Annotated in this window: 50 protein-coding genes and 1 riboswitch (1 of these 51 only partly in view); of the genes, 35 read left to right on the forward strand and 15 right to left on the reverse strand. The window is 72.2% G+C overall.

Going from position 1 to position 57,082, the window contains the following annotated elements; genetic code table 11:
- The first annotated feature begins 55 nt into the window (after nt 1–55).
- Complete coding sequence (locus tag DSZ44_RS01255) at nt 56–1,252, forward strand: MFS transporter (RefSeq protein WP_110850777.1); 1,197 nt, start codon at nt 56–58, stop codon at nt 1,250–1,252.
- 8 nt (nt 1,253–1,260) lie between these two features.
- On the opposite strand, the gene DSZ44_RS01260 is transcribed toward DSZ44_RS01255, so the two are convergent.
- Nucleotides 1,261–2,505, reverse strand: coding sequence for a globin domain-containing protein (locus tag DSZ44_RS01260; RefSeq protein ID WP_110850778.1), 1,245 nt, complete (start codon nt 2,503–2,505; stop codon nt 1,261–1,263).
- 203 nt (nt 2,506–2,708) lie between these two features.
- Between DSZ44_RS01260 and DSZ44_RS01265 the strand changes: the two genes are divergently transcribed.
- The 5 genes from DSZ44_RS01265 to DSZ44_RS01285 all read left to right on the forward strand — a co-directional run bounded on the left by DSZ44_RS01265 (nt 2,709) and on the right by DSZ44_RS01285 (nt 7,026).
- Entirely contained in the window at nt 2,709–3,401 is a 693-nt protein-coding gene (locus DSZ44_RS01265) for a dienelactone hydrolase family protein (RefSeq protein ID WP_110851285.1), read from the forward strand.
- 147 nt (nt 3,402–3,548) lie between these two features.
- Nucleotides 3,549–4,235 (forward strand): hypothetical protein, encoded by a 687-nt coding sequence (locus tag DSZ44_RS01270; RefSeq protein WP_146237449.1) that lies wholly within the window; start codon nt 3,549–3,551, stop codon nt 4,233–4,235.
- 86 nt (nt 4,236–4,321) lie between these two features.
- Nucleotides 4,322–5,263 carry a phosphoglycerate dehydrogenase gene (locus DSZ44_RS01275; RefSeq protein WP_110850780.1) on the forward strand — a complete coding sequence of 314 codons (942 nt, stop codon included), beginning with the start codon at nt 4,322–4,324 and terminating at the stop codon, nt 5,261–5,263.
- Nucleotides 5,264–5,319: 56 nt separating this feature from the next.
- On the forward strand, nt 5,320–5,928 hold the full coding sequence (locus tag DSZ44_RS01280) for a M15 family metallopeptidase (RefSeq protein ID WP_110850781.1): 609 nt from the start codon (nt 5,320–5,322) through the stop codon (nt 5,926–5,928).
- 27 nt (nt 5,929–5,955) lie between these two features.
- Nucleotides 5,956–7,026 (forward strand): LLM class flavin-dependent oxidoreductase, encoded by a 1,071-nt coding sequence (locus DSZ44_RS01285; protein ID WP_110850782.1) that lies wholly within the window; start codon nt 5,956–5,958, stop codon nt 7,024–7,026.
- A 169-nt stretch (nt 7,027–7,195) separates the two neighbouring features.
- Here the strand turns inward: DSZ44_RS01285 and DSZ44_RS01290 are convergent, their stop codons facing one another.
- Nucleotides 7,196–9,412 carry an HNH endonuclease signature motif containing protein gene (locus tag DSZ44_RS01290; protein WP_110850783.1) on the reverse strand — a complete coding sequence of 739 codons (2,217 nt, stop codon included), beginning with the start codon at nt 9,410–9,412 and terminating at the stop codon, nt 7,196–7,198.
- A 302-nt stretch (nt 9,413–9,714) separates the two neighbouring features.
- Here DSZ44_RS01290 and DSZ44_RS01295 point away from each other — a divergent pair, with 302 nt between their 5' ends.
- Genes DSZ44_RS01295 through DSZ44_RS01305 form a run of 3 tightly spaced genes read left to right on the forward strand, consistent with a single transcriptional unit; the run spans nt 9,715 to nt 12,742 of the window.
- On the forward strand, nt 9,715–10,983 hold the full coding sequence (locus tag DSZ44_RS01295) for an ABC transporter substrate-binding protein (RefSeq protein ID WP_110850784.1): 1,269 nt from the start codon (nt 9,715–9,717) through the stop codon (nt 10,981–10,983).
- A complete protein-coding gene (locus tag DSZ44_RS01300) occupies nt 10,980–11,864 on the forward strand; it encodes a carbohydrate ABC transporter permease (protein WP_258369131.1) in 885 nt (294 codons plus the stop codon). Before DSZ44_RS01295 ends, DSZ44_RS01300 begins: the two co-directional genes overlap by 4 nt.
- The gene (locus tag DSZ44_RS01305; RefSeq protein ID WP_373681215.1) at nt 11,864–12,742 is read left to right on the forward strand and encodes a carbohydrate ABC transporter permease; all 879 of its coding nucleotides are present in this window, start codon (nt 11,864–11,866) and stop codon (nt 12,740–12,742) included. Before DSZ44_RS01300 ends, DSZ44_RS01305 begins: the two co-directional genes overlap by 1 nt.
- On the opposite strand, the gene DSZ44_RS01310 is transcribed toward DSZ44_RS01305, so the two are convergent.
- The gene (locus tag DSZ44_RS01310; RefSeq protein ID WP_110851288.1) at nt 12,735–13,589 is read right to left on the reverse strand and encodes an SDR family NAD(P)-dependent oxidoreductase; all 855 of its coding nucleotides are present in this window, start codon (nt 13,587–13,589) and stop codon (nt 12,735–12,737) included. The two genes, DSZ44_RS01305 and DSZ44_RS01310, sit on opposite strands and share 8 nt — an antisense overlap.
- A 229-nt stretch (nt 13,590–13,818) precedes the next feature.
- Here DSZ44_RS01310 and DSZ44_RS01315 point away from each other — a divergent pair, with 229 nt between their 5' ends.
- The 4 genes from DSZ44_RS01315 (at nt 13,819) to DSZ44_RS01330 (ending at nt 16,435) form a co-directional block, all read left to right on the forward strand.
- Nucleotides 13,819–14,091, forward strand: a complete 273-nt coding sequence (locus DSZ44_RS01315; protein WP_220035052.1) for a hypothetical protein — start codon at nt 13,819–13,821, stop codon at nt 14,089–14,091.
- 80 nt (nt 14,092–14,171) lie between these two features.
- Nucleotides 14,172–14,891: an ABC transporter ATP-binding protein gene (locus DSZ44_RS01320; RefSeq protein ID WP_110850785.1), complete on the forward strand. Its 720-nt coding sequence runs from the start codon at nt 14,172–14,174 to the stop codon at nt 14,889–14,891.
- A gap of 3 nt (nt 14,892–14,894) precedes the next feature.
- Nucleotides 14,895–16,190, forward strand: coding sequence for a hypothetical protein (locus DSZ44_RS01325; RefSeq protein WP_110850786.1), 1,296 nt, complete (start codon nt 14,895–14,897; stop codon nt 16,188–16,190).
- On the forward strand, nt 16,163–16,435 hold the full coding sequence (locus DSZ44_RS01330) for a hypothetical protein (RefSeq protein WP_146237450.1): 273 nt from the start codon (nt 16,163–16,165) through the stop codon (nt 16,433–16,435). The genes DSZ44_RS01325 and DSZ44_RS01330 overlap by 28 nt, the downstream gene beginning before the upstream one ends.
- Here DSZ44_RS01330 and DSZ44_RS01335 read toward each other — a convergent pair.
- Nucleotides 16,395–17,258 (reverse strand): sulfurtransferase, encoded by an 864-nt coding sequence (locus DSZ44_RS01335; protein ID WP_110850788.1) that lies wholly within the window; start codon nt 17,256–17,258, stop codon nt 16,395–16,397. The two genes, DSZ44_RS01330 and DSZ44_RS01335, sit on opposite strands and share 41 nt — an antisense overlap.
- Before the next feature lie 111 nt (nt 17,259–17,369).
- On the opposite strand from DSZ44_RS01335, the gene DSZ44_RS01340 reads away from it, so the two are divergent.
- Nucleotides 17,370–18,809, forward strand: coding sequence for a glucose-6-phosphate dehydrogenase (locus DSZ44_RS01340; protein WP_110850789.1), 1,440 nt, complete (start codon nt 17,370–17,372; stop codon nt 18,807–18,809).
- Nucleotides 18,810–19,106: 297 nt separating this feature from the next.
- Nucleotides 19,107–20,873, forward strand: a complete 1,767-nt coding sequence (locus DSZ44_RS01345) for a M14 family zinc carboxypeptidase (protein ID WP_110850790.1) — start codon at nt 19,107–19,109, stop codon at nt 20,871–20,873.
- Between the two features lie 70 nt (nt 20,874–20,943).
- On the opposite strand, the gene DSZ44_RS01350 is transcribed toward DSZ44_RS01345, so the two are convergent.
- The 4 genes from DSZ44_RS01350 to DSZ44_RS01365 form a co-directional block, all read right to left on the reverse strand.
- Nucleotides 20,944–22,347 carry an FAD-dependent monooxygenase gene (locus tag DSZ44_RS01350; RefSeq protein WP_220035053.1) on the reverse strand — a complete coding sequence of 468 codons (1,404 nt, stop codon included), beginning with the start codon at nt 22,345–22,347 and terminating at the stop codon, nt 20,944–20,946.
- Nucleotides 22,348–22,433: 86 nt separating this feature from the next.
- Entirely contained in the window at nt 22,434–22,838 is a 405-nt protein-coding gene (locus tag DSZ44_RS01355) for a DUF1801 domain-containing protein (protein ID WP_110850791.1), read from the reverse strand.
- A 39-nt stretch (nt 22,839–22,877) separates the two neighbouring features.
- Entirely contained in the window at nt 22,878–25,064 is a 2,187-nt protein-coding gene (locus DSZ44_RS01360; RefSeq protein WP_110850792.1) for a hypothetical protein, read from the reverse strand.
- Between the two features lie 110 nt (nt 25,065–25,174).
- Nucleotides 25,175–25,828 carry an SDR family oxidoreductase gene (locus DSZ44_RS01365; RefSeq protein WP_110850793.1) on the reverse strand — a complete coding sequence of 218 codons (654 nt, stop codon included), beginning with the start codon at nt 25,826–25,828 and terminating at the stop codon, nt 25,175–25,177.
- A 296-nt stretch (nt 25,829–26,124) separates the two neighbouring features.
- Between DSZ44_RS01365 and DSZ44_RS18935 the strand changes: the two genes are divergently transcribed.
- The gene (locus DSZ44_RS18935; protein WP_309146694.1) at nt 26,125–29,565 is read left to right on the forward strand and encodes a S8 family serine peptidase; all 3,441 of its coding nucleotides are present in this window, start codon (nt 26,125–26,127) and stop codon (nt 29,563–29,565) included.
- Between the two features lie 239 nt (nt 29,566–29,804).
- Nucleotides 29,805–30,710 (forward strand): Ltp family lipoprotein, encoded by a 906-nt coding sequence (locus DSZ44_RS01375; protein WP_110850795.1) that lies wholly within the window; start codon nt 29,805–29,807, stop codon nt 30,708–30,710.
- A gap of 51 nt (nt 30,711–30,761) precedes the next feature.
- Here DSZ44_RS01375 and DSZ44_RS01380 read toward each other — a convergent pair whose 3' ends face one another.
- Complete coding sequence (locus DSZ44_RS01380; protein ID WP_110850796.1) at nt 30,762–32,600, reverse strand: HNH endonuclease signature motif containing protein; 1,839 nt, start codon at nt 32,598–32,600, stop codon at nt 30,762–30,764.
- A gap of 111 nt (nt 32,601–32,711) precedes the next feature.
- Here DSZ44_RS01380 and DSZ44_RS01385 point away from each other — a divergent pair, with 111 nt between their 5' ends.
- Entirely contained in the window at nt 32,712–33,245 is a 534-nt protein-coding gene (locus tag DSZ44_RS01385) for a UDP-N-acetylmuramate dehydrogenase (RefSeq protein WP_110850797.1), read from the forward strand.
- Nucleotides 33,246–33,247: 2 nt separating this feature from the next.
- Complete coding sequence (locus DSZ44_RS01390) at nt 33,248–33,556, forward strand: hypothetical protein (protein ID WP_110850798.1); 309 nt, start codon at nt 33,248–33,250, stop codon at nt 33,554–33,556.
- Between the two features lie 38 nt (nt 33,557–33,594).
- Here the strand turns inward: DSZ44_RS01390 and DSZ44_RS01395 are convergent, their stop codons facing one another.
- The 4 genes from DSZ44_RS01395 to DSZ44_RS01410 all read right to left on the reverse strand — a co-directional run bounded on the left by DSZ44_RS01395 (nt 33,595) and on the right by DSZ44_RS01410 (nt 37,089).
- Nucleotides 33,595–34,146 (reverse strand): DUF421 domain-containing protein, encoded by a 552-nt coding sequence (locus tag DSZ44_RS01395; protein ID WP_110850799.1) that lies wholly within the window; start codon nt 34,144–34,146, stop codon nt 33,595–33,597.
- A gap of 139 nt (nt 34,147–34,285) precedes the next feature.
- Complete coding sequence (locus DSZ44_RS01400) at nt 34,286–35,890, reverse strand: peptide chain release factor 3 (RefSeq protein ID WP_110850800.1); 1,605 nt, start codon at nt 35,888–35,890, stop codon at nt 34,286–34,288.
- Nucleotides 35,891–36,022: 132 nt separating this feature from the next.
- On the reverse strand, nt 36,023–36,421 hold the full coding sequence (locus DSZ44_RS01405; RefSeq protein WP_110850801.1) for a hypothetical protein: 399 nt from the start codon (nt 36,419–36,421) through the stop codon (nt 36,023–36,025).
- A gap of 11 nt (nt 36,422–36,432) precedes the next feature.
- Nucleotides 36,433–36,546: riboswitch (SAM riboswitch) on the reverse strand.
- 180 nt (nt 36,547–36,726) lie between these two features.
- Nucleotides 36,727–37,089, reverse strand: coding sequence for an ArsC/Spx/MgsR family protein (locus DSZ44_RS01410; protein WP_110850802.1), 363 nt, complete (start codon nt 37,087–37,089; stop codon nt 36,727–36,729).
- A 111-nt stretch (nt 37,090–37,200) separates the two neighbouring features.
- On the opposite strand from DSZ44_RS01410, the gene DSZ44_RS01415 reads away from it, so the two are divergent.
- The gene (locus tag DSZ44_RS01415; RefSeq protein ID WP_110851291.1) at nt 37,201–37,842 is read left to right on the forward strand and encodes a methyltransferase domain-containing protein; all 642 of its coding nucleotides are present in this window, start codon (nt 37,201–37,203) and stop codon (nt 37,840–37,842) included.
- 87 nt (nt 37,843–37,929) lie between these two features.
- Here the strand turns inward: DSZ44_RS01415 and DSZ44_RS01420 are convergent, their stop codons facing one another.
- Nucleotides 37,930–39,312 (reverse strand): MFS transporter, encoded by a 1,383-nt coding sequence (locus DSZ44_RS01420; RefSeq protein WP_258369133.1) that lies wholly within the window; start codon nt 39,310–39,312, stop codon nt 37,930–37,932.
- Nucleotides 39,313–39,430: 118 nt separating this feature from the next.
- Here DSZ44_RS01420 and DSZ44_RS01425 point away from each other — a divergent pair, with 118 nt between their 5' ends.
- Nucleotides 39,431–39,955 carry a DUF421 domain-containing protein gene (locus tag DSZ44_RS01425; protein ID WP_110850803.1) on the forward strand — a complete coding sequence of 175 codons (525 nt, stop codon included), beginning with the start codon at nt 39,431–39,433 and terminating at the stop codon, nt 39,953–39,955.
- 125 nt (nt 39,956–40,080) lie between these two features.
- Here the strand turns inward: DSZ44_RS01425 and DSZ44_RS01435 are convergent, their stop codons facing one another.
- Nucleotides 40,081–40,440, reverse strand: a complete 360-nt coding sequence (locus DSZ44_RS01435; protein ID WP_110850804.1) for an ArsC/Spx/MgsR family protein — start codon at nt 40,438–40,440, stop codon at nt 40,081–40,083.
- 122 nt (nt 40,441–40,562) lie between these two features.
- On the opposite strand from DSZ44_RS01435, the gene DSZ44_RS01440 reads away from it, so the two are divergent.
- The 14 genes from DSZ44_RS01440 to DSZ44_RS01505 all read left to right on the forward strand — a co-directional run.
- A complete protein-coding gene (locus DSZ44_RS01440; RefSeq protein WP_110850805.1) occupies nt 40,563–41,921 on the forward strand; it encodes an MATE family efflux transporter in 1,359 nt (452 codons plus the stop codon).
- Between the two features lie 84 nt (nt 41,922–42,005).
- A complete protein-coding gene (locus tag DSZ44_RS01445) occupies nt 42,006–42,695 on the forward strand; it encodes a hypothetical protein (RefSeq protein WP_110850806.1) in 690 nt (229 codons plus the stop codon).
- Nucleotides 42,692–42,922, forward strand: coding sequence for a helix-turn-helix domain-containing protein (locus tag DSZ44_RS01450; protein WP_110850807.1), 231 nt, complete (start codon nt 42,692–42,694; stop codon nt 42,920–42,922). Before DSZ44_RS01445 ends, DSZ44_RS01450 begins: the two co-directional genes overlap by 4 nt.
- 280 nt (nt 42,923–43,202) lie before the next feature.
- Nucleotides 43,203–43,745, forward strand: coding sequence for a hypothetical protein (locus DSZ44_RS01455; protein ID WP_110850808.1), 543 nt, complete (start codon nt 43,203–43,205; stop codon nt 43,743–43,745).
- A 15-nt stretch (nt 43,746–43,760) separates the two neighbouring features.
- Complete coding sequence (locus tag DSZ44_RS01460; RefSeq protein ID WP_110850809.1) at nt 43,761–44,747, forward strand: DUF2332 domain-containing protein; 987 nt, start codon at nt 43,761–43,763, stop codon at nt 44,745–44,747.
- 121 nt (nt 44,748–44,868) lie between these two features.
- Nucleotides 44,869–46,104 carry a DUF6880 family protein gene (locus tag DSZ44_RS01465; protein ID WP_181424496.1) on the forward strand — a complete coding sequence of 412 codons (1,236 nt, stop codon included), beginning with the start codon at nt 44,869–44,871 and terminating at the stop codon, nt 46,102–46,104.
- Nucleotides 46,105–46,327: 223 nt separating this feature from the next.
- Nucleotides 46,328–47,872, forward strand: a complete 1,545-nt coding sequence (locus DSZ44_RS01470) for an ABC transporter substrate-binding protein (protein ID WP_110851294.1) — start codon at nt 46,328–46,330, stop codon at nt 47,870–47,872.
- 8 nt (nt 47,873–47,880) lie between these two features.
- Entirely contained in the window at nt 47,881–48,849 is a 969-nt protein-coding gene (locus DSZ44_RS01475) for an ABC transporter permease (RefSeq protein WP_110850810.1), read from the forward strand.
- Entirely contained in the window at nt 48,846–49,727 is an 882-nt protein-coding gene (locus DSZ44_RS01480) for an ABC transporter permease (protein ID WP_110850811.1), read from the forward strand. The genes DSZ44_RS01475 and DSZ44_RS01480 overlap by 4 nt, the downstream gene beginning before the upstream one ends.
- Nucleotides 49,724–50,914, forward strand: coding sequence for an anhydro-N-acetylmuramic acid kinase (locus tag DSZ44_RS01485; RefSeq protein ID WP_110850812.1), 1,191 nt, complete (start codon nt 49,724–49,726; stop codon nt 50,912–50,914). Before DSZ44_RS01480 ends, DSZ44_RS01485 begins: the two co-directional genes overlap by 4 nt.
- On the forward strand, nt 50,911–51,882 hold the full coding sequence (locus tag DSZ44_RS01490; RefSeq protein WP_110850813.1) for an ABC transporter ATP-binding protein: 972 nt from the start codon (nt 50,911–50,913) through the stop codon (nt 51,880–51,882). The genes DSZ44_RS01485 and DSZ44_RS01490 overlap by 4 nt, the downstream gene beginning before the upstream one ends.
- The gene (locus DSZ44_RS01495) at nt 51,882–52,889 is read left to right on the forward strand and encodes an ABC transporter ATP-binding protein (protein ID WP_110850814.1); all 1,008 of its coding nucleotides are present in this window, start codon (nt 51,882–51,884) and stop codon (nt 52,887–52,889) included. Before DSZ44_RS01490 ends, DSZ44_RS01495 begins: the two co-directional genes overlap by 1 nt.
- A gap of 42 nt (nt 52,890–52,931) precedes the next feature.
- On the forward strand, nt 52,932–54,503 hold the full coding sequence (locus tag DSZ44_RS01500) for a serine hydrolase domain-containing protein (protein WP_112133029.1): 1,572 nt from the start codon (nt 52,932–52,934) through the stop codon (nt 54,501–54,503).
- A 753-nt stretch (nt 54,504–55,256) separates the two neighbouring features.
- Nucleotides 55,257–57,082, forward strand: partial view of a GmrSD restriction endonuclease domain-containing protein gene (locus DSZ44_RS01505; RefSeq protein ID WP_110850815.1) — the 5' portion only. The gene runs 280 nt beyond the window's last position; only the first 1,826 of its 2,106 coding nucleotides appear in the window; the start codon lies at nt 55,257–55,259; its stop codon lies beyond the right edge, outside the window.

The raw sequence follows: 57,082 nt of genomic DNA on the forward strand, positions 1-57,082 counted from the left end.
CCGCGCTCCGGTGCCTCCCCGGCCGGCTCTCCCGCACCACCCGAGGAGTCCGCCTGTGCCCATCGCCATCCTCGCCCTCGCGCTCGGCACCTTCGGGATCGGCACGACCGAGTTCGTCATCATGGGGATGCTGCCGATCGTCGGCGCGGACCTCGGCGTGGACGTCCCGACGGCGGGGCAGTACGTGTCCTCCTACGCGATGGGCGTCGTCGTCGGCGCGCCGCTGCTCACCGCGCTGACCGTGCGCCTGGCGCGCCGCTGGACGCTGGTCGGTCTGCTCGTTCTGTTCACCCTGGGCAACCTGCTGTCCGCGCTGGCCCCCACCCACGAGGTGCTGCTCGCCACGCGTTTCCTCACCGGGCTGCCGCACGGGGCGTTCTTCGGCGTCGGGGTGCTCGTCGCGGCCTCGCTCGTCGCCCCGAGCCGCCGCGGGCGGGCGATGGCCACGGTCGTCCTCGGCCTGACGATCGCCAACGTCGTCGGCGTCCCGGGGGGCACGTTCATCGCCCAGCAGCTCGGCTGGCGCTGGACCTTCGCCGCGATCGCGCTCGTCGGGGTGGTGGCGACGATCGCCGTCGCCGCCTTCGCCCCGCGCGGGGAGCGGGACACGACCACCACCGGCTCGCTGCGCGCCGAGCTCGCCGCCTTCGCCCGCCCGCAGGTGCTCCTCACCCTCGCGGTCGTCATCTTCGGACTGGGTGGCTTGTTCGCCAGCTACAGCTACGTCGCGCCGATGCTCACCGACGTCTCGGGCCTGGCGGAGTCCTCGGTGCCGTGGGTGCTCGTCCTCGTGGGCGTCGGCATGACGGCCGGCTCCTACCTCGGCGGACGCATGTCCGACCGCAGCACCCTCGCCACCCTCGCCGGCGGGCTCGTCCTCGTCATCGCCGTGCTCCTCGCGCTCACCGTGCTCCTCGACAGCCCGGTGGCCGCCGTCGTGCTCCTCGTCCTGCTCGGCTTCGGGAGCCTCGCCCTGGGCCCGGCGATCCAGATGCGGATCGTCGAGCAGGCCGGCGGCGCACCGACGATGGTCTCGGCGGGCGTGCAGTCCGCCTTCAACATCGCCAACTCGATCGGCGCGTGGCTGGGCGGCGCGGTCATCGCCGCCGGCGCCGGCCTGCGCGCCCCCAACCTCGTCGGTGCGGCGCTCGCGGTCGTGGGGCTCGTGATCCTCGGCGTCTCCGGGTTCCTCGAGATCCGCGAGCGGCGGACGACGACGGCGCAGGCCGAGCCGGTCCCGGCTGCCGCGTAGCGCGCGGGTCAGACGGGCCGCAGCCAGTCGTTGGGGGCGAAGAGCTCGTAGTGCACCCGCGTGGACGGCACGTGCGCCTTCTCGAGCTGGATCCGCAGCGCCTGGAGGAACCCGCCGGGGCCGCAGACGAGGATCTCGGCCCGCGGGTCGAGGATGACGGCACCGACGTCCATCCGCCCGGGGCACGCGCCGGGAGCCTTGCCACGCTCGAACCACAGGTGCAGCTCGGCACGGGGCAGCCGGCCCACCACCTCGCGCAGCTCGGCGACGAGAGCGGCGTCCTCGGCGTCGCGGTCGGCGTGGAGCACGGTGACCGGTCGGTCCGGCTCCCGGTCCGCGAGGTGGTGGAGGATGCCGAGCATCGGGGTGAGGCCGATGCCTGCGGAGGCGAGGACGACCGGTCCGCTGCCCGCCTGCTCGACCGTGAGGTCGCCGAAGGGCAGCGTCACCTGGAGCTCGTCCCCGGCGCGCAGGTTGGCGTGCAGCCAGCTCGAGACCTCCCCGGCCGGGTCGCTCGCGGTGGGTGCGACCCGCTTGACGGTGATCCGCCACCGCCCGGTGCCGGTGGGACCGGACAGGCTGTACTGACGCAGCTGGCGTGCGCCGTCGGGCAGGACCACGCCCACGGAGACGTACTGCCCGGGCACGAAGTCCGGCAGCGGCGCGCCGGGGGCGGGGGAGGCGAGCACGAAGGATGCGACGTCCGTGGACTCCTCGACGCGCTCGACCACCGTGGCGGTGCGGAAGACGTCGCCGGGCACGACGCCGGCGCCCGCGTAGAGGCCCGCCTCGAAGGCGATGAGCGTGCGCGCCATGATCCAGTAGACCGAGTCCCACGCCGCGGCGACCTCCGCCGTGACGACGTCCTCGCCCAGCACCTCGACGATCGCGGCGAAGAGGTGGTCGTGGACCACCTGGTACTGCTCCGGCGTGATGCCGAGGGAGACGTGCTTGTGGCCGATGCGCTCGAGCAGCTCGCGCGGGCTGGGGGCGTCGGGCGTGACGAGGAGGGTGGCGAAGGTGGCGACCGAGGCCGCCAGCGCCTTCTGCTGGGCGCCCTGGGCCTGGTTGCCGCGGTTGAAGGTGTGGCGCAGCAGCTCGGGGTGGGCGGCGAACATACGCCGGTAGAAGGTGGCCGCGATGTCGCCGATCCTGCTGCCGACCAGCGGCAGAGTGGCGATGACGACGGCCTCGTGCTCGGGGCTCAGGCGTTCCTCGACGGTGGCGGTCGGCATCTCGAGCTGTGCGGTCATGGTGTCCCCTCGTGTCGTGTCCGTGGTGACAGCGAGAGGCGGGTGCGGTCGGCAGCCCCCCGGTGCCTCCCCGACCCTAGGGAGGGGCGCGCGCGCCGGGTGCGGGACCAAGGTCCCCTCAGCCCGGCCGGGTGGCGGGCCGTGGATAGGGTGGTGACGCGGCCGGTGCAGGCCGCGGTGTCGACCCCCGGGGAGTGACCGGCATGACCGCAGCGACCACCACCGTCCGTGTCCCCGACGGTGAGATGCCCGCCCGGCTGTGGCTCCCGCCGTCGGGAACGGGGCCCGGGATCGTGCTGCTGCAGGAGATCTTCGGGGTCTCGCCGTACATCCGCTCCCGTGCCGCGGACCTGGCCGCGCTCGGCTACGTCGTCCTCGCTCCCGAGCTGTACTGGCGCGCGGAGGGCAGCGTGGACGAGTCGAGCGAGGCGTTCCTCGAGCAGGGGATGGCGCTCGCGGCGCAGCTGGACTGGGACCGGACGGTGGCCGACGCCACCGCCTCGGTGGAGGCCCTGCGCTCGCTCCCTGAGGTGGCCGGGGGTGTGGGCGTCCTCGGCTTCTGCTTCGGCGGAGGTGTGGCCTTCAACGTGGCGGCCGTGACCGACGTCGACGTCCTCGTCTCCTACTACGGCTCCGCGCTGCCGCAGCTGCTCCACCTCGCCGGCAGCGTGAGCGTGCCGAGCCTGCACCACTTCGGTACCGCGGACGCCTACATCCCGATGGAGACGGTCGAGGAGATCCGCGCGGCCGTCGCCGGCCGGGAGGTGGAGCTCCACCTGCACGACGGCGCGGGGCACGCCTTCGACAACCCGCACCCGCTGTTCCACCACGAGCGGGCCAGCGAGGACGCGTGGCGGCTCACGGCCGACTTCCTCTCCCGGCGCCTCCCGGTCTGACCTGCCGCTTCTCGGTGCCCCACAGGCGGGCGTCACGACGCTCCTCGTCGGTGGCCTGTGGATGACGTGCCCGCGGTGTCCGGCGCTCGGGTGATGCTCGGCGTGGCCCCGCAGGTGCGGGGCCGGGACCGAGGACGGGAGACCCTCATGGCCGAGACACCGATGCCGGACACGGAGCCGTGGGAGCGCGACGTCGGCTTCGCTCTCGACGCCCCGGCGCCGACCTGGCCGCGGCGTCCGCCGCACGAGCAGCCGCCGAACGCGGGACAGCCGTGGACCGACGCCGACTACGAGGAGATCGTCGCCGCGGCTCGGGAGGGCGTCACCGACATGGAGGATGTCGCCACCCGCCTCGGCCGCGCGCGGAACCCGACGCTCATGAAGGCCAGGCGGCTGCTTCCCCCGGCCGAGCGCACGGCCCCGCCCGACCGCGTCATGCGGCTGCTGCGGGAGCACCTCGAGGAGCCGGACTACGACTGGGAGCGCGTCACCCTGGAGGAGCTGCCGCCGCGTCCGGTCGTCAACCCGCCGGCGCTCACCGGCGTCGCCGGGCTGACACGTGAGGACCTCGTGCGGATCTGCTACGCCCTCGCGCTGGTCGGGGGCGTGGCGGGTGAGGACCTCATGTCGCGGGTGACGGGGGAGGTGCGCCGGCGGTGCCTCGTTCCCGAGCTCGTCGAGCTGCGGGTGCACCGGCTGCTGCACCTGGGTGCGGAGGTCACGTGGGAGCACGCCCGTTCCGACGCCGGCCGCTGGGTCGACACCGTCCTGTCACCGGCACCGGTCGAGTGGCCCTTCGTCGAGGAGGAGCACGTCGTGCCGCCCTACTGGTGACCCGAGCCCTGCAGGCCCGGGCGCGGCGCTCCGCCGTCGTCCATGATGGACACGCGCCCACCGCTCACCGACCGACGGAGCACGCCGTGAAGATCCTCCTGCCCGACTCGCTGCCGCTGCACCCGAGTCTTCCCGACGGCGTCCGCGCGATCTCCTACGACGCGTCCCGTCCCGTGCCGCCCGAGCACCGCGACGCGGAGGCGCTGGTCGTGTGGGGCGTGTCGGGCGACGACCTGGCGGAGGTCGCCGGGGACATGCCGAACCTGCGCTGGGTGCAGACGCTGGCCGCGGGGCCGGACTCCGTCCTGGCTGCGGGGTTCCCCGACGACGTCGTCATCACCTCCGGGGCGGGGCTGCACAGCCCGACGGTCACCGAGCACGCACTCACGCTGGTCCTCGCGCTGCTGCGGCGGCTGCCGCAGGCGGGCGCGGCCCAGGCCGCGCACCGGTGGGACCGGGAGATCGGTGGGGTCCAGCCGCTGCACCCGGAGGGGGCGGTCACCTCGCTCATCGGGGCGCAGGTGCTCGTGTGGGGCTTCGGGAACATCGGCCAGACGCTGGCGCCGCTGCTGCAGTCGCTCGGCGCGACGGTCCGCGGCGTGGCGCGGAGCGCGGGGGAGCGGGCCGGCTTCGAGGTGGTCGCCGAGGAGGACATCGCGACGCAGCTGGCACAGACGGACGTGCTCGTCATGATCCTGCCCTCCACGCCGGAGACGGAGAAGGCGCTCGACGCCGAGCGGCTCGCCGCGCTGCCGGAGCACGCCTACGTCGTCAACGTGGGGCGCGGCTCGACCGTCGACGAGGACGCCCTGCTCACCGCCCTCACCGACGGGACGATCGCCGGCGCGGCGCTGGACGTCACCGCCGTCGAGCCGCTGCCGGAGGACTCGCCGCTGTGGGACGCCCCGAACGTCGTCATCACGCCGCACGCCGCCGGCGGCCGGCCGGTGGGCGCGGACGAGCTCGTCGCACACAACGTGCGCGCGCTGGTCGAGGGGCGGGAGCTGCGCAACGTCGTCGAGCGGTAGTGCCTCAACCTCGCGTCCGGCCTGCCGATAGGGAGTGAGGACGAGGGGAGACAGGTATGGACGGGGTGCTCTCGATCACCCAGCGGATCTCGGGGATCCAGGCCCAGCTGACGGCGCTGTCGACGCCGCCGCCGGCGACCGTGGACACTGCCGGCACCTTCGACCGGATCTTCACCCAGGCGGCCGGCGAGTTCGCGCCGGTCACCGCCCCGGCCGCCCCGGCGGCCACGGCACCGGTCGGTGCGCTCAACAACAAGGGCGTGCCCACGGACCTCGCCATGTACGACAACGGCAAGATCCCCGCGCAGGCGCTCGCCCCGATCGGTGCCACCGGCCACAGCATGTGGGCACCGGCTGCGGCCAACTTCGAGAAGCTCCTGGCGGACGCCAAGGCGGACGGCGTGGAGATCGGCATCAACGACTCCTACCGCACCTACGAGCGGCAGCTCGAGCTCGTCGACCGCCTCGGCCTGTACAACGAGGGCGGGCTGGCCGCGGTCCCGGGCACGAGCAACCACGGCTGGGGCCGAGCGGTGGACCTCCACCTCGACGGCGAGGCCCTCACCTGGATGCGGGCCAACGGCGAGAAGTACGGCTTCGTCGAGGACACCCCACGCGAGACCTGGCACTGGGCCTACTACCCCGACCGCGTGCAGTCCCCTTAGCCTCGGGCGATCGCCTACCGTGGCGGGATGAGCAGCAGCACACCCGACCTCCAGCCCGTCCTGCCCCCGCACGAGGTCCGGCTGGGCCTCGACACCTTCGGTGACATGACCGTGGACGAGGAGGGCCGGCCGCGGACCTTCGGCCAGGTGCTGCGCGAGGTCGTGGAGCAGGGCGTGCTCGCCGACGAGGTGGGCGTGGACGCCCTCGGCCTCGGTGAGCACCACCGTGACGACTTCGCCATCTCCGCCCCCGAGATCGTGCTCGCCGCGATCGCCTCGCGGACCAGCCGGATCCTGCTCGGCACCGCCGTGACGGTCCTCAGCTCCGACGACCCGGTCCGCGTCTACGAGAAGATGGCGACCCTCGACGGCGTCTCGGGCGGTCGCGCCGAGGTCACCCTGGGTCGCGGTTCCTTCACGGAGTCCTTCCCGCTGTTCGGGCTGAACCTGTCCGACTACGAGCGGCTCTTCGCCGAGAAGCTCGACCTCTTCGCCGCGCTGCGCAGCGAGGAGCCGGTGACCTGGGAGGGCACCGTGCGCGGGCCGCTGCGCGACGCGCAGGTCTATCCCAAGACCGAGGCCGGGACGCTGCGGACGTGGATCGGGGTGGGCGGCTCGCCCGAGTCGGTGGTCCGTGCGGCACGGTACGGCTTCCCGATGATGCTCGCGATCATCGGCGGGGAGCCGTCGCGTTTCATCCCCTTCGCCGACCTGTACCGCCGGGCGTTGGGCGAGCTCGGCCAGCCGGAGCTGCCGGTGGGCGTGCACGCGCCGGGCTTCGTCGCCGCGACCGACGAGCAGGCACGCGAGCTGATGTTCCCGCACTTCAAGACGAACCGGGACCGCATCGGTGCCGAGCGCGGCTGGGGCCCGACCACCCGCATGCAGTTCGACATGGAGGTGGAGAACGGGGCGGTGTTCGCCGGCTCGCCCGAGACGGTGGCTCAGAAGATCGCGACCACGGTGCGCCAGCTCGGTCTCAGCCGCTTCGACCTCAAGTACAGCAACGGCCCCATGCCGCACCGGCACAGCCTGGAAGCGGTCCGCCTCTACGGCACCGAGGTCATCCCGCGGGTGCGGGAGCTGCTCGCCGACTGAGCGCCGCTCCCGGGTCACGGCCCGGGAGCCGCTCCGCGACGATGCGTGGCTCTCCGGCCTGCGTGTGGCTCTCCGGCCTGCGTGTGGCATGTGGCCGATGCGTGGCTCTGTGGCCGATGCGGGGCTCTCCCCCCTGCGCGTGGCGCTGTGGCCGACGCGTGGCTACCCGTCAGAAGGGAGGCTCGTCGTCCGCGTCCCACGCAGGACCGGGGTCGTCCGCCCCGACGGGGAACGAGCGTTGCGGGAGGGGCGGAGGTGTCCAGCCACCGCTGGCGCTGCTTCCCGCGGCGACCTCGGCGAGGACGGTGTCGACCACCTCGACCGGCACGCTCTTTCCGCTCCGGCGTATCTCCTTGCCGACGGCGCGCAGGCCGGCGGCGGTGCGACGCGGCATGGTGATGACAGTGCCGTCGGTGCGCCGCAGGTAGCCGTGGCCGGTCATGGTCGTCCAGGCGTAGGTGCCGTCGGAGGCTCGTGCGACGGTGAAGCCGCCTTGGCTCTTGACCGCGTGGGTGCGGTCGCACTGCGGTCCGAGGTTCCACACGGAGGTCTCCCCACCGTCCTGCCACTCGTGGATGTGGTCGAGCTGGCACTTGTGGGCGGGGGTGGAGCAGCCCGGCTCGATGCAGGTCTTGTCGCGCTCGCGGACGAGGTCGGCCATGGCAGCGGGCGGCGCGTATCGGGTGCGTCCGACGTCGAGCACCTGCCCGGTCACCGGGTCGCTCACGATCCGGCGCCACTGGCCGCCGGCGGCGAGGGCCCGAGCGACCTCGGGGGCGATCGGTCCGTACCCCTCGAGCACGGCGACCGGCTCGGGATCGCGCTCGAGTGCGTTGCGGGGCGGGACGTTGAGGTCGGGGAGGCCCACGGCGAGCGGGACGTCGAGCCGGACCTCGACGGGCAGCCCGCCGACCGTGCCGAGGCGCACCGCGGGCATCCGCCGCTGGGGCAGACGCTGTCCGGGCACCGGCGGTGCGGCGCCGTAGGGCACCTGGGTGCCCTTCGCAGGTCTCGCGCGCTTCTTCGCGGGTGGTGCCTGGACAGGTGGCTCGGCCTCCGTGCCCGATGTGGGCAGAGCTCGCTCCTCGGAGCCGGACGCAGGTTCGTCGACGGGCACAGCTGCGCCCTCGCGAGCGGGCCCGGGGTCGCCGGTGGGAGGAGTCGGCTCCGCGTCAGCGCCCGCCGTGGGGGCGCCGGTGGGAAGAGCCGGCCCCTCGTAGGCACCCACCGCGGATGCCGCTCCGTCAGTGGCCTCGCCGTCAGCCGACTGGCCCGCCGTTGGGTCGAGGCTGGGCGCCACCTGCGCCTCGGCCGGCACGCCGATGAACCCGCTGATGAGTGCGCCGTGCGCCATGAGGGACAGGCTGTCGGCGCGGAGCTGGTCCATCGTGCGACCGTCGCCGGCGTGCTTGGCCGCACGGGCAGCGCTGTCGAGAGTGATGTCCAGGGCAATGGCGTCGGCGGCGGGCAGGAGGGCCGTCATGCTCGCCATCCCGTCCGGCAGTGCACGCGGGTGGTACACCGTGCGCTTCTGGCGGGCGGCGCGATGGCGGGCGTCGGCCTCGTCCGGGTCGACGGAGATGACGGCCTTCTCGAGGTCGTCGGTCAACTGGCGCAGGGTGCGCCCCGGGGCGGTGTCGATCACCTCCCACTGGGCGGCGAGGGCGACCTCGGGCGGCAGTCCGTCCAGCCTGGTGACGATGGCCTGCGCGCGCGGGTAGTCGATGAGCCCCCGCTCCAACGCCTCACCGGTCGCCTCGAGCAGGCCGCCCAGTGCACGCCCCGTGGCGGCCATGCGAGTCCCGGCGACCTTGCTGATCTTCAGCCGCATCGCGAGCTCATGACCGGCGAGGCACTCACCGCGGGTGCGGCCGCGCTGGGTGCCGGGCCACTCGGGGTTGAGCGCGGGTCGCTCGGCGAGCACGGCCGCGGACCGCACAGCCTGCGCTGCTGCGTAGGCCTCCATCCGTTTGTGGGCCGCGGTGAGCTCGACCAGCGAGTAGTCGTCGACGTCGGCCGGATCGATGGCGGCAAGCACGATGCCCAGCACAGGGCCAGGTGGCAGGGGAGCGAGGTAGTCGCCCAGAGCACCGTCCTGCGGGATCAGCTCCGCCAGGAGGTCGCGCGGCCACGCCGGTGAGTCCACAGGACCGAAGGGAGCGGTGGCCGAAGTGTCCTGCGCCGGTTCCGGTGTCCCCTCGCTCGGGCCGGAGGCGTCCCGTGCCAGGGCCGGCGCCTGATCGATCGGCTTGGGGACGGTGGGCCAACGCCCGGGCAGCATCTCCTCGAGGCGGTCCGCGGTGGCGTCCTCGGGCCGCACGTCACCGGCGCCCTTGGCCACGTCAGCCGAACGCTCCGGCTGGGTCCCGTCCCCCTCGAGGTTCATCTCGTCACCTCCCCGTCACGGCGACAACCTCACTACTGGAACCCTCTCACCGACCACTGACATTCGACCGTCCGCCCTCCACACACCGGCTGGGACGGGTGGTGGGGGACGAGTCGGCCGGGCGGGGGGCCGGGAAGCCCCCTCGCGCGCCGGGCCGGGGAGGAGCGGTCCGAGAAGCCCCGTTTCACCGGCCCGGGATGGGTGACCAAACGACAAGAACCCCCACCGCTCGCCGCTGTCGTACCCCGGTGCCACCATGTGTCCCAACCTCGTGAAGCACCGCCGCCGAAGGGGGAGCCGCGATGAGCCGGGAGGGACTGGCGAGGGCCGCTGGACTCGGTGCTGCCGCGGCCACGGCCGCGGCGCTCGCCGGCTGTGCCGCGTCCGCGGACGAGCCGGTCGAGATCGTCTTCTTCCAGTTCAAGCCCGAGGCCACGGAGTTCTTCGCTGACGTCGCCACCCGCTTCCAGGAGGAGAACCCGGACATCCGGGTGACTGTCGACAACGTGCCCAGTGCGGAGACCGCGATGCGGATCCGGCTCGTCAAGGAGGACCCGCCCGACGTCCTCACCTTCAACGCCAACGGCACCTTCGGGGAGTTCGCCTCCGCCGGGGTCTTCCACGACTTCGCCGGCAGCCCCCTCCTCGACGGCGTCCAGGAGGCCTACGTCGAGGTGGTCCAGGACCTCGGGGCGGGCGAGCCGGGTGCGGTCAACGGCATCCCCTTCGCCGCCAACGCCTCCGGCGCCCTCTACAACGTCGAGATGTTCGAGGAGCACGGTCGCGAGGTCCCCACCACGTGGGAGGAGCTGCTCGAGACCGCGGAGTACTTCGAGGGGGAGGGCATCGTCCCCCACTTCGCCATGCTCGCCGACGCCTGGACGGCGCAGGCCCCGATGGCGCCCCTCACCGCCCAGACCCAGCCCGAGGACTTCTTCGAGGACCGCTTCGCCGGGGAGACGACCTTCCAGGAGGGATGGCGGGAAGCCTTCGAGAAGCAGGCCACCCTCTTCGACCTCACCCAGCCGGACCCGGCCGCCTCCGGCTACGAGCAGGGCACACGCGCCTTCGCCGCAGGAGAGTCGGCGATGCTCCTGATCGGCAGCTACGCCGTGCCGCAGGTCCGCAGCTTCGAGCCGGACTTCACCGTCGGGTCCTTCGCCCTGCCCGCCACCGACGATCCCGAGCAGACCACGCTCGTCTCCGGCGTCGACATCGTCCTCGCGGCCCGCGCGGACGGCCCGCACCACGAGGAGGTGGAACGCTTCCTCGAGTACCTCCTCCAGCCCGACATCGTCCAGGAGTACGCCGAGCAGCAGGTCGCCATCCCCACCCTGGAGGGCCGGCAGAACGACGATCCCGCCCTCGCCGGCATCCAGGAGTACATCGACGACGGGCGGATCGTCGGCTTCACCGACCACCAGTTCATCCAGGCCATCCCGCTCGGCCCGCTGCTCCAGCAGTTCCTCCTCGACGGGAACCTCGACGCCTTCCTCACCGAGCTCGACGACAACTGGGACCGGGTGGCCGAGCGCCGCACCTGGGGCCTCGGGGCGGTGGAGGAGCAGTGAGCCGCGGGCCGGGAACGGAGCGGAAGGTCGACCGCGCCTACTACTGGATGGTCCTGCCGGCCTTCGTCCTCTTCTTCGTCCTCCACACCATCCCGGTGCTCCAGGGCATCTTCTACAGCTTCACCGACTCACCGGGCTACGGGACGTGGAGCTTCGTCGGCCTGTCGAACTACGCGGCGCTCTTCCAGGACCCGCGCGTCGTGGACGCCTACCTCTTCACCTTCCGCTTCGCACTCGTCACGACCATCCTCGTCAACGTCATCGGCCTGGCGATCGCCCTGGGGCTCAACGCCCGCATCAAGCTGAAGAACACCTTGCGCGGCGTCTTCTTCATCCCGTACGTGCTCGCCCTGCTCGTCATCGGGTACGTGTTCTCCTACCTGTTCAACTTCTCCCTGCCCTCCATCGGGCAGGCGCTGGGCATCGAGGCGCTGAGCACCTCGCTGCTGTCGGACCCGGAGCGCGCGTGGATCGGGATCGTCGTCATGACGGTGTGGCAGGGCGCCGCCTTCACCATCATCATCTTCCTCGCCGGCCTGCAGACCGTCCCCGAGCAGCTGTACGAGGCCGCGGCCCTGGACGGCGCCACCCGCTGGCGCCAGTTCTGGAGCATCACGCTGCCGATGATCTGGGGCTTCTTCACGATCAACGTCGTCCTCGCGCTGAAGAACTTCCTCCAGGTCTTCGACCAGATCATCGCGATGACCGGCGGCGGCCCCGGCACCTCCACCGTGTCCATCGGCGTGCTCATCTACCGCGGCGGGTTCGAGGGCGGCGAGTTCGGCTACCAGACCGCCAACGCCGTGATCTTCATGATCGTCATCGTCGCCTTCGCCTTCTTCCAGCTGCGCATCCTGCGGCGCGAGGAGGTGTCCGCCTGATGTCCGCAGACGCCGTCACCATGCCCCCGCCGCGCAGGGACCGCCGTCGTCGTCGCCGCAAGCCCAGCGGCGTCAGCTGGTGGCTGACCGCCCTCCTGGTCGTCCTGTCCCTCACGGTGCTCGTCCCGCTGTACTTCACGGTGGTGATGGCCCTCAAGACCCCCGAGCAGCTCGGCGGCACCGGCTTCGCCCCACCCACCGAGTGGGCCTGGGGCAACTTCGCCGAGGCGTGGCGGACGATCAACTACCCGGCTCGGGCGCTCAACACCGCGCTCATCACGGTGGGCGCCGTCGTGCTCACGCTGCTGACGAACTCGATGGTCGCCTACGCGATCGCGCGGCAGATGCACCGGCGGCTGTTCAAGGCGCTGTTCTACTACTTCATCGCCGCGCTGTTCATCCCCTTCCCGGTGCTCATGCTCCCGGCGGCGAAGCAGGCCGCGATCCTCGGGCTGGACAACCAGGCGGGCCTCGTCCTGCTCTACACGGTGTACGGCCTGTCCTTCAACGTCTTCCTCTACACCGCCTACGTGCGGTCGATCCCGGCCGAGCTCGAGGAGGCCGCGCGCATCGACGGCTCGAGCACGTGGGGCGTGTTCTGGCGGGTGGTCTTCCCGCTGCTCGCGCCGATCAACGCGACCGTCGGGATCCTCACCTGCGTGTGGGCGTGGAACGACTTCCTGCTCCCGCTCGTCATCCTGTCCGACCCGAGCGCCGCCACCATCCAGCTCGCCCAGTACGTGTTCCAGGGCCAGTTCTCCGCCGACTACACCCTCGCCTTCGCCTCCTACCTCATGGCGATGGCGCCGCTGCTCGTCGTCTACGTCGTCGCCCAGCGGTGGGTGATCTCGGGGGTGACACGCGGCGCCATCAAGTAGCCGACGACGACGGCGGCCCGGTCAGCCCGACCAGCTCGGCGCTCCGGTCCCAGAGCCCCGCGGCGAGGCCGGCGTCGGAGGCCTGCGGGTTCGTCCTGGCGACCCCGCCCTTCTCGTAGTACTCACCGGACACCCAGTCGCGTCCCGGGGTGCCCTCGGCAAGGTGCACGAGGAGCTCGGCCCCCTTCTCCGGACCGACGAGACCGCTCAGGTGGCGCAGGGGCGTGCGGTACACGAGCCGCATGAGGCTGGTCGTGTCCGAGGCGAAGTTCGTCCGCACCACCCCGGGGTGGAAGGCCGCGGCGGAGATGCCGCGGGCGGCGAAGCGGCGGTGGAGCTCCTTGGTGACGAGGATGTTGGCGAGCTTCGCGTCGCCGTAGGCCTTCCGCGCGGAGAAGCTCGCCTCGTTGTCGAGGTCGTCGAGGTCGATCCTCCCGAAGAGCCGAGCGGCCGCGCTCGAGGTGCTGACGATCGAGGCGCCGCTCGCCGTCAGCGTGTCCATGAGGAGGTTGGCGAGCAGGAACGGCGCGAGGTGGTTGACCTGCAGGGTCCTCTCGAACCCGTCGACGGTCCGCGTCCTGTCCCCGAAGATGCCGCCGGCGTTGTTCACCAGGACGTCGATCCGTGGGTAGGTGCTCGCGAGGGCGGCCGCCAGGGACCGGACCTGGGCGAGCTCGGTGAAGTCCGCGAGGAAGTGGTCCGCGCCCAGCTCGTCGGCGATCGCCCGCGTCTTCTCGGCGGACCGGCCCACGAGGGCAACGGTGTGGCCGTCCGACACGAGTCGGCGAGCGGCCGCCGCTCCGATCCCGTCACTGGCGCCGGTGAGGACGATGGTCTTTCCCGGCATGCGACCTCCGTACGCGTGGGGGAGCGTGCTCGGGACGAGCACCGCCTCATCGAACAGTCCGTCCGTGCCCGCCGCCACCGGGGCGCGACGTAGACGAACGTCGAAGGCCCTCTGGTCGAACCTCTCTTCAGCCACGGCAGGTGCCGGCCGAAGACTGGCACCAGGCGGTTGCCCCAGCGCACCGCTCACCCGGGTTCCGAGCCTTGCCTCACCGTGAAAGGAACTCCCCATGTCCGTTGCACTCACCGATCTGCCCGCGCAGCTCTCGGCGACGCTGGTCGAGAAGCAGCACCAGCTCATCGACACGGCCAAGGACCGGTTCGACAACGCCGTCGTGCGCTACGACGCCTGGTTCCTCGTGTTCGTCGCAGTCCTCCTCGCGCTCGGCTTCGTCCTCGTGGCCGGCGCCGCGGTCTGGTGCCTCACCAAGGCGGGTGGGCGCCGGTTCACCGGCGGCATGACCTGGAAGAACGGCTTCTCGCTCTGGATCGAGTGCCGGTGACCTAGCCACGGGCCGGCGGCAGCACCGGCGTCGACGGTGCTGCCGCCGGTCCACCCCACCCACCCACAAGGAGGCCGCGCATGAGCCACGTCCTGGAGGTCCGTGACCTCACCTACTCCTACGACGGTGTCGTCAACGCCGTTGAGCAGGTGTCCTTCGACGTGCCCGAGGGGCGCATCGTCGGCCTCATCGGCCCCAACGGGTCGGGCAAGTCCACCCTCATCAAGAACGTCTTCGACCTCCTCAAGGCGCAGTCGGGCCGGATCACCGTCAACGGCCACCGGCACACGACGATCGAGGCCAAGCGCGACGCCGTCTACCTGTCGAGCAACGACTACCTGCCGGAGTTCCTCAGCCCGCGCGAGTACTACACGATGCTCGGCAAGCTCTACGGCGTGCGGCTCGACCACGAGCGGGCGCGTGCCTACTTCCGCGACTTCTCCATGCCGGGCCGCTACGACGACCTCATCTCGGGCTTCTCCCACGGCATGCGCAAGAAGTCCCAGCTCGTCGGCGCGCTCGTGCTGCGCCGCCCGCTCACGGTGATCGACGAGACGCTCAACGGCGTCGACCTCGAGGCCATGCGCATCGCCGAGCGCGAGCTGCGCACCCTCCACGAGGACGGCCGCGCGGTCCTCCTGTGCAGCCACGACCTCACCCTGCTCGAGCGGCTCACCGACGGCGTCGTGTTCCTCGACCTCGGCATCCTCGTCCTCGACGGCCCCACCAAGGAGCTGGTCCGCGACGGCGGCTCGCTCGAGTCGATCGTGTTCGAGCACATCGAGTCGGAGGCGAGGTAGCCCGTGCGCCTGTCCCACGCCCTCGTCGTCGCGCGCATGCTGCTCGCGTTCTTCGGCCGGCGCGTCCTCAGCGTCGGGGCCCTGCGCCTGCGGTCGGTGCGCCTCGCGGCGCTGGGCACCGCCGTCGTCCTCCTCGTGTCCCTCACCGCCGTCGCCCGCCAGTTCCTCCTTCCCTACGCGGCCGACCTGGAGGTGTGGGACCTGCTGTTCTCGACGTCCACGGTGTCCCTCGTGCTGTGGGTGATGGTCGCGTTCATCTTCGTCAAGGTGCTCTTCCTCAGCTCCGACGGCGTGCTCGAGCTCACCTACCAGCTCCCGTTGACGAACAGGGAGCGCTCCGTGGCCTTCCTCCTCTTCGAGGCCGCCATCACCCTGGGCGTGGCCCTGGCGACGGCGGTGCCCGTGATGGTGAGCGCGGTGCTCCTCGTCGGGCCCTCCGCCGTCGGGCAGATCCTCACCTCGATGCTCCTGCCGATCGTCGTCGCCTACCTCGCGCTGAGCCTGATCCACGTCGCCGCGACCCGGCTGCTGTCGGCGATGCGGACGCGGCCTGTGGCGGACCTGCTCGCGCTGCTCGGCATCTTCGCGCTCATCGTCGTCTACGCGGGCCGGATGACCGACCTCATGTGGCACATGACCGACCCCGCGGCGAGCGGCGCCCTCGTGTGGCCGACGGCGATCGGCTGGCTCGCGCAGCGCGCCGGCCTGGGCGCCGCGCTGGCCGCCGTCCTCGTGGTGTGCGCCGTCCTGACCGTCGCGACCGTTCACGTCATGCCGAGCCGCCACCTCGGCACCGCGAAGTACCTCGACCTCCGCCTCCCGCGCCGGGTGGCCGCCCACCTCACGCCCTACGACTGGTGCCTGCTGCGCAGCCAGCACACCTTCATCGGGACGGTCGTGGGGCTCGCGCTCTTCGGCTACCTGCTCGCCGAGACCGAGCTCAACCCGCTGTGGAGCCTGTGCACCCTCACCATCGGCGGGCTGTACCTGTTCAGCGCGACCGCGCCGCTGCGCGCGATGACGGGGCAGCGACGGCCGGCGTGGCGGATCTACCTGCTCTCGCTGCGCCCCCAGCTGCTCCTCGTCGGCGCCGTCGGGACACCGGCGCTGCTGCTCGTGGGCTCGCCACCGCCCAGGCCGCGTGGTGGTTCGTCCGGGTCGCCGTGCTCGGGCTCGTCGGCTCCTTCGTGCTGCACGAGACGATGCACCTCGTCCTGCTCCGGCGGGTGGAGACGGTGCGGCTCGTCGTCGTGGTCCGGGAGGGGTGGCGGGTGTCCGTCACCCCGGTCGGGACGATGACGCCGCGGCAGGTGGCGACGACGGCGCTCGCCGGGCCCGGGTCGTGCGTGGTCCTCGGGCTCGTGCTGCTGCCCGTGGACGCCCTCGTCGCCGCCGTCCACCTCGCCCACGTCCTCCAGCTGCTGCCCGTCCTTGGCGACGGCCGGGCGCTGGTCCACGCGGCACTGGGCCGCGGGCTCGTGGCCGGCGACGACGGCGCCGCGGTCAGTCCGTCCCCGTCGCCACCGGGCGGGCCGGGTCGGTGATCCAGTGCGACCACGAGCCCGGGTAGAGGGCGGCGTCCAGTCCCGCCTCGTGGGCGGCGAGCACCAGCTGGGCCGCCGTCACGCCCGAGCCGCAGTAGGCGGCCAGCGGGCGGCCGGTGTCCGTGCCGGCCGCGGCGAGCAGGTCCCGGAGCTCGGCGGGGGAGAGGTAGCGGCCGTCCGCGTCGAGGAGCCGGCTCGTGGGCAGCGACCGCGCGCCGGGGACGTGCCCGGCCACCGGGTCGACCGGCTCCACCTCGCCGCGGAAGCGCTCGGCGGCGCGGGCGTCGAGGAGGACGCCGTCGTAGGGGAGGAGGTCCTCGGCCGTGACCGTCGGCATGGACGACGACGGCGCTGCGGCCTGCGCCGCCCCGTCACCCGCCGTCGTCGTGACCTCACGGGCGGGCTGGTCACCCGCCGTCGTCGTCCCACCCGCCTCGAGCTGACCGCCCGCGGCCACCCAGGCAGGGAGTCCGCCGTCGAGCACCCGCACGTCCTCGTGCCCGAGCCAGCGCAGGCACCACCACGCGCGCGCCGCGGCGGCCGCGACCCCGCCGTCGTACACGACGACGCGGCGGCCCGGACGCACCCCGAGCCGCTCCATCGCCCCGGCGAGCTCATCGCGCGAGGGCAGGGGGTGGCGGCCACCGGCGCCGGGCGGGGCGGCGAGGTCGGCGTCGAGGTCGCAGAAGACGGCACCGGGCAGGTGCCCGGCCAGGTAGGCAGCGCGGTCCCGGCCCGCGAGGGTCCAGCGGACGTCGAGGAGCAGCGGGGGAGTGTCACCGAGGTCGGACAGCAGCTGCTCGGGGCTCACGAGGGCGCTCATGGCGCCAACTCTTCCACGCGCCGGGCACGCCCGAGCGGCCAGGCTTGCGCACGCCCGCCATGATGGGTGCAGGTGTCCGCCGCCGCGGCGCCCACGCTCGGAAGGGAAGTCATGGCTGAGACAGTCCACGCCGCTCACCAGGAGATCCGCACCCTGCTCGTCCTCGGTGCCAGCGGTGACCTCGCTGGTCGCCTGCTGCTGCCCGGCCTCGGACGGCTGCTCGCCACCGGCCGCGCGCCGGAGCTGCGGCTCGTGGGCTCGGGCGTCGACGACTGGGACCAGGCGCAGTGGCGCGAGCGGCTGACGGAGGCCTTCGCCGTCCAGCCGAGCATCGAGATGGCCCCGTGGGAGAGGTTCCCCTCGCTCGCCCACGAGCCGGGCGAGGCGACGCTGCGACGCCTGGAGCGCGAGTCCGTCTACGTCTGCGCCGACGTCACCCAGCCCGCGGAGCTGCGCCGCGTCCTCGACAGGTGCGCGGGCCCGGTCGGGATCTACTTCGCCCTGCCGCCCGCCGTCACCGAGCGTGCGTGCCTCGCGCTGGAGGAGATCGGGCTGCCCGAGGGGACGCGGCTCATCATCGAGAAGCCCTTCGGGAACGACGGCGAGTCCGCGCGGCGGCTCAACGCCGTCGTCGGCAGGCTCGTCCCGGAGGAGCAGGTGCACCGCGTGGACCACTTCCTCGGCAAGAGCACCGTGCTCAACATCCTCGGCTTCCGCTTCGCCAACCGGATCTTCGAGCCCATCTGGCGCGCCACGCACGTCGAGAGCGTCGAGGTCGTCTACGACGAGGACCTCGCCCTCGAGGGCCGCGCCCGCTACTACGACCGGTCCGGCGCGCTGCGCGACATGATCCAGAGCCACCTCCTCCACGTCCTCGCGCTCGTCGCCATGGACCCGCCCCCCACCCTGGGTGACCGCGACGTCCGCGACCGCATCGCCGAGGTCCTGCGCGCCACGCGCGCCGGGGACCCCGAGCAGCACAGCCGCCGCGCCCGCTACGGTGCCGGCCGCATCGGTGCGCGCGAGGTGCCCTCCTACGCCGAGGAGGCGGGTGTCGACCCCGCCCGCGAGACCGAGACGCTCGCCGAGGTCACCGTCTTCATCGACAACTGGCGCTGGAAGGGCGTGCCCTTCACCCTGCGCAGCGCCAAGGGCATCACGCCCACCCGCAAGGAGGTCGTCGTGACCTTCAAGCCCGTGCCGCACCTGCCCGTGGGCCTGGAGGGCACCTCGCAGCCGGCGCGGGTCCGCATCGGGCTGGGTCCGGAGTGCCTGGACCTCGAGCTCGACGTCAACGGCTCCGGCGACCCGTGGTCCCTCGACCGCGTCTCGCTCTCGACGAGCTTCGGCGGGGCGGAGCTGCCGGCGTACGGCGAGGTCCTCGCCGGCGTCCTCGAGGCCGACCCGCTCCTGTCCGTCCGCGGTGACGTGGCCGAGGAGTGCTGGCGCATCGTCGAGCCGGTCCTGACGGCGTGGAGCGAGGGGCGGGTGCCGCTGGGGGAGTACCCGGCCGGCTCGCTCGCGGAGACGCAGACGGCGGACGTCTCCTGATTCCTTGACGGTCGGGTAGGCCCTGGTTAATGTCCGACACAACGGGGGGTTTCTGAGGCCAAGATCGGCCGTTCCCGCGTGGTGACGTCGCCACGCGGCGGCCGGGTGGATGCACCCCGGATGTCGGCAGTCCGCATGGGGGTGTGGAACCTGGTGTCCTCGACGTCTTTTCCCGCGTCCCCGCGTTCTCGAGGGGGTGAACGGCGCTTTCTTCACCGTGGTGACTACCACGCACGCCTGACTGAAGAGGGAAAAGACATGCAACGTTCAGCACTACGTGACAGACGGAGAATCGCGGTGGTCGGCGCGGCCGGTGCCGCGCTCCTCGCCTCGCTGGTGGCCACGCCACCCTCGGTGGCGCAGGTGCCCGAGGCCGTGACCGGGCTCGAGGTCGAGCAGGAGATGGGGTTCGCCACGCTGACGTGGGAGCCCGTGGCCGGGGTCACCGAGTACCAGATCGAGCGCACCCCGGTGGACGAGAGCAACGAGCCGGTCGGGGAGCCGGTCATCACCGGCATCTGGCGGCCCAACCGCCAGGTCGACCAGAGCGAGCCGGCCTTCGCCGACGCGAACTTCGACCCGGGCGACCGGTTCCGCTGGCGCGTCGGCATCGAGGGGGAGCACTTCTCCGAACCGGTCCACGACACCACCCTGCCGCAGTGGGGCGACCCCGAGGCGCCCGGCGAGGGCCTGCGCACAGGCTGGGAGCAGACCTTCGGCGAGCGCTTCACCACCGACGTCGAGGAGGCCGCCTACACCGAGGAGCTCGACGAGCTGAGCGACCGGGTGCGCGTCGTCGAGCTCGGACGGACCCTGCAGGACCGGCCGATCAACATGTTCATCATCGGCTACCCGAACCCGCCGGAGACGGCGGAGGAGGTGGCGGCCGGCAAGACGGCGCTGGTCAACTGCAACGTCCACGGCAACGAGCCGTCCTCGCGGGAGGCGTGCCTCATCCTCGCGCGCCAGCTGGCCTTCGGCGAGGACGAGCGCACCCTCGACATCCTGTCCGAGTCGACGATCCTGCTCGTCCCGTCGATCAACGCCGACGGCCGCGCCCTCAACCGGCGCGGCAACGCCACCGGCCAGGACCTCAACCGCGACTTCTCCCTCCTGCGCCAGCCGGAGACCTTCGCCTTCACCGAAATGCTGCGCGACTACCAGCCCGACGCGGCCTTCGACGGCCACGAGTACGGCAACAACCAGGCCGGCGACCTGCCCGTCATGTTCCCCCGGCACCTCAACGTCCCCGAGGTGGTCCACCTGCAGAGCAAGGACCTCGTGGAGAACTGGCTGTACGAGCGCGGCTCGGAGGACGGCTGGTGGTTCTGCCCCTACGGCTGCGAGGGAGGCAGCACGGTGGGCATGAGCCAGGAGACGATCCTGCGCAACACGCTGGGCCTGAAGAACGTCGTCGGCGTGCTCCTCGAGGCGCGCAGCTCCGGTGGGGCCACCCGTCCCGCCGACGGCGGCTCGCAGACCCCCGAGGCGCGCAAGCGCAAGACGTACTCGGCGATGTACACCTTCGAGCAGTACTTCGACTACTTCCACGCCAACAAGGAGCAGATCGAGGCGGCGGGCGAGCAGGGGCGCCAGGAGCAGGCCCGTAACCGCGGAGACATCGTCTTCCGCGGGTCCTACACCGTCGACCCGTTCCCGGCCCCGCACCCCGGTGAGGCGCCGCCCAACCCGGAGATCCCCGGCCCGGAGCAGATCCTTCGGGCGCCGGTCTGCGGGTACCTCCTCACCGAGGAGCAGTACCACGGCGAGCGCGAGGACAGCCCGGAGGGCTTCCCGACGACGCTCGCCGACCGCATCGAGGCCCACGGCTGGCGCGTCCAGGAGCGGGCACGCGGGTACGTGGTGCCGCTCACCCAGGAGCAGCGCGGCCTCATCCCGCTCCTCCTCGACGGCCAGGCCGCCGAGCCGTGGACCTCGGCCCAGCGCCTGTACGGCCCGGCGAACCACCGCACCACGCTGCCCGACAGCGCGTGCGGGAAGGTCACCGAGCCGCCGTCGCGTCGCACCCCGGCGACGGCGGAGCTCAGCTACGCGGGCGACTGACGGCGGCGCGTCCCGGGTCTGGCCCCGCTCCGGTGCCAGGCCCGGGGCGCGCGCCCTCGACGCGTGCCGGTCAGGGCCAGTAGGGGTAGTCGGCGACGTCGCCGACCCACCCCACGTAGCCGTCGGGCCGGACCAGGACCGGTTCGCCGACGGGGCTCGCGGGCGCCGCCCACACGACGTGCTCGGGGACGTCCGCCGGCTCCCGGTCCGCGACGAGGACGAACTGGCCGGCGCGGAGCCTCTCGTGCAGCCGCCCGTCGGCCAGGGCGAGATCACCCGCACGCGAGCCGACGCGACGGTCCGCGCCCGCGGGAGCGGCGTACCTGACGCCGATGCCCGACACGGTCCGCGCAGCCCGGTCGGCCACGGGCGGGAAGCCCGCCGCGACCCCGGCGAGACCGTTGCGCACCCGGCGTGCCACCGGGGACCTCATCATCGCCATCCGGATGAGCGCTCCGCTGGTGCGCAGCACCGTCGCGCCCACCGGGTGGCGCTCGCCCTGGTAGGTGTCGAGCAGCGCCTCGCTCGCCCGGCCGTTGAGGACGGCCGCCAGCTTCCAGCCGAGGTTCGCCGCGTCCTGCAGGCCGGTGTTCATGCCCTGGCCACCGGCCGGGGAGTGGACGTGCGCGGCGTCGCCGGCGAGGATCACCCGGCCGCGGCGGTAGCTCGGGCTCTGCCGCTCGTCACTGTGGAAGCGGGAGAGCCAGCGTGGACTGTGCATCCCCAGGTCGCTCCCCAGCGCCCGGACCATCACCTCGCGGATCTCCTCGAGGTCGACGGGCGCGTCGTCGCCCACCTGCCGGCGGCGGTCCCAGGCGAAGACGCGGTACCAGCCGTCACCGAAGGGAGCGACGAACGCGAAGCCGTCACCGACGGCGTTGACCGTGAGGACCTGGCGCGGCGGCGCCGTCAGCCGCACGTCGGCGAGCATGATCGAGCGCAGCACCGACCGGCCCGGGAAGGGCAGGCCCAGCTCCCGCCGCACCGTGCTGCCGGCCCCGTCCGCGCCGACGACGACGCTGCCGCGGAGCTCGACGGCGGAGCCGTCCTCCCGCCGGCCGGCGACCGTGACGCCGTCGCCGTCCTGGCTCAGTCCGGTGACGTCCACCCCGAGCTCGACGGCGACGCCGAGCGAGTCGACGCGGTCGCGCAGGACTCGCTCGGTCTGCGACTGCGGGGTGACCAGCAGGTAGCCGTAGCGGCTCGGCAGCCGTCCGAGGTCGACCCGCACGGTGTCGAAGAGCTGCAGCTGTCGCACCTGGGCGCCCGTCCCGACGAGCGCGTCGGCGAGACCGCGCATGTCGAAGAGCTCGAGCGTCGCGGCGTGCACGGCGAACGCCCGGGTGACGTTGGGGTTGCCCGGGCGGCGGCGGTCCACGAGCGTGACGGGAACGCCCGCCGTCGCGAGCTCGGCGGCGACCATGAGGCCGGTAGGCCCGGCACCGACGACGACGACCCCGCGCTCAGCGGCCACGGCGGGCACCGATCCTGGCCACCTCGAGCCCCGTCATGGGCCGACGCTAGCAACCCCGCCGACGCCGGCCAAGGGTCCGCGTCCGCCTATGGATGCTCGGCGCGTACGACGGCGCAGGAGTCCGCGACGAGGACGCGCAGGACCTCCTCGTCGACGTCGTCGAGACGCTTGAGGTACAGGCACGCGTTGCCGGGCTTGTAGGGCCCGAGCCTCGCGAGCTGCTCGGGGTAGCGCTCCTCGTAGCCGCCGACGAGGTAGACGACGAGGTTCGCCTTGCGCGGGCTGAAGCCGGCCAGCGGGGCGTCGCCCTCGCGGCCGGAGGCGTAGACGTAGTGGTAGCTGCCGAAACCGATGATGCTCGGCCCCCACATGACCGGCTCCTCGCCGGTGACGTCCCGCATGATCTCGACGAGCCGCTCCGCGTCGGCCCGTCGGGTGGCGTTCTCGACGCCGGCGATGAAGTCGCGCGGGTCGACGTCGGTGGGATGCATCGTGCGCCTCCTTCGGCTCCGGTGGTCCGTGCCCCTAGGCTACGGCCGCCCGAGGGTGAGGATCCGCCCCGCGAGGTAGGTGCGCATCTCGTCCTCCAGCACCCGCATCCGGCCGAGCGCCGCGGCGTCGTAGTGGAGGAGGGCGTTGGCCCAGTCGTGCCAGGAGCGGTCGCCTCGGGAGGTGTTGGCCAGGGCGTCGACGGCACGGAGGTTGCGCACGTCGTTGACGATCTCGAGCTGCCGTTCGGGACGCAGCTTGTCGAAGCCCGGCATCCGGACGATCTCGTTGAGGGGCACCACGTGGTCCACGTGCAGTGCGCCGCTGCGCGGCCGGAGCACGGTGGCGGCGTCGCGGCCGGCGGCGTCGGTGAGCACGCGCGCCCGGGAGGCGTAGCTGGGGGAGGCGGCGCGCATGATCTCGTACAGCGGGCGACCCTCGCGGTAGAGCTGCTTGACCAGCTCCTCCTCCCGGCGCAGCGCCGCGGCGATGTCCTTCTTCAGCCCGAGCTCGGTCGGGAGGTCGCGCAGCTCCTTGAGCGACAGGTCGGCAGCGTTGCCCGACGGCGCGAGCTGGTCGAGCAGCGTGCGCTCCTCGGCGGACAGGAGCGCGACGTCCATCTTCCCGGCGGCGCGCATCCGCTCGTAGGTGCGGGCGAGGACGTCGGCCTCCTTGCCGATCTCGGTGAGCAGGCCGCGGGTCTCGTCGAGCTTGCCCTGGGTGAAGGACGTGGGGTTCTTCGCGGCGGCGACCACCTCGGTGCCGAGGTCGAGCCCGCAGATGCGGTCGCTGAAGCGGCACCACGTGCCGTCGCCCTTGAGGCGGAAGACGTGGGCGTGCCCGGCGCTGTCGACGGCCACCTCCATCGTGTAGCCCTGCGCCTTGAGCGCGGGGTCGGTCACGTGCCGGGCTGCCCCGCGGTCCAGGGCCTCCTTGACGAGGGGCCTCTCCGCCGCGGCGAGCTCCTTCTTCACCACCGGGACGGCGCGGTCGGCGATCCTCTCGATCTTGGGCGCGAGCTTCCCGGCGCCCGCGACGGACCCGGCGCCCTTCGCGCCGCCGAACAGGCCGTGGAAGAAGCGGTCGATGAGGAGCTGGGTGCCCGCCGAGCCGAGGATCTCCAGGGGCGTGCGGCCCGGCCTGCCCTCGACGTCGGCCTCCATCTCGGTGGCGAGCTCGTCCAGCGCGATCCCGGCGAGGACGAGGACGATGCTCCCCGAGAAGCCGAGCCCGAACGCCGCGACCTTGAGGATGAGCGGCGTCGCGTGGAGGATCCACTTCGTGCTGTCGTAGACCTCCCCGGCGACGGCGGCGAGGAAGGGGTCGTGCTTCTTGATGTAGTCCCCGGCCCCGATCTGGTAGATCCACAGCGGCTTGCCCACGCGGGTGAGGTAGACGTCGGTCGACGTGCCGTTGACGATGACGAACGGGCCCACCTCCTGCCCGGGCTTGGCGGTGGCGCCGTGCCGGCCCAGCTGGACCCCCGGCGTCGGCGGCAGGGCCAGGACGGCACGCAGGACGTCCGGGTTGAGGACGGGGGAGGCGGCGGGAGGAGTGAAGGCGACCGCCGTCGTCAGCTCCTCGCGGTAGAAGCCGGCGGCGGCGTCGTGGACGGCGGGGCGGATGTCGGGCCAGCGGCGCCGGACGATCTCCACGCCGCGCTCGCGGGCGGCGGCGGAGCCGGTGAACTCGTGGGTGGAGGTGATCCGCTTGACCAGGCCCAGGCCGTAGTCGTCGACGACCGGGCCGAGGCCGGCGGGGTCGAGCTGGAGCCGGCGCACGAGCCAGCCGTTGTGGAGCATCTTCGGGGCGTCCTGCCCCCAGTCGACGAGCCGGTCCTCGGTGGCCTCCCGGTCCACGTAGCGCGGGAACATCGGGACGGTCGGCTTGTCCTGGTGGCAGCGGGGACAGATCGTCGGCAGGGCGTCCTTGGCGAAGCTGCGGCTGGCGAAGTCGAGCCGGTCCGGTGGCGGGCCGAGGGAGGGAAAGGGCAGGAGGTCGGTGCCCGTGCCGGCGGGTGCGGCGTGGCTGCCCGGCGGCTCGCGCTGGACGCTCCCGACGGCGGTGGCCGGGGTGGCGCGGCGGGACAGCAGCGCCGTCGTCGCCGCGTTCCCCGCGGCCCGCTGCATGGCGAGGAGCCCTGCGCGGGACGACGGGGCCGCCGGTGCGGGGTGGGAGAGGCGCGGGCGGGTGCGGGGCGCCGCGTCGCGTCCACCGGGGCGGGGCACCTGGGCAAGGCCGAGCTCGCGTGACGTACCTGCCTCCTTCGCCGGAGGCCAGCCTACGTCCGCGAGCCCCGCCGCCTCAGGCCCCGGCGGGCTGTCCGAAAGGGCAGCGGCTACCGGGCGAGCGCCTCGGCGATGGGGGTGTCGCCGTCGGCGAACTCGATCATCGTGCCGACGGTGGCCGGCTCGTCGAGGGCGGCGACGATGACGCGGGCGACGTTGGCGCGCGAGGTCTTGTGCTCACCGCCGTCGTCGGGGGTGACGAGGTCGATCGAGCCGGTCGGCTCGTCCAGGGTGAGGGCGCCGGGGGCGACGATCGTCCAGTCCAGGCCCGAGGCGCGCACGTGGTCGTCCGCGTCGGCCTTGGCCTGGGCGTAGGTGTAGAAGGAGTTGTCCTCGGGGATGCCATGGTCCTGGCGCGCGCCGACGAAGGACACCATGACGAAGCGGCGCACCCCCGCCTGCTTGGCAGCGTCGACGGTGCGCATGGCCGCGTCGCGGTCCACGGCCCAGGTGCGCTCGGGGTCGCCGCCGCCCGCGCCCGCGCTCCACACGACGACGTCCGCGCCGCGCAGGACGTCGGCGATCTCCTCGGTGGAGAGGTGCTCGACGTCGGCGACGGCGGCGCTCGCGCCGGTCTGCTCGACGTCCTCGCGGTGGTCGGGGTTGCGGACGACGCTCGTCACCGCGTCCCCGCGCTCGGTGAGCAGGGGCGCCAGCAGGAGCGCGACCTTGCCGTGGCCGCCGATGATCGTCACGTTCGACATGGGGTTCTCCTCGCGGGGTGGGGGACCGGTGCCTCTCGACGCTAGGCCGTGCGGCGGCGGTCCGCACCCGCGCGGCACGCCCCTCCGAGCCCCGACGGCGGCCGTCAGATCGTTACCTGTCTGTTACGCGGTCGAGGGATTGGGAAGCGCAGATGTCACATGGGTCACTTACGGTGCTGGGCAGGGCACCACACCGGTGCCTGTGCTCGAGATCTAGGGGGATCCCCGTGACAAGACCAGTCACCCGGCCGACCGGCGCGCAACGCTGCGCCCGTGTCGGTCTGAGCGTCGGCACCGTGGCAGCGCTCGCGCTGACGCTGGCCGCGCCCGCCGCCGTCGCCGACGAGGGCACCGAGTTCCTCGGTACCGCGTCGGACCTCGGCGTCCAGACGCCCAGCGCGGACGCCGAGCTCACCAGCGAGTTCGTCTCCTCGCCCACGGGCGCGTGGTTCGTCGAGCTCGACCCGACGCCCGCCAGCAAGGGCGGGAGCACCGCGCGTATCGAGCGCGCCCAGCGCAGCTTCGTCGCCGAGGCGCAGTCCGCCGGTGTCGAGCTCGAGGTCCGCCACGAGTTCTCCACCCTGTGGAGCGGCGTCTCCGCCGACATCGACGACGAGGACATCGACAAGGTCACCGACCTGCCGCAGGTCCGCGCCGTCTACCCGGTGCTGCCCGTCGCGGCACCCGAGCGTCCCGTCTCCGAGCCCGAGCTGTGGAGCGCCCTGTCGATGACGGGCGCGGACATCGCCCAGAGCGAGCTCGGCTTCGACGGTGAGGGCATCCGCGTCGGCATCATCGACACCGGCGTCGACTACGACCACCCCGACCTCGGTGGCTCCGGCGTCGACGGGGAGACGGACTTCCCCTCCGACAAGGTGGTCGCCGGGTACGACTTCGTCGGGGACGACTACAACTCCGACCCGGAGAGTGACGCCTACCAGCCCCTTCCCATGCCCGACGCCGACCCCGACGACTGCAACGGCCACGGCACCCACGTCGCCGGCATCGTCGGCGCGGACGGTGACGTCCTCAACGAGGGCGTGCGCGGCGTGGCCCCCGGCGTCGAGCTCGGCGCCTACCGCGTCTTCGGCTGCGACGGCTCCACCGAGTCCGACATCATGGTCGCCGCCATGGAGCGCGCGCTGGCCGACGGCATGGACGTCGTCAACCAGAGCATCGGCGCCGCCTTCTCCACCTGGCCGCAGTACCCGACGGCGGTGGCGAGCGACAACCTCGTCGACGCGGGCGTCGTCATGGTCGCCTCCATCGGCAACAGCGGCGCCTCGGGCACCTGGTCCGCCGGCGCCCCCGGCGTGGGGGAGGACGTCATCGGCGTCGCCTCCTTCGACAACGTGTCGGTGACCGCCTCCGTCGTCGAGATCGACGGCGAGGAGCACCCGTACTTCCCGGCCACCGGCGCTCCCGAGCCGCCCACCGAGGGTTCCCTGCCGCTGACCCGGCTCGGTGACCCGGGCACGGCCGAGGCGCGGGCCTGCGTCGGCGACTCGATCGAGGCAGACCTCGACGGCCACGCGGTCCTCATCGAGCGCGGGGCGCACGAGAGCAACCCGGACTGTGACGCGAGCTTCTACGCGAAGGCGTACAAGGCGCAGCAGGCCGGTGCGGCCGCCGTCGTCATCTACAACAACGTGCCCGGCGTCATCAACCCGACCGTCGCGGGCACCCCGCCGATCACCATCCCGGTGATCGCGATCTCGCAGGCCTCGGGCATCGCGGCGGACGCCGCGGTGGTCGACGACGGCGCGACGCTCACCTGGACCGAGGAGATCGGCACCGCCCCGAACCCGACGGCGGGCCTCATCTCCGACTTCAGCTCCTACGGGCTGGCGGCCGACCTCACCCTCAAGCCCGACCTCGGCGCGCCCGGTGGCAGCATCTACTCCACCTACCCGCTGGAGGAGGGGGAGTACGCCACGATCTCCGGCACCTCGATGTCCGCCCCGCACGTCGCGGGCGCCGCGGCGCTGCTCCTGGAGGCCCGTCCGGACACCGGCGCGCACGACGTGCGCGACCTCCTGCTCAACTCCGCCGACCCGGCCACCTGGTCCGGTGTGCCGAACCAGGGCTACACCGAGCCGGTCCACCGCCAGGGCGCGGGCATGCTCGACATCGACGACGCCATCCTGTCCACCGCCACGGTGACCCCGGGCAAGCTCTCGCTGGGCGAGTCCGAGCAGGGCGCGGTCACCCGCGAGCTGACGGTGACCAACGACGGCGGCGAGGACGTCACCTACGAGCTGTCCTCGACCGACGCCATCGCCACGGCCGACGACCCGGACGACCCGGGCTTCTACGACGGTGCGGCCAGCGTCGTCATGCCCGACGAGCTCACCGTCCCGGCGGGCGGGGAGGCCTCCTTCGAGGTCGCCATCAGCCCGGCGGAGGACCTGGAGCAGGCGCAGTACGGCGGCTACCTCGTCCTCACCCCGGATGAGGGCGAGCCGCTGAGCGTGCCCTTCGCCGGCTTCGCGGGCGACTACCAGGCGCAGCCGCTGCTGGAGAACCTCGGCGACCTCGACCTGCCGGCCCTGGGCCAGCTCGTCGAGTGCGACCGGCTCATCGGCGTCGACTGCGCGGCCGGGGGCTCGTGGAACCTCGCCGACGGCGGGACCGTCTTCACACTGGACGACGGTGACGTGCCCACGGTGCTGCTCCACCTCGAGCACCCGGTGCAGTCGCTGACGTTCACGATCTACCGGCCGGTGCCGGAGGCCGCGAGCACGCAGGCCGTCGAGCGTCAGGCCATCGCCCGGTACGAGGAGTACGTCGGCCGCGACTCGGGCACGTTCACCGCGTGGACCTGGGACGGCTCCCGCTCCACGAGCGGTGACGGCCGCAGCGCCGTGCCGGACGGGCACTACGTGCTCGAGGTCGAGGCGCTCAGCGCGCTCGGCGACGCGGACAACCCGGACCACGTCCAGACATGGTCGACCCCGTCCTTCGTCGTCGACCGTGACGGCGACGGCGAGGTGCCGCCGCTGGAGCCGGAGCAGCCGCAGCCCGGGCCGCAGCGGTACGGGTTCTACCTCAACGACGGCTGGGACGGGGAGCCCGAGCACGTCTTCCAGTACGGCCGGCACACCGACGAGGTGCTCATCGGTGACTGGGACGGCGACGGCACCGACACGATCACCGTGCGCCGGGAGAACCGCTTCCACGTCAACAACGCCCCGCGGGGCGGGGACGCGGACCGCGTGTTCACCTACGGCCGCCCGGGCGACGTCGTCCTGGTCGGTGACTGGGACGGTGAGGGCACCGACACCCTGGCGGTGCGCCGCGGGTCGACCTACCACGTGAAGAACTCCCTGCGTGGCGGGGAGCCGGACCACGTCATCACCTACGGCCGCGTCGATGACGCCGTCATGGTCGGTGACTGGGACGGCGACGGGACCGACACCTTCGCGGTGCGGCGCGGGTCGACCTACCACGTGAAGAACTCCATGCGTGGTGGGGATGCCGACCGCACGTTCACCTACGGCCGGGAGGCCGACGTGACGCTGGCCGGTGACTGGGACGCCAACGGGACCGACACCTTCGCGGTGCGGCGCGGCAACGCCTACTTCGTCAAGAACTCCCTCGCCGGTGGCGACGCGGACTTCTCGGTGAGGTTCGGCCGTGAGAGCGACGAGGTGCTCGTCGGTGACTGGAACGGCGACGGCCGCGACACCCTCGGCGTGCGCCGCACGCCGTTGGAGACGGCCGAGCCGACCGGCTGACCGGCCTGAGCTGAGCCCGGCGGGACCCCGCACCACCGAGGTGGTGCGGGGTCCCGTCATGTCACGGCGCGAGAGCGGCGTCGCTGTTCGTCAGACGTCGCCCACGATCCTCGCTAGCGTGGACCGTGCTGGAGGCATCGCGTCGTCGGGGTGCCGCAGGGGGAGGACGGGCGCCACACCAGCCGGGACGCCGCAGCAGCCACGCGGCGGTGCGTCGCGGCAGACAGACGGAGCCTCCCATGTCACAGCACGAGCCCCCGACCTACGACGCACCGTGGACCGGCGGCCCGTCGGCCGACACGACCACCGACGGCGGAGGGGAGCCGACGCATTCTCGGCCCTGGTACCGCAAGAAGCGCTACCTCGTCCCCACCGGCGTCGTCGCGCTCCTCCTCGCCATCGGTGCCGTCAGCCAGGGCGACGAGCCGGCCGCTCCGCCCGCCGCGGAGGCGACGGGGCGCGTGGAGCCGAGCGCGACGGCCGACCCGGGCGCGGAGGAAGCGGACGCCGCGGCCGAGGCCGAGGAGCGCAAGGCCGAGGAGGCCGCGGCGGAGGAGGCCGAGAAGTCCGAGCGGCTGGCGGCCGAGGAGGCCGAGCGGCTGGAGGCCGAGGAGGCGGAGCGACTGGCAGCCGAGGAGGCCGAGCGGCTGGAGGCCGAGCAGGCAGCAGCCGAGGAGGCGGAACGGGTGGCGGCCGAGGAGGCCGCGGCAGCCGGGACGGTCTCGCAGCAGAACGCGCAGCGCTCCGCGGAGAGCTACCTCGACTACTCGGCCTTCTCCCGCTCCGGCCTCATCGACCAGCTCGAGTACGAGGGCTTCTCGACCGAGGACGCGACGTGGGCCGTCGAGCACGTCACGGTCAGCTGGAAGGAGCAGGCGCAGCGGTCCGCGGAGAGCTACCTCGACTACTCGGCCTTCTCGCACTCAGGCCTGGTCGACCAGCTCGAGTACGAGGGCTTCTCGACCGAGCATGCGACCTGGGCGGTCGACAACGTCACCGTCGACTGGAACGAGCAGGCGGCGAGGTCCGCCGAGAGCTACCTCGAGTACTCGGCCTTCTCCCGCTCCGGCCTCATCGACCAGCTGATCTACGAGGGCTACTCCCGGGAGCAGGCGCAGTACGGGGTAAGCCAGACGGGACTGTAGCCGGGCCTTCGGGGCGCGCGCGCCGGTTCCTGACCAGGACGTCGGGTCTCTTCAGAAGGGCGGCTCCGCGCTCCACCGTGTCGGCGCCGCGGCGTAGGTCGACGGCCAGCTCGCCATGGCGCCCTCCGCGACGCGCGGACGCCGGGCCACGGCCTTGCGTGGCTGCGACGGCATCCTCACCTGGACGGGTGCGGAGCGGGGTCTGGTCGGCGGCTGCGGCGCGTCTGCGCCTGGAGGGGTGGAGGCACGTGCCGTCGCTGCTGCTGCCTCGGCCGGTTCCTCCGGCGGTCCGGCACCGCAGGCCACCTCTGCGGGTGCTGTGGTCGCGGGCTGCTCGACCGGTGCTCTCGGCGGGCCTGCGCCGCGGGGCGTCTTGGGGAGTCGCGGAGCCGCTGGTGGCTGGGCCCGCTCTGCGGGCGGGTCGTCGCCGTGAGCGGACTCGGGTCGTGCCATCGGCGCCGGCATCGCGGGTCCGGGCGCCGGTCCCGCGTGCGGCCCGAGCGGCTGACCGGCCGGGTTGACAGGTCGGTCGCACGGCGCGGCCGACCGCGCCGGGCGGTCGCCCTGCGCGCACGCCACAGGGAGACGGCTCCCGGGCGGCGACCCTCGCCGGCTCGTGCCGATGTGCGTGCCGTCGGGGAAGTGGAAGTCGAAGCCGTCGGCCAGCACGGTGATCCGCACGTCGAGCTCGTGGATTCGGTGGTGGTGGTAGCTGCATGCGGTCATGCCCTCCTCCATCGAGGTGACACCGCCGCGAGAGAACCACGTGATGTGGTGGACCTCGCACCAGGACGCCCGCAGGCGGCAACCGGGCCACTGGCAGTGACGGTCGCGGGACGTGACCGCCCGGCGCAGCTCCTTGCTGTAGGTGCGCTGCGTGCGCCCGACGTCGAGCGGGACCCCCTCGGCGCTCATGACCATGCGAGTGACCTCGCTGTCACACATGAGGCGCTCGAGCTCGCCCAGCGGGACGAGCGTCCCGTTCTCGAGCTCGGCCGGCGGCACGTCGGGGAGCGGCGGACGGTCGCCAGACGCTGACTCGCAACGCCTCCGCCGCGACATGAGACCTGTCCACGTGTCCTCGTTGACGAGCAACGAGAGGTGGGGGCGGACCTGGGCACCGTTGAGGTCGGAGCCGACCTGCAGGGTGCGCCCGGCCAAGGTCGTCAGAGCGTCGGCCATGCGCTGCTCGCGGGTCCGACCGTCGTCTGCTGCCGGACGCCCGGCGATGGCGTCCAGGGCGGTGCGCAGCTCCTCCCCGGCGACCGGGTCGAGGAAGAACTCGCCTGCTACGCCGCCGGCGCTGTTCCGCATCGTCAGCGACCGGCGTCGTCGAACCGCGTCGAAGCCTGCTTGAGCGGCCGCGGCGTCGACGGTGGCCGCCCACGCGCGGGCCGTCTTCCCGAGCTCGGGGGCGGTGAGCCCGTCCTGTGTGGCCTGGGTGACCAGCTCGTCGAGCTCCCCGGCCTCCATGGCGGTGCGAACCTCCGGCGACGCGCTGCGGCGCAGCCGGCCCAGTACCTTGGTGTGCTCGAGGTGAAGCTCTCCGCTGTCGACCGCCCGCGCGAGGGCGGGCATCTGCGCGAGCCCCTCGGCCAGCTCCAGCTCGCCGAGGGCTGCGCCACGGCCCTCGCCTGTCGACCGGGAGCGGTAGTCGGCGTAGTCGCGGTCCCGCACCGATCCCCAGTGACCGTCCTGACGGTGCGCCAGCAGGATCTGCCCGCGGTAGACGGTGAGGACCTGGATCGCGGCGTCGAGGCCCGCGATCACCTCCTCGCGCAGCGGGTGGTCCCACGCCGCAGCACCCTCGCCCGGCGCACCCTCGCGCAGCCGGGAGACGGCGCGCTGCACGTGCTCGAGGAAGGCGCCGGGAGGTGGCTGCGGTGTCATGGCCCCTCCCTGCCTGGTCGAACGCGTGTGCTAAGCGTACCGAGAGCGTCTGACATCCGGGGCGGGCTGTGGACGGTTGCGAGAGCCGCTGTCCGGGCGTGTCATTGAGACATGACCGCCGTCCCGCCGTTCGCCGTCTCGAGCCCCGGAATCAGCGTCGACGCGTCCGCCTGCGATCTCGACGACCTCGCGCCCTGCGGGGGCGTGGACGTCCAGGTGGCCGCCGCTGACGTGCGCTGGGCCGGGCTCGTCGAGCGCGCGGTGACCTCGGGCTGGCCGGGTGTCGAGCGGCTCGGGGACCTGCCGGGCACGGTCGCGGACGTCGTCCGCGAGAACCCCGAGGTGGACGGTCAGACCCCGGCAGAGACCATCGCCTCGGTCCGGGCCTGGGACCGTACCGAGGAGCGGGCACGGACCTTTGCGTTCGTCGAGTGCGAGTTCGGCCCGGGCACCTCACGGTTCCAGGAGCATCTGCCGGACGGCCGGGACCGTTACGAGATCCACGAGGTCTCCTTCCTCTTCGAGACCGGTACCAGGACCGCGCCGATCCGCGACCCGGAGCTCGCCGCCGCACTCGGCATCGAACCGGGGGAGCGGGTCCCGCTCACCGAGTACGCCACCCGCCGGACCGAGGCGGCCAGGTAGCGGTGGGACGAGGGCCAGGGCGGCCGACGACGGCGTCCGTCGTCGCCACCGACGAGACGACCGACCTCGACGGCGCCCGCTCGCCCGCCGGCGAGGTCCACGCCTGGGTCCCGGGCACCAACCAGACCGTGTGCGGGCTCGCGCTGAGCCGGGAGCGGCTCGCGCGCTTCTCGCACGTCCCGTGGGCGGAGGTCCAGCCGGCGACGGGAACCCATGCCGACGCCGTCACGTCCCTGTGCTCGCGGTGCGCGGCCGGGATGGGCGCGCGTCGGGGCGAGAAGCGCTGGAAGCGTGTCGACCCACGCCCCTGACCCCAGCAGCGCCTGGTCGGGTCGGCTCGACGAGGCGGTCAGGCAGGATCGCTGAGCAGGTCGGGGGGCAGCAGAGACGCGCCCAGCACCCCGCTCATGAGCATCGGGTCGATGCGCTCGCCGCGCCGGAGCACGCTGACCGCGCCGGTCGGCTCGAAGATCACGGCGGCGACCTCGCTCGGATGGCGGATCCCAGCCAGCCGCAGGCGCGACTGGAGCTCACCGGGCTGCACGTGGCAGCGCCGCATGTGCCGCTCGATGACCTGACCACCGGCCATGAGGAGGATGGGGTCGCTGGTCACCGCCAGCGCACCCCAGCGCAGCCGCCGGACGACCCCGAGCACCGCCTGCAGGACCAGCAGGGTGGTCAGCGCGACGATGCCGCCTGCCAGCCGCGGAATCTCGCCGAGCGAGGCGCGGCCGATGATCGAGCCGAAGGCGATGACCGCCACGAGGTCAAAGCTCGACAGCCCGGACAGGACCCGCGGGCCCAGGATGCGGATGAAGAGGAGCATCGCCAGGTACATGCCGACCGTGGCCAGGACCACGGCAAGGGCTTCGGTGGGAGAGATCCAGAGCAGCTCGCGCATGACACCCGTCTACCACAGCAAGAAGGAGCCGACGGCGCCGCAGACGTCGTGGACGACACGCGACCGTGCCGACGGCCGGTTCGCCGTCGACGGCGTTCCACGCCCACTCACCGACCCGCACGGTGCGTCGGTGGTGGGCTCAGGTCGCCACCAGCGGTTCCAGGACGACGTCGGGATGGTTGCGTTGGATCGACCGCACCCGCCACTGGTCGGGGAGGAGCGCGAGCAGCTCACCGTCCTCGCGGAGGACGACCTCGACGCCCCACTCCGCGCTCAGGGTCGGGGCCCAGGCTGGGGTGGTGCGCCGTGCCACGCCGTAGCCCAGCGGCTCCAGGTGGATCGGGGCGCCGAACTCCGCGCGCATGCGCCCCTCGGCGACCTCGAACTGCATCGGTCCCACGGCCGCGAGCACCGGCGCCTGCTCCCCACGCAGGTCGGATCGCAGCACCTGGACCACGCCCTCGGCCTCGAGCTGGGTGATGCCGCGGCGGAACTGCTTGTACCTGCCCGTGTCCACGCCGCGAGCCACCGCGAAGTGCTCCGGTGCGAAGGTCGGCAGGGCGGGGAACTGGACCGGGGGGCCGGCGTGCAGCGTGTCGCCGATGCGCAGGTTCGAGGCGTTGACGAGCCCCACGACGTCGCCGGGGTAGGCCACCTCCACCAGGCTGCGGTCGCGGCCGAAGGCCTGCTGGGCGTACTTCGTCGCGAACGGTCTGCCCGTGCGCGCGGTGGTCACCACCATGCCGCGCTCGAAGACGCCCGAACAGATCCGGATGTAGGCGAGTCGGTCCCGGTGCGCGGTGTCCATGCCCGCCTGCAGCTTGAACACGAAGGCGCTGAACGGAGCATCGAGGGGGCGTGCCTCACCCTGGCGATCCGTCCTGGGGCTGGGCGCCGGGGCCAGCTCCACCAGTGCGTCCAGCAGCCGGCGCACACCGAAGTTGCGGACCGCCGCAGCGAACAGCACCGGGGTGGAGATGCCCCCGAGGAACATCTCCTGGTCGTGCTCGGCGCCCGAGGCAGCCAACAGCTGTGACTCCTCCCGGGCGACCGTCCAGGCGTCTCCCTCGCGGGCGGCTGCCGCACCGGGGCTCATGCGCTCCTCGGGGGCGATCTGCGCCCCGCCCGCGGTCGGCGTGAACGCGACGTACTCGCCGCTGTCCCGCTCGACCACGCCGCGGAAGTCGCCGGCGATCCCTACCGGCCAGCTCAGCGGGGTGGGCGTCAACCCGGTGCGTTCGGCGATCTCGTCCATCAGCTCCAGCGGGTCCTTGCCCGGCCGGTCCCACTTGTTGATCACGGTGATGATCGGGATCCCGCGGTGCTTGCACACCGCGAACAGCTTCATCGTCTGCACCTCGAGCCCCTTGGAGGCATCGACGAGCATGATCGCCGCGTCCACCGCCGTCAGGACCCGGTAGGTGTCCTCGGAGAAGTCCGCGTGGCCGGGGGTGTCGACGAGGTTGAGCACCGTGTCGCGGTAGGTGAGCTGGAGCACCGCCGAGGAGATCGAGATCCCGCGGGCCTGCTCCATCTCCATCCAGTCCGAGACGGTCGCGTTGCGCCCGGCCTTGCCGTGCACGTGCCCGGCCTTGGTGATCGCCCGCGCGTGCAGGGCCAGCGCCTCCGTCAGCGTTGACTTGCCCGCGTCCGGGTGGCTGATCACCGCGAACGTCCGACGACGCGCTGCCGCGCCCACGGGCTCGTCAGCTGCGCCGGCCTGTTGTTCCAGCACGTGCTGCATCACTCCAACCACCGATCATCGGCGCTGCTCCAGGTGTGGACCATCGCTCGGAGGCAGCGGAAGGCTGCCGAAGCGTGGCTACCTCAGGCTGTCATACCCCTCGGGGAAGCTCGCGCGCCGGCCGCCCCGCTGTCAGCTCCCCATCACGCCGTGGCCGGTGGCGAGCTCGGTGACGATCCCCGCGGGGAGGTAGCGCGCGGGCGTCGGGGCGACCGGGCCGACGCCGTCGTGCACGTGGACGTTGACGACGACCCGGGCGACGGCGAGCACGTGCCAGCGCTCGTGGACCATGACGGCGGTGCCGGGAGGGCACATGACCGACAGGTCGTGGTGGTGCCAGAGGGTGCACGCCCCCTCGCCGGTGGCGTACTCGACGACGGCGACATTGTGCTCGTCGATCGAGCGGACGACGGCGTCTCGCCAGCCCTCCGGTGCCTGGCGGACCAGGGTGACCTGGATGCTGTGCATCAGGTGGCCGGGCGTGCAGCTGCGGCAACGGGCGCCGGCGGTGCAGGGGGCGTGGGTGGTCAAGGCGTCTCCTCGTCTCGCTCTTCCCGAGCCGGTCGGCGCGGGCCGGTCTTCCTCCGGGGGCACCGTGCGCGAGGCGCGGTTGCCGGACCAGCTCGCCGGAGGGCGTGGCGCTGGTCCTCGTGACCTGGTGGCACCGTAGCGAGGGGCAGTGACACCCGGGCCCGTCCTCGCGGGCGAGGTGCCTGACTCGGCCAGCCACGGGATACAGGTGCGGGAGACGTGAGACTGATTCATGCGGTGGATCAGTCTCACGTCTCCCGCACACCGCCCCTTCCGTCAGACCCCGCCTTCCGGGCGCGAGGCCCTCACCAGCCCTTCGCGAGGAACGCCGCGACCCGGTCCTTGGGACGGCCGATGACGGCACGGTCGCCGCGGACGAGGACGGGACGCTGCATGAGCCGGGGGTGCTGGACGAGCAGGTCGGCCACCTGCTCCGCCGTCGTGATGTCGTCCGCGGCCAGACCCTGCTCGGCGAAGAACGCGTCCTTGCTGACGAGATCAGCGGGCGGGTCCTCGAGCGTGGCAATGAGGTCGAGCAGCTGCGCCCGGTCCAGCGGCGTCTTGAGGTAGTGCACGACCTCGGCGTCGACCCCCGCGTCCGCGACCGCGTCGAGGGCGTGGCGAGAGGTGGAGCAGCGGGTGTTGTGGAGGACGGTGAGCTCGGCCATGGCAGCCTGCGTACGGACAAGGCGAGCGGCCGGCCGGGCGTGCTGCGCGTCCTGCGACGAGACGTGCGCGGAACCGCCCGTGCCGGCCGACTGCGGGTGCAGACTGGTCCCATGGCCGGGTGCTGCGACCCGCACGGGTGCGACCAGATGTTCGGTGCCGGCTTCGCCCGGTACGCGGCGAGGCGGTTCCGCCGGCGTGGCCTCGACACGGCCGCGAGGCAGATGGTCGACTTCCTGGCTGTCGACGGCGTCGCCGGGGCCACGGTGCTCGACATCGGCGGTGGGGTCGGCGAGATCGGCATCGAGCTGCTGAGGCGCGGGGCGGCGAGCGCGACCACGCTCGAGCTCTCACCGGCGTACGACGTCGAGGCGAGGCGCCTGGCGCAGGAGGCGGGCGTCGCCGACAGGGCGTTCCGGCACGTCACCGACATCGCGGCCGACGCCGACGACGTGGAGCTTGCCGACGTCGTCGTCCTCCACCGCGTCGTGTGCTGCTACCCCGACTTCGAGCGGCTGCTGGGCGCGGCGGCGGACCTCTGCCGTGGCCGGCTGGCGTTCAGTCACCCACCCCGGAACTTCGTCACGCGCGCCTTCGTGGCCGCACAGAACGCGACGTCCAGCGTGCTGGGCCGCGAGTACCGCGCGTTCGCGCACCCGCCGGTGGCGATGGTCGGCGCCGTGGAGGCCCGGGGCATGCGACAGGTTCTCAAGGGCTCCGGGATGGTCTGGCAGGTTGCGGCACTGGTGCGCTGAGCACGCGGCGACCCGGGCCGCCCCCTCGGGGCCGGCCGCGTCGCCCTCGCTCAGCGAGAACGGGGGCGGCACCGGGGCGGCCACGCGTCACGCGGTGACGACCGCGGTCCGCGTGCGCCTGCCCGGCAGGAGCACCCCGCAGACCGCGGCCCCGAGGAGGAGCAGCGCCGCGCACCACCACATGGCCGCGACGTAGCCCGCACCGAAGGTGTCGGGCGCCAGCTCACCGTCGAGACCGACGAGTGCGGGCAGCGCCGCCACGGACAACAGGCCGGCGGCACGCGCGACGGCGTTGTTGACGCCACTCGCCAGGCCCACGTGCTCGGCGGGCGCGGCGGCGAGGACGGTCGCCGTCAGCGGCGTGACGAGCAGCGTGATTCCCGCGCCGAAGACGACGACGCCGGGCAGCACGTCGGTGAGGTAGGAGGCGTCGTCGTCGGGGATGCCGGTGAGGAGCGCGACCCCGACGGCGGCGACGGCCGGGCCGAGCGTCATGAGCGGGCGGGGACCGACGCGGGCGAGGAGGGTGCCCACGCGAGGGGAGAAGACGAGCAGGAGCAGCGTGAACGGGATCGTCGCCGCGCCGGCGGCGAGCGGGCTGTACCCCACGACCACCTGGAGGTGGAGGACGAGGAAGAACATCACCGCGCCGAGCGCCGCGTAGATGAGGAACGTCGCGACGTTGACCACCGAGAACGTCCGGTGCGCGAACAGTCGCAGCGGGACCATGGGGCGGCGCGTCCGCGCCTCGACGGCGACGAAGGCCACCGCCGCCACCGCTCCGACCGCCGCCGCCACCCACACGCCCTGGATGAGGGCGACGGTGATGCCGCCGAGCGCGACGACGCCCAACGCCGCTCCGGGCACGTCGAAGCGCCCGCGCACGGCCGCCGGGTTCGACTCCGGCACCCGCAGCACCGCGATCGCGATGACGACCGCGGCCACCGGCACGTTGATGAAGAACACCCACCGCCAGGAGAGCGTCTCCACGAGCCAGCCCCCGAGCAGCGGCCCGACGGCGCCCGCCACGCCCGACCACGCCGACCAGTAGCCGATGGCGCGGGCGCGGTCCTCCTCGGCGATGAGGGACTGGATGAGCGCGAGGCTGCCCGGCGTCAGCAGGGCCGCGCCGATGCCCTGCAGCCCGCGGGCGACGACGAGCTGCTCGATGCTCTGCGCCAGTCCGCACGCGACCGACGCGGCGCCGAACCACGCGATCCCGACGACGAAGACCCGCCGCCGGCCCAGCCGGTCCCCGAGGGAGCCACCGACGAGGATGAGCGAGGCCAGCGCGAGCATGTACGCGTTGACCACCCACTGCAGGTCCACCAGCGTCGCGTCGAGGTCGAGCGCGATGGGCCGCAGCGCGACGTTGACGACGGTGCCGTCGAGGAAGGCGATCGCCGACGCGAGGGTCGCGGCGAGCACCACCCAGCGGCCACGCGCCGACCGGAGCGGGATGGTCTCCACGTGACCATGGTGACGCCTCCGCGGACCTTCGGCCCACCGCCCCACGCTGGTCCGTCCCGGATCTGGCCGGCGCGCTCACCGCCTCGCCCGTGAGCGGCGGCGGTGCGAGGGTGGCGAGATGAACCTCGACTACTTCTGGACCGGATGGTCGCCGATCCTGCACACCCTGCTCATCGCCACGGTGGGCTACCTCGTGCTCCTCCTCATGCTGCGGGCGACCGGGCCCCGGACGATGGCGAAGATGACGCCGCTGGACTTCATCATCGCGGTGACGCTCGGCTCGGCCTTCGGGCGGGTGATCACCGCCGTCGACGTCAGCCTCGCCCAGGCACTGGCGGCCCTCGCGCTGCTCGTGCTGCTGCAGTGGGTCCTGGCCGCCGGGCGGGCCCGGTGGACGTTCATGCGGCGGGTCATGGACTCCCCGCCCGTGCTGCTGTACTACGACGGCGAGATCCAGCACCGGGCGCTGCGCCGGCACCGGCTGACCGAGGCCGACGTCCACACCGCCGCCCGGCAGTCCAGCCAGGGCTCCCGCGCCGGGGCCCAGGCCGTGGTGCTGCACCAGGACGGGTCGCTGGGCGTCATCTCCGAGGGGTCGATGGGGGACGGCTCGAGCCTGCTGCCCTACGTGGAGCGCGGCTGAGGCGTCAGACCCCGGCTTCCGCACGTGAGGCGCTCACCAGCCGTTCGACGAGCTGGTCCGGGATCGGCTTGCGCGGGGAGAAGGTGACGCCGGTCTTCGTGGCCTTGAGCCCGGCGGCGGGCCCCTCAGCCGTCGGCGAGGAAGGCGGCCACCCGGTCCTTCGGGCGGCCGATGATGGCCCGGTCGCCACGGACGAGAACGGGACGCTGCATGAGCCGCGGGTGCTGGACGAGCAGGTCGGCCACCTGCTCCGCCGTCGTGATGTCGTCTGCAGACAGGCCCTGCTCGGCGAAGAACGCGTCCTTGCGGACGAGGTCCGCCGGCGGGTCCTCGAGCTTGGCGACGAGGTCGAGCAGCTGTGCCCGGTCCAGCGGTGTCCTGAGGTACTGCACGACCTCGGCGTCGACCCCAGCGTCCGCGACGGCGTCGACGGCGTGCCGGGAGGTGGAGCAACGGGTGTTGTGGAGGACGGTGAGCTCGGCCATGGCAGCCAGCCTACGGAGCCGGCACCCGCAGCGGCCTCCGTACGGCCCCGCGCCCCGGTCTCTGCCTATAGTGACGCCGTCCCGGGACCGGGCCGCGCGCGCTTCGGAGGGGGCTGAGGAGCATGACCCGGACGGGGCGGGGACACGACTTCACCCAGGGCAGCACGCTGCGGCAGCTTGTCGTCTTCTCGGCGCCGATCATGGCGGCGAACCTGCTCCAGACGTCCTTCCAGATCGTCGACAGCCTCTGGATCGGCAACCTGCTCGGCGCGGACGCGCTCGCCGCCGTCGCCGTCTCCGCCGTCATCGTCTTCACCGCGCTGTCCTTCGTCATCGGGATGAACAACGCGGCCCTGACGATCCTGTCCCAGCAGCGGGGGCGCGCGGACGAGCGCGGCCTGGAGCGCTACCTCAACGCCTTCGTCGTCACGCTGCTCGTGCTGTCCGTGGTGGTCGGCGCCCTCGGCTACGGGCTCTCCGGGGGCCTGCTCGGGCTGCTCGGGACGCCGGAGGAGATCGTCGCGCCGGCGCAGGAGTACCTGCGCATCACCTTCCTCGGGATCCCGTTCCTCTTCGGGTACACCTTCCTCAGCACCGTGCTGCGGGCGGTGGGGGACAGCCGCACGCCCATGCGGTTCGTGCTGGTCGCGGTGCTGCTCAACGTCGTCCTCGACCCGCTCCTCATCCACGTGCTCGGGCTGGGCGTCCGAGGCGCCGCCGTCGCGACCGTGCTGTCGCAGGGGATCGCGTTCGGCTACGGCCTGGTCCACGTGACCCGACGGCGGCTCGTCCCGTTCCGGCGGCCCACCCTGCCCGCGGGGGCCGAGGTGCGCACGATCCTGCGCCTGGGGATCCCGGCGGGCCTGCAGATGGCGGTGATCTCGGCCGGCGCCGCGGCGATCACGAGCGTGGTGACGGGCTTCGGCCCCGCCGTCCTCGCCGGGTACGGCGCCGCGCAGCGGATCGACTCGCTCATCATGCTGCCCGCCCAGGCGCTGGGGATCTCAGTCTCGAGCATGGCCGGGCAGAACATCGGCACCGGCAACTGGGACCGGGTGGGCCGCGTCTCCCGCGTGGGTGTCGTGTACAACCTCGCGATCATGACGGCGGTGGCCCTGGTGGTCGTGGCGCTCGCCCGGCCGGCGGTGTCCCTGTTCGTCCGCGAGCCCGACGCCGTCGAGTTCGGCACCCAGTACCTGCGCATCGTGGCGCTGTGCTACCCGTTCCTCGGGATCAACTTCGTCCTCAACGGCGTGGTGCGGGCGGCCGGCGCGATGTACCAGGTGCTCGTGCTCAACATCATCTCCTTCTGGGTGCTGCGCTTCCCGCTCACCGCACTGTTCGCCCGCCTCTCCGGGGAGAGCGGCATCGCCCTGGGCATGGGGGCGAGCTTCATCGTCAGCAGCGCGATCGCCTTCCTCTACTACCGGTTCGGCCGGTGGCGGGAGACGGAGCTGTTCGCGGAGGCGGAGCGCCGGTAGCGCCGCACGCAAAGGGTCTTGTGCCCGCGTCCTCCGGGGCATATCGTCTGCCGATATTATCGCCATTCGATAAGGGGGCCGGCCATGAGCCGACTGCTGGAGCTGCTGCTCAAGGTGTGGTCCGGTGTCCTGGTGGCGAGCGCCCTGCTGTGGGTGCTGCCGAACGCCGTGAGGCACTGGATCGCCGAGCTGTCCGGCGGGTTCCTGCGCACGCAGTTCGGGCCGACCGACGCCCTGTACGGCGGCATACGGATGGGCGCCTACTTCACCGACGGCACCGTGGACCGCCTCGTCGACGCCATGCGGCAGAACATGATGCTCGCGGCCCACGAGGCCAACGGCATGGGGTTCCGCAACCAGGGTGACGTGAACATCGGGTGGGTCCTGCAGTTCTTCCCGTCCGGGTGGCAGCACGTCGTGCACGCCGCGCTCACCGTCATCCCGCTGCTCGTCATGGCCGTCCTGTGGTGGTGGCTCGCCACCGCCGTCGCCCAGAGCCGCCGTCGGGAGGTGTTCAGTCTCGCCAGCGCGCACAAGCTCACGGTCGCAGGCGCCGTCATCGCGCTGGGCGGGCCGCTGCTCGCCCTCGCCACCTGGCTGCTCTACCGGTGGGTGCTGGAGACCTCGCAGTTCGGCGCGCGCGCCGAGATCCCCGCCTTCGATCTGTCCGCCGTCCCGTGGGGCGCCGTCGCGGCCGGGCTGGCCCTGGTGGTGCTCGGCACGGTGTGGCGCAAGGGCGCCGTCAAGGAGCGTGAGCTGGCAGGACTCGTGTGAGCCCGGCCGACCTCGACGACGGGCACCGGATCCACTGCCGGCTCGACGAGCTGCTCGCGGAACGGGGCATGACGCTGACCGAGCTGGCCGACAGGGTCGGCATCACCGTCGTCAACCTCTCAGTCCTCAAGAACGACCGGGCGCGGGCGATCCGCTTCACCACGCTCACCGCGATCTGCGAGGCGTTGGACTGCGACGTCGGTGACGTCCTGCTCGTGGGGGAGTGACGGCGTCGTGTTCTCACACTGAGGACGACGGCGGCGCAGCCTCCCTGCCCAGGTGGGTGCGCCGTCGTCGTGGTCGATGGAACCGGTCATGACGATGTCCTCGAAGCGCCGTCGCGGCCCCGAGAACCACGAGACCGGCGCGCCACCCCATGGCGCGCGCCGCACCAGCAGGGCCGCCGCGACGCGGGCGAGGATCATCTCGCCGCAGATCCGGTGTGCTGCGCGACCGCGCTCCGGCAAGATCGGTGGCCCTGGACCGAGCGCACGGACGGATCTCGCCATGACCGCAGCACACGTCACCCCCGACCCCACGATGGAGGCGATCAACGCGGCCGTCGTCCGCGCGCACCGAGGGGACGTGGAGCGGGCACGTGGGAACCTCCTCGCCATCTGGCATGACATCGGTGTGGCAGGCGACGCGCTCCATCGCTGCACGCTCGCGCACCATCTCGCGGACCTCGTCGACCACCCCGCCGAGTCGCTCATGTGGGACGTCCGTGCACTCGATGCTGCGCACGCGCTGAGCAACGAGCGCCTCCAGCAGCACCACGCAGACCTCGAGGTTGCCGGCTTCTACCCGAGCCTCTACCTCAACCTCGCCGATGACCTCCGCCGCCTGAGCGCGTTCTCCGCGGCTGCCGACCAGCTTGCCGAGGCCTCACGGCACCTCGCAGCACTTTCCGAGGGCCCGTACGGCGACACCATCCGCATCGCCCTCGACGAGGTGAACCGGATGGTCGCCGAGGGGGACACCTCGCGGCGGGACTCTGCGCCCGGTCCCCGCTCGGCCGGTAGGTCTCGCAGCCCCGGTCGTCGTGCCTGATGCAGACTCGGACAGATGGACCCGACCATCCACCAGGGACAGCGACCCGTCGCCGAGGTCTACCGGCTCTTCGCCGAGCGGGAAGCCCGCGGCGCCTCACCGGTCTACGAGGCGTGGGCAAGCCGGATCGCGGAGGACGCCGCGGTGCTGGCGCGGCTCGAGACGCTGCCGCCGGGAAAACGGCAGCCCAACCTCGTCCTCGCCGCCGCACGCTGGCACGGGGCGGGGGAGGAGTACCGGTCCGTGCGCGAGACGCTGCTCGACGGCTGGCCCGCCGTGCGCGAGACGATCCTCAGCCGCGCGACCCAGACGAACGAGGCCGGCCGCTGCGCCACCCTCCTGCCGTTCCTCGCCGAGCTGCCCCAGCCGCTCGCCCTCCTCGAGGTGGGCGCCTCCGCCGGGCTGTGCCTCCTCCCGGACCGCTACTCCTACCGGTACGACGACGGTACCTCGCTCGACCCCGACGACGGGCCATCCGACGTCGTCCTCGAGTGCCGGCTCGGGGAGGGAGTCACCGCGCCGACGGCGATGCCGCAGGTCGCGTGGCGTGCGGGCCTCGACCTGGCGCCGGTGGACGTCACCGACGCCGACGCACGCGCCTGGCTCGAGACCCTCGTCTGGCCGGGGCAGGAGCTCCGACGGCGTCGGCTGGCGGCCGCGCTCGACGTCGCCCGCCGCGAGCCGCCCGCCATCGTCCGTGGCGACCTGCTTACCGACCTCCCCGCGCTCGCGGCCACCGCACCCGCGGACGCGACACTCGTCGTGTTCCACAGCGCGGTGCTCGCCTACGTGCCCGCCGACGTCCGCGACGGATTCGTCGACCTGGTCACCGACCTGCCCGGGCACTGGATGAGCAACGAGGGCCAGGCGGTGCTGCCGGAGGTGTGGACGGCGCGGGACCGCGCCGACGGGAGGTTCCTCCTTGCCGTCGGCGGTGTCCCGCGGGCGCTCACCGGCCCGCACGGGGCGTCGGTGGACGGGCTCGGCCGAGCCGCAGGCTGAGAGGCGGTCACCCTCGGACGCGGCCCTTGTGCAGCGCACCCGAGACGCCGCGAAACTGTCCGGTCGTGCCGAAGCTCCGGCTTCTTGTGAAGGCCGACGGAGACATGGAGGATCGGGTCCCGTGACCTCGCCACACCTGGCCGACGCAGTCCTGCCCCTCATCCGCACCCGTGCCGACCTTCATCGGTGGAGCGCGGCCAATGCGCACGGCACCCAGATGCACGATGCCGTCGACATCCTCGAGGACGCCGTCAAGTCGGAGGATCCGGCCACCGTGTACGCCGTCACCCACAAGGCACTGGCGTCGGCGGTCAAGGTGATCGCGCGTGCCGACGACTCCAGCGGCATCATCGGCGATGCCTGCCGCCGCCTGCTCGACCTCCACCCGAAGGCGGCCGCTGCCGCGCATGTCCCGTCCCGCAAGCTCGTCGACTGGATGATCGCGTTCCAGTTCGACGGCGACGTCGACTACTTCGAGCTCGACCCCGTCGCCTACGCCGCGGCACTCGGGGACCAGGGAGTGGCCACATACCGGGCGCGACTCGCGGAGATCTCCGACGGCCTCGGGCCGGTGCCCGCCAACGCCGAGCCGTGGGGGGTCCCGAACCGGCACGAGCGCTGGGTCCTCGAGTGGAACGAGCGCCGGCTGGCGGTCCTTCACCGTGACGTCGAGGCGATCATCCGCACCCACGCCCGGGACCGGAAGGTCGCCGCGTGGCTGCAGGACACGGCTGAGGCGTTCGAGGAGATCGGCGCGTTCGACCTGGCCATCGACTGGGCCAGACAGGCGGCGCGCTTCGATCTCGGCCACCAGTCGCTCCGGGCCGCCGACTACTGGTGCACGCTGCTCGCCGAGCACCGCCCGGCGGAGCTGCTCGAGGCGCGTGTCGAGGTCTTCCGTCGCTGGCCGACGTCGAGCACCGCGGCCGCGCTCCACCGGGATGCCAGAGACGCGTGGCCGGTTCATCGCGAGGAGGTCATGGAGCGGCTCTCCGCCAGCCCGCGCGACGCCGTGCTCTTCGCGCTCCACCCCCTCAAGGAGGTCGAGCTCGCCTGGGAGATCGCCCACTCGCTGGCGCTGGAGGCCGACGACGTCTGGGAGCGGCTTGCCAAGGAGTACGCGAAGACCGACCCACTGGCCGTCCTGCCCGTTCTCGGCCGGCTGGTCGAGCGTGACCTCACGCAAGCCGACGCGCAGCGCTACCGCGCCGCCGCGCGACGCCTCGCGAGGATGCGGCACCTTGCCGCCGGCAGCGACGAGGCTGCCGGTGTCGACCGGTTCGTCGCCCAGCTGCGCGAGTCTCACCGTCGTCGACCACGCCTTCAGCAGGAGTTCGACCGCGCAGGGCTGCCGTAGCCAGGCGCGAGTGACAGTCGCCCTCGCAGTCGACGCACGTCCGACGGTGGAGGCGCGCGAACGGCTGCTTTCCCACCACCACGGTGCGAGACAAGAGACTTACGTAGGAGCCTCGGACGTGGAAGAACTTGACGCAGGCATAGGTGCGCGGGACAGTGGCGTCTGACCCGGTGAGGACCGGGACATGCGAGCGGCGTCGATGCCGTCTGACGGGGAGGTCAGCATGAGGAACGTCCACAGGTCACCAGTCCGTGCGGCGGCAGCGTTCGCCGCGACGGCTCTCGTCCTCGCCGGCTGCTCCGGCGGCGGCGACGACGGTGGGTCGGACGACGACGGCGGAGGCGACACCCTCGTCGTCGGTGTCACCAGCGACCCGGACACGCTCTTCCCCTGGAAGGCGACCCAGTTCCAGGCCATCGACGTCCTCACCAACCTCTACGGCACCCTCACCGAGCTCGACGCCGACCTCGAGGTGGTCCCCGGCCTCGCCGAGGAGTGGGAGGTCTCCGAGGACGGCCTGACGATGACCTTCACCCTGCGCGAGGGCGTGACCTTCCACGACGGCTCCGACCTTGACGCCGGTGACGTCGTCCACTCCCTCGAGTCGGTCATGGCCGAGGAGACCGCCGCCGTCGCCGCCGCGACCCTCGGCTCGGTCGAGTCCGTCGAGGCACCCAACCCCTCCACCGTGGTCCTCAGCCTCTCCGCGCCGGACTCCTCGATCCTCGCCGGCCTGGCGAGCGTCAACCTCGCGATCCTCTCCTCGGAGGACACCGAGCAGGACCTCACCACCGCGGCCAACGGCACCGGACCCTTCGAGCTCGGTGACCGCACGCCCAACCAGTCCCTCACCGTGACGTCCTTCGCGGACTACTGGGGCGGGGCACCGGAGCTCGAGGCCGTGGAGTTCCGTGTCATCCCCGACGAGACGTCGATCGTCTCGGCGCTGCAGTCCGGCAACGTCCACCTCGCCGTCTTCGACGACCCGCTCGTCGCGCAGAGCGCGGAGAGCGGAGGCGTCGAGATCACCGAGACGCCGCAGCTCGCCTACCACGCGCTGCAGCTCAACGGCCGGCAGGCGCCGCTCGACGACGTCAACGTCCGCCTCGCCATCCAGTGCTCCATCGACCGCCAGGAGGTCCTCGACACCGCCGCGCAGGGCGCCGGCGAGGTCATCGGCCCGATCACCTCCCCGGCCTACCTCTCCGACCCGGACGCCCGCCCGTGCCCCGAGCGGGACTACGACCAGGCCCGCGAGTACCTCGCCGAGGCGGGTTACGAGGACGGCCTGGAGCTCGACGTCATGGTCTCCCAGGGTGAGTACGCCACCTCGGTCAACGAGGCGCAGAACATCCAGGCCCAGCTCGCCGAGGCGGGTATCACCGTCAACCTCGAGGTCCTCGAGATCGGCGCGTACGTCGACCGGTGGGTGGCCGCGGACTTCACCGCCGCCGTCGCCCTCAACGGCGGGCGGCCCGACCCGGAGGGGATGTACGGGCGCTACTTCCCCTCGACGGGCAACCTCAACCAGGTGGCCGGATACAGCTCCGACACCCTCGACGAGCTCTTCGCCCAGGGCCGGCAGACCGCCGACCCGGAGGAGCGGCGCGCGATCTACGACGAGGTCTCCCAGGAGCTCGAGGACAACGCGGTGTGGATCTGGCTCTTCAGCTCCTACAGCTTCACCGCGACGCAGGCCGACGTCGAGGGCTTCGTCCCGATGGCCAACGGGTCGCTGCAGAGCCTGCGCGAGACCACCCTCGGCTGATCGCCGGCATGCGCGTCGTCATCCAGCACCCGGTGCTGCGCCGGGTCCTCGAGGCCCTGGGCACGCTGCTCGGCGTCGCCGTCCTCGTCTTCATCATGATGCGGGCGCTGCCGGGGGACCAGATCACCGCGTCCCTCGGCACCGAGGCCGCGGCGCTCACCCCCGCGCAGCGCGAGGCGCTGGAGGCGTACTACGGGCTCGACCAGCCGCTCGTCGTCCAGTTCTTCACCTGGCTCGGCAACGTGCTCACCGGCAACCTCGGCGTCTCCACCCGCACCGGGCAGTCGGTGCTGGAGATGACGGCGGCGTCCCTGCCGGTGACCATCGAGCTCGCCGTCATCTCGACGATCCTCGGGATCGCGATCGGCGTCCCGCTGGCGATCTGGTCGGCCTCGAGGCCGAACTCGGTGCGCGACGCGAGCGGCCAGCTCGTCGGTCTCGCCGGCCTGTCGATCCCGGCGTTCCTGCTCGCCTCGGTACTCCTGGCGACGTCGGCGCGCTTCCTCGGCTACAACCCCAACGCCGAGCAGTTCGCCACCCTCTTCAGCGACCCGTGGCTCAACCTCCAGCAGATGCTCATGCCCGCGCTCGTCCTGGGCTTCGGGCTGGCCGCGCCGATCATGCGCACGGCGCGCTCGGCGATCCTCGAGGTCCAGACGCAGGACTTCGTGCGCACCGCCCGCGGCAAGGGCGTCAAGCCGCGCGTCGTCCAGTTCCGTCACGTGCTGCGCAACGCGACCGTCCCGATCCTCACGATGACCGGCATCCAGTTCGGCTACCTGCTCGGTGGCGCGGTCGTCGTCGAGGAGGTGTTCTCCGTGCCGGGGATCGGTCGCCAGGTGCTCACCGGCATGCACCAGCAGGAGTTCGCCCTGGTGCAGAGCACCGTCCTCGTCATCGCGCTGTCCTTCGTGCTCGTCAACCTGCTCACCGACGTCCTGTACCGCGTCGTCGACCCGAGGGTGAGGCAGACATGACCGCCGAGATCACCGCCGACGTCCCCGTCCGCAGCCGCCGCCTCGGTGGCGCGGTCAAGCGGGTGCTCGCCAGCCGCAACGGGCTGGTCGGCGCGCTCCTCACCGTGCTCGTCGTCGGCATCGCGCTCGCCGCGACCCTCGGCGTGTTCGGCGATCCCGTCGCGCAGGACCCGGCCGTGCGGATGCAGGGCCCCTCGGGCGAGCACTGGTTCGGCACCGACCAGTTCGGCCGCGACGTCTTCGCCCGCGCCGCCGCCGGGGCGGCGAACTCGCTGCGCATCGCAGTCGTCGCCGTCGCCCTCGCCACGCTCGTCGGCACCACCGCGGGGCTGGTGGCGGGTTACTTCAGCGGGTGGTCGGGCCGCGCGATCCTCGGGCTGACGAACGTGCTGTTCGCCTTCCCGCCGCTGCTCCTCGCGCTCGCGCTCGCCGCGGCCGTCTCGCGCAGCTGGCTCACCATTGCCGTCGCGATCGCCATCGTCTACACCCCGATCTTCGTCCGCGTCACGCGCGGGCCGGTGCTCTCGCTGCGGGAGGCGGAGTTCGTCAAGGCCGGCACCGTGCTCGGCTTCTCGACGGCGCGGATCCTGCTGCGGCACGTGCTGCCGAGCATCACCGCGATCGTCATCGTCCAGGTGACGCTCTCGCTGTCCTGGGCCGTGCTCACCGAGGCCTCCCTCAGCTTCCTCGGGCTCGGCACCCCGCCGCCCACGCCGTCGCTCGGGTCGATGGTCCTCGAGGCCCGCTCCCTCGTGACGACGGCGTGGTGGACCATGGCCGCGCCGGGCGCCGTCATCGTGCTCCTCGTCGTCGGGCTCAACCTCCTCGGTGACGGCCTGCGCGACGCCCTCGACCCGAAGAACGAAGGGAACCGATGAGAGTCCTCGGCATGATCTCCGGCACCTCCCACGACGGCATCGACGTCGCCGTCGTCGACTACGACGTGGACGACGACGACGCGACGGCGCTCGTCGGCACCGTCCTGCACACGGGGAGCGCACCGTACGAGCCTGGGCTGCGTGCCCGGCTGCTCGCCGCGCTGCCGCCGGCCGGGACGACGCTCGCGGAGGTGTGCGAGCTCGACACGCTCATCGGGCAGGCCTTCGCTGCCGCGGCGGCGGGCGCGATCGCGGCGGCCGGGCCGGTGGACCTCATCTGCTCCCACGGGCAGACCGTCTACCACTGGGTGGAGGGCGGGCGGGCACTCGGGACGCTGCAGCTCGGGCAGCCGGCGTGGGTCGCCGAGGCCACCGGCGTGCCGGTGGTGGCGGACGTGCGGGCGCGGGACGTCGCGGCCGGCGGGCACGGCGCCCCGCTCGTCTCCTTCCTCGACTCCCTCGTGCTGGCCGACGGTGAGGGGACCGCGGCGGCGCTCAACCTCGGCGGGATCGCCAACATCACCGTCGTCGGCCCGCGGGGAGTGCTCGCCTACGACACCGGGCCCGCCAACGCGCTGCTCGACGTCGCCATCCTCGACCGCGGCGCCCACCCGGCCGGCTACGACGCCGGCGGCGCGATCGCCGCGACCGGCACGGTGGACGAGGACCTCCTCGCGCTGCTGCTGCGCGACGACTACTACGCCCAGCCGGCGCCGAAGAGCACCGGCAAGGAGCTCTTCCACGCCGGCTACCTCCGGGCGGCGCTGGAGGAGCACGGCCGCGAGCTGAGCACCCCGGACCTGCTCGCCACCCTCACCGCGCTCACCGCCCGCACGGTGGCGGACGAGCTGCGCGCCCACGGCGTCACCCGGGTGCTCGCCTCCGGGGGCGGGGCGGCGAACCCGACGATGCTGCGGATGCTCGCCAAGGAGGTGCCCGGCGTCGAGGTGCTCACCACCGACGTGCTCGGCCTCCCGGCCGACGCGAAGGAGGCGATCGCCTTCGCCCTCTTCGGCTGGTGCACCGCCCACGGCCTGCCCGCGACCGTGCCCTCGGCCACCGGCGCGCGCGGCGCGCGGATCCTCGGCAGCATCACGCCGGGCGCCGGCCCCCTGCGTCTGCCTGAGCCGGTGGCGCAGGAGCCGCGTCGCCTGCGGCTGCGGACGGCCACGGAGGGGGCTCGATGACCGCTGAGGTGCTGCTCGACGTCCAGGACCTGCGGGTGAGCGCCCGTGGCAAGGACGACGTCGAGATCGTCCACGGCGTCGACCTCCAGCTGCGGCGGGGGGAGATCGTCGGCGTCGTGGGGGAGAGCGGCTCGGGCAAGTCGCTCACCATGCTCGCACTCATGCGGCTGCTGTCCCGGCCGCTGGAGATCACCGGCGGCAGCGTCACCTTCCAGGGCCGCGACCTCGCCGGCCTGCGCGAGGAGGAGATCCGCGACCTGCGCGGCCGCGAGATCGCCATGGTCTACCAGGACCCGATGACCTCCCTCAACCCGCTCATGCGGGTGGGCGACCAGGTGGTCGAGGCGCTGCGCGCGCACGGGGTGCCCAAGGCCGAGGCGCGTGAGCGCTGCGTCGAGCTCTTCGCCCGCGTGGGCATCCCCGACCCGGCGCGCACCGTGCGCGCCTACCCGCACGAGTTCTCCGGCGGGATGCGCCAGCGCGTCGTCATCGCGATGGCCCTCGCACTGCGGCCCACCCTGCTCATCGCCGACGAGCCGACGACGGCGCTCGACGTCACCATCCAGCAGCAGATCCTCGCGCTCGTCGCCGAGCTGCAGGCCGAGCTGGGGATGATGACGATCTGGGTGACTCACGACCTCGGCGTCGTCGCGCGGCTCGTGCAGCGCGTCGTCGTCATGTACGCCGGGCGGGTGGTGGAGGACGCGCCGGTGGAGCGGCTCTTCGCCGCCCCGCAGCACCCCTACACCGAGCGGCTCCTCGCCTCCCTGCCCAACCCCGCGGACGACGAGCGCCCCGCCCTCGCGCAGATCCCCGGCCGGCCCGCGCTGCCCACGGACCACATCGAGGGCTGCCCATTCCGGCCGCGCTGCCCGCAGGCGCGCGACGTGTGCCTCGAGGAGCCGCCGCTCATCCGGCGCGGCGAGAGCCTCACCCGGTGCTGGGTGCCCCCGGAGGAGTGGACCTGATGCTCGAAGCGGTCGACCTCGTCAAGCACTACCCGGTCCGCGGCTCGCGTGACCCGGGCGCCGTCGTCCACGCGCTCGACGGCGTGTCCCTCACCCTGCGGCCGGGACGGACGCTGGGGATCGTCGGCGAGTCCGGGTGCGGGAAGTCGACGCTGGCCAAGGTGCTCGTGCGGCTCGAGGACCCGACGTCGGGACAGGTGCTGCTCGACGGCACCGAACTCACCGCGCTGCGCGGCGCCGCCCTGCGCGAGCAGCGGCGTCGGGTCCAGATGGTCTTCCAGGACCCGAACGCCTCGCTGAACCCGCGCCGCACGGTGGGGCAGACGCTCACCGAGGTGCTCGAGGTCCACCGCATCGGCACCTCGCGCAACCGGCGGCAGCGGGTGCGGGAGCTGCTCGACATGGTGGGCCTGAGCGACGTGTTCGCCGAGCGGTACCCGCACCAGATGTCCGGCGGGCAGCGGCAGCGGGTGGGGATCGCGCGGGCGCTGGCGGTCGAACCGTCGATCGTCCTGCTCGACGAGCCGGTCTCCGCGCTCGACGTGTCCGTGCGGGCGGAGGTGATGAACCTGCTCGTGCGGCTGCGCGACGAGCTCGACCTGTCCTACGTGTTCATCAGCCACGACGTCGCGATGGTGCGGCAGATCAGCGACGACGTCGGGGTCATGTACCTCGGCAAGGTCGTGGAGATTGGGCCGTGGAAGCCGGTGCTCGACGAGCCGCTGCACCCCTACACCCACGGCTTGCGCGGGGCGGTGCCGGTGCCGGACCCGAGTGTCGCGCAGCCGATCTCGGCGACGGTGGTGGGGGAGGTGCCCAACCCGGCCGACCCGCCGAGCGGCTGCACCTTCCACCCGCGCTGCCCGCTGCGCGAGGACGTGTGCGTGGCGCAGGTGCCGCCGCTGACCGACGCGGGGACACCGCACCCGGTGGCGTGCCACGTGGCGCAGCGCGAGGGCGGGCGGATGCCGCTGCTGCTGAGCCGTGCACCGGGCGCGGTGAGATGACGGCGCCGCCGGCCGGCGGACGCCTCGACCAAGGGGGAAGCGATGGAGCTGACGAGAAGGACGACGGCACGGGCGGCGGCGCTGCTCGCGGTGCCGGCACTGGCGCTGGCTGCGGGGGCTCCTGCCGTGGCTGAGACCGATCTGCCGCCCGAGGGGCAGGTGGTGCTCGAGCTGTCCGCCGAGCCGCGCGACAGGGACGAGCAGAGCGCGACGTTCTACTCGCCGCACGGCCACGCGACGTTGCGGGTGGCGGCCGAGGGCCGCGCGGCCGGTCAGGTGCGCGTCAACGGCGAGGTGGTGCCGGGTGCGACGGCGGCGCTCGGCCGCGGGCGGGACGCCGTCGTCGACGTCTCGGAGCTGGTGGAGGCGGGGGAGAACACGGTGGAGGTGCGGGTGGTGCGCGGGGGCGCGTCCGTGAGCGTCGACTTCCCCGAGCTCGTCGACGTCGACCCTGCGGACGTGGGGGTGGACCCGGCGGTGCTCGCGCGGATCGACACGGCGGTGAAGAGCCGGCTCGGTCTCGAGGACACCGACCGGTACACCGGCGCCGTCGCGCTCGTGGCGCACCGGGGTCAGGTGGTCTACGAGAAGGCCTTCGGGGACGCGCAGACGCACGACGGCGCTGACCTGCTGGCCGAGCCACGGCCCGCGACGGTCGACACGATCTTCGACATGGCCTCGATCACCAAGGTGGAGGCGACGACGGCGGCGGTCATGCGGCTCGTCGACGAGGGCCGGCTCGACCTCGACTCGCGGCTGGACGAGCACCTGCCCGAGTTCGAAGACGAGAAGGGCGCGATCACCGTCCGCCAGCTCATTACCCACCGCTCGGGCCTGTGGGAGTGGCAGCCGACGTACCTGCACGGGCGCAACCAGGAGGAGGTGCTCGACTTCCTCACCGAGCTCGACCTGCGCTACGAGATCGGTAGCCAGCGGCGGTACTCGGACATCGGGTTCATGCTGCTAGGCGTCATCGTCGAGCGGGTGAGCGGGCAGCCGCTGGACGAGTACGTGCGCGAGCACGTCCACGAGCCGCTCGGGATGACCGACACGTCGTTCCGGCCCGACCCGGCGCTGCGCGACCGCATCGCCGCGACCTCGCTGGGCAACTCCTACGAGTACACGATGATCGAGACGGGTAGCCCGTACCCGATCGTCGGCGACCTCTCGCCGGAGGCGTTCACGGACTGGCGTGACTACACGCTGGTGGGGGAGGTCAACGACGGGAACGCCTGGTACGGGTGGGAGGGCGTGGCCGGTCACGCCGGTCTGTTCTCGACGGCGCGGGACCTGGCGATCTACGGGCAGACGCTCGTCAACGGCGGCGGATACGGAGATGCGCGGCTCGCCTCGGTGGAGACCGTCGCGCAGTTCCTCGAACCGCAGTACGACGCCGGGCAGGTGCTCGGGTTCTGGTCCAACCGGCTCTCCTTCGCCGGCCTGCCCGGCGGGTACGGGCACAACGGATTCACCGGGACGGAGTTCCTCTTCGACCCGGAACGGGAGCTCGTGGTCGTGCTGCTGACCAACCGGCTGCACCCGGACCGGGGGCCTGCGAGCATCACAGCGGTCTGGCAGGAGGTGGCCCGCGCGGCGCTGGAGGTGGCTGGGTGATGGACTGTTCCATTTCTCGCGGCCTTGAGGTAGGCGAACGCTCAAAGAGCCGGCTGAGCGTTCGAGTCTGTCTTGGGCCGGTCCCAGGGTCGTCGGTTGATTCCCAGTGCCCTCGCCACGTCTGCCATTCGCATCCCGGCTCGCCGAAGCTGCCGCCGGCTCGCCAACCTTGTCGAGATTCAGTGGATGGCGAAGGCAGCGGAACACCGCCGTCTCGACTTCTGTCAGTGTTCTCAGACTTGCTGCGGATTGCCAATGTCGAGCCCAACGTTGGCTGACACCAGTCTGGCTTTGCCGGATTACGCGGTACCGGGCATGAGCTCAGCTCAGCAAAGAGTAGAGCGGCAAGGTGCGTCGGACGGTGGAAGAGCCAGTCCTACCTGCCGCAACGAGGGTGCCCACATCACGACTGTTGGGACTCGTCTGCGCTTTTCCGACATGCAGAGGTGGGTGTCGTAGTGCGACTTAGCCCACGATCGAGCCACGCGGGTCGTCGCCATAGATTGCATACAGCCCGGGAAGCCGTGGCACGTGCCGGACCGCGTCCCGATACGGCAGCGTCAGGTCAGCCAACGACTCGAGCGCTTCGGCGACCGCCGCATCCGTTGCCATGCGTCCATCTTGCCCGCGGCCGTCCTGGCGGAGCCCGCTGTGTGCCTCCGGGCCGGCAAGTCAACCGGCCGTCTTGGCGTGATAGAGAATCAGTATCGTAGAGCATGCCCCGGAAACCACTACCGAACCGAGGAGCAACCCATGGCTGAGACCTTCGGCCACCATCCGTGGACCGTCCAGGATCTTGTCGCTGGAGTGTCGTCCGGTCGGGTGAGGCTTCCCGACATCCAGCGGCCCTTCGTGTGGGGCAACGCCAAGGTTCGGGATCTGGTGGACTCGATGTACCGCGGTTTCCCAGTGGGGCAATTAATGTTCTGGGAAAACGCGGCCGCCGAGCACACGAAAGCGATCGGCATCGACACCAAGTCTCAAAGTAGTTCGATGCAGGTCGTTGACGGCCAGCAGCGGCTTACCTCGCTGTATGCCGTGGTCCACGGCCAGAGAGTCCTGCGCGAGGACTACTCCGAAGAACTCATCGTCATCTCGTTCAACCCGTTGACGCAGCGGTTCTCCGTCCCGGACAGTGCAACCAAGCGGTCCTCAGAGTGGATCCAGGACATCCGTGAAGTGTTCGAATCTGCGATCGACGCAAGGTCCAAGTACCTCGACGGGCTGGAGAGGGCCCGTGATCTCGACCGGTTGGACCGGGGGACCGAACGGGCTGTGGAGATTGCCATCAACAAACTCGCTGACGTGCTCAAGTTCAGTTTCGAGGTCGTTCAACTCAAGGAGCAAGTCTCGCGCGAGACCGTGGCCGACATCTTCGTGCGGATCAACTCGCAGGGAGCCACTCTGTCGTCGGCGGACTTCATCCTGACCTGGCTCTCGGTATTCTGGGAGGAGGGTCGCCACGAGATCGAGGAGTTTGCGCGCCGGTCGCGGTTCACGCCTCAGGAGATGACCCGCTCGACCGGAGAGAATGTGCGCTGGACGCCCAAGAATCCGTACCTGACCCTCGATGCCAACCACGTGCTACGTGTCGTGGTCGCCGTCGGCAACCGGCGTGCTCCCCTTGGTGATGCATACAACGCCCTGCGGGGCCGCAACCCCAGGACGCGTGAGATCGTCCCCGAGGAGCGGGAGCGGGAGCTTGAGAAGCTCAAGGACGGGCAGGCCCGGGCGCTCGATCCCAAGCACTGGGACGAATACCTCAAGGTGATTGAGCGCGCTGGTATCCGGACCAGCTCGATGGTGACCTCGAAGAACACCGTGATCTACGGCTACGCACTCTGGCTGATCGGCCGCACCGAGTTCAACGTGCCAGTCGACGAGTTGCGGGAGGTTATGGCCCGCTGGTACTTTATGGCCCAAATCACCGGCCGGTTCTCCGGCAGCCCCGAAACCCGGGCCCAGGAGGACCTGAACCGCCTCGATGGGCTGGCACGCACACCCCAGGTTTTCAAGGAGGTCATCACCTCCCAGGTGGACACCACACTCACCGAGGACTGGTGGAGTGTCACGCTGCCAGACAACTTGTACACGTCAAGCACGACGAGCCCGGCGTTCACCGCATACCTTGCCGCGCTAACGATCCTGGACGCCGAGGTGTTGCTGTCGACCCTAACGGTTAAAGATTGGATCGCCCCTTCTCGGCGCCCGGTGAAGGGCGTCGAGAAGCACCACCTGTTCCCAAAGGCCTACCTCAAAGCACACCTCCACATCACCACTACTCGGCAGATCAACCAGGTCGCCAATCAGGCTCTCGTGGAGTGGTCGGACAACATAGACATCTCCGACGAGGCGCCCAGCTGCTACTGGCTCCAGCAGGTGGCAGGCAAGACCATCGGCGATGAGCGACTGTCCAGGCAGATGTGGTGGCACGCCCTACCCGAACTCTGGACAGAGATGGAGTACCAAGAGTTTCTGGTGGCACGCCGCAAGCTCATGGCCCAAGTCACCCGGGAGGGCTTCCGCAAGCTCTCGGACCCGAACTATCAGCCGCCGTCACCAGCCAGGGTCGCCGCCTC

Origin of the sequence: Georgenia satyanarayanai (genome assembly GCF_900116375.1) — a bacterium.
Lineage (GTDB): Bacteria > Actinomycetota > Actinomycetes > Actinomycetales > Actinomycetaceae > Oceanitalea > Oceanitalea nanhaiensis.

Bases quoted from the DNA above. Each gene is read 5' to 3' on its own strand.
- DSZ44_RS01455 (WP_110850808.1), top strand. From the start codon at position 43,203: ATGACCGCAGCACACGTCACCCCCGACCCCACGATGGAGGCGATCAAC.
- DSZ44_RS01365 (WP_110850793.1), bottom strand. From the start codon at position 25,828: ATGTCGAACGTGACGATCATCGGCGGCCACGGCAAGGTCGCGCTCCTG.
- DSZ44_RS01290 (WP_110850783.1), bottom strand. From the start codon at position 9,412: ATGAACCTCGAGGGGGACGGGACCCAGCCGGAGCGTTCGGCTGACGTG.
- DSZ44_RS01280 (WP_110850781.1), top strand. From the start codon at position 5,320: ATGGACGGGGTGCTCTCGATCACCCAGCGGATCTCGGGGATCCAGGCC.
- DSZ44_RS01335 (WP_110850788.1), bottom strand. From the start codon at position 17,258: ATGAGCGCCCTCGTGAGCCCCGAGCAGCTGCTGTCCGACCTCGGTGAC.
- DSZ44_RS01340 (WP_110850789.1), top strand. From the start codon at position 17,370: ATGGCTGAGACAGTCCACGCCGCTCACCAGGAGATCCGCACCCTGCTC.
- DSZ44_RS01285 (WP_110850782.1), top strand. From the start codon at position 5,956: ATGAGCAGCAGCACACCCGACCTCCAGCCCGTCCTGCCCCCGCACGAG.
- DSZ44_RS01355 (WP_110850791.1), bottom strand. From the start codon at position 22,838: ATGCATCCCACCGACGTCGACCCGCGCGACTTCATCGCCGGCGTCGAG.
- DSZ44_RS01425 (WP_110850803.1), top strand. From the start codon at position 39,431: ATGAACCTCGACTACTTCTGGACCGGATGGTCGCCGATCCTGCACACC.
- DSZ44_RS01495 (WP_110850814.1), top strand. From the start codon at position 51,882: ATGCTCGAAGCGGTCGACCTCGTCAAGCACTACCCGGTCCGCGGCTCG.
- DSZ44_RS01270 (WP_146237449.1), top strand. From the start codon at position 3,549: ATGGCCGAGACACCGATGCCGGACACGGAGCCGTGGGAGCGCGACGTC.
- DSZ44_RS01460 (WP_110850809.1), top strand. From the start codon at position 43,761: ATGGACCCGACCATCCACCAGGGACAGCGACCCGTCGCCGAGGTCTAC.
- DSZ44_RS01400 (WP_110850800.1), bottom strand. From the start codon at position 35,890: ATGCAGCACGTGCTGGAACAACAGGCCGGCGCAGCTGACGAGCCCGTG.
- DSZ44_RS01410 (WP_110850802.1), bottom strand. From the start codon at position 37,089: ATGGCCGAGCTCACCGTCCTCCACAACACCCGCTGCTCCACCTCTCGC.
- DSZ44_RS01305 (WP_373681215.1), top strand. From the start codon at position 11,864: ATGTCCGCAGACGCCGTCACCATGCCCCCGCCGCGCAGGGACCGCCGT.
- DSZ44_RS01480 (WP_110850811.1), top strand. From the start codon at position 48,846: ATGACCGCCGAGATCACCGCCGACGTCCCCGTCCGCAGCCGCCGCCTC.
- DSZ44_RS01260 (WP_110850778.1), bottom strand. From the start codon at position 2,505: ATGACCGCACAGCTCGAGATGCCGACCGCCACCGTCGAGGAACGCCTG.
- DSZ44_RS01395 (WP_110850799.1), bottom strand. From the start codon at position 34,146: ATGCGCGAGCTGCTCTGGATCTCTCCCACCGAAGCCCTTGCCGTGGTC.
- DSZ44_RS01320 (WP_110850785.1), top strand. From the start codon at position 14,172: ATGAGCCACGTCCTGGAGGTCCGTGACCTCACCTACTCCTACGACGGT.
- DSZ44_RS01315 (WP_220035052.1), top strand. From the start codon at position 13,819: ATGTCCGTTGCACTCACCGATCTGCCCGCGCAGCTCTCGGCGACGCTG.
- DSZ44_RS01470 (WP_110851294.1), top strand. From the start codon at position 46,328: ATGAGGAACGTCCACAGGTCACCAGTCCGTGCGGCGGCAGCGTTCGCC.
- DSZ44_RS01415 (WP_110851291.1), top strand. From the start codon at position 37,201: ATGGCCGGGTGCTGCGACCCGCACGGGTGCGACCAGATGTTCGGTGCC.
- DSZ44_RS01380 (WP_110850796.1), bottom strand. From the start codon at position 32,600: ATGACACCGCAGCCACCTCCCGGCGCCTTCCTCGAGCACGTGCAGCGC.
- DSZ44_RS01445 (WP_110850806.1), top strand. From the start codon at position 42,006: ATGAGCCGACTGCTGGAGCTGCTGCTCAAGGTGTGGTCCGGTGTCCTG.
- DSZ44_RS01310 (WP_110851288.1), bottom strand. From the start codon at position 13,589: ATGCCGGGAAAGACCATCGTCCTCACCGGCGCCAGTGACGGGATCGGA.
- DSZ44_RS01435 (WP_110850804.1), bottom strand. From the start codon at position 40,440: ATGGCCGAGCTCACCGTCCTCCACAACACCCGTTGCTCCACCTCCCGG.
- DSZ44_RS01500 (WP_112133029.1), top strand. From the start codon at position 52,932: ATGGAGCTGACGAGAAGGACGACGGCACGGGCGGCGGCGCTGCTCGCG.
- DSZ44_RS01375 (WP_110850795.1), top strand. From the start codon at position 29,805: ATGTCACAGCACGAGCCCCCGACCTACGACGCACCGTGGACCGGCGGC.
- DSZ44_RS01385 (WP_110850797.1), top strand. From the start codon at position 32,712: ATGACCGCCGTCCCGCCGTTCGCCGTCTCGAGCCCCGGAATCAGCGTC.
- DSZ44_RS01440 (WP_110850805.1), top strand. From the start codon at position 40,563: ATGACCCGGACGGGGCGGGGACACGACTTCACCCAGGGCAGCACGCTG.
- DSZ44_RS01490 (WP_110850813.1), top strand. From the start codon at position 50,911: ATGACCGCTGAGGTGCTGCTCGACGTCCAGGACCTGCGGGTGAGCGCC.
- DSZ44_RS01485 (WP_110850812.1), top strand. From the start codon at position 49,724: ATGAGAGTCCTCGGCATGATCTCCGGCACCTCCCACGACGGCATCGAC.
- DSZ44_RS01475 (WP_110850810.1), top strand. From the start codon at position 47,881: ATGCGCGTCGTCATCCAGCACCCGGTGCTGCGCCGGGTCCTCGAGGCC.
- DSZ44_RS01265 (WP_110851285.1), top strand. From the start codon at position 2,709: ATGACCGCAGCGACCACCACCGTCCGTGTCCCCGACGGTGAGATGCCC.
- DSZ44_RS01295 (WP_110850784.1), top strand. From the start codon at position 9,715: ATGAGCCGGGAGGGACTGGCGAGGGCCGCTGGACTCGGTGCTGCCGCG.